Genomic DNA, 57671 nt, shown 5'->3' with positions numbered 1-57671 from the left:
ATACGACACGTTTTGCTCCCTGCGCATACCAGAACATGTAAGTTCCATAGTTGGTATTATTCGCCTGTGTGCTGATATGTCTTTCAATCTCCGGACAGACTTCCTTTGCGATCATAAAGACTCCGGGATCTGCAATGATCAGGGCATCCGGTTTTAATTCTTTTAATTCTACAAAGTACTCCCGCACACCTTCAAGATCTCCATTATGTGCAAGGATATTTGCCGTAACATATACTTTGACACCATGTTCATGTGCAAAGGCGATACCTTCTGCCATTTCTTCTTTTGTAAAATTCTTTGCTTTGGCACGGAGTCCAAATGCCTCACCACCAATATATACTGCATCTGCTCCAAATACAACTGCTATTTTTAAAACTTCAAGGCTGCTCGCCGGTATCAATAATTCTGGACGTTTCATCTGTTCTTCCTCACAATCTGCTTTTTCGTACTTACAGTCAGTCCATCTCCGATCGGCAATACGGTACTTACTAATTCCTCATGGTGTGTGACTGCATACAGATATTCCCTCATTCTTTTATGGATCGTACGGTTTCTTCTTGTCACTGCAAAACGGGATTCTATGATATCCCCGTCCTGTAATACATTATCAGAAACCAAGGTGCCATCTGTATCTAGCAGCCTCACTAATTCCGGTAAAAAATGGATATACTGTGCTTTGGCAGCATCCATAAAAATGAAATCAAATGTTTCATCTAAGGTTGGAAGGATCTCTGCGGCATCACCTTCTAATAATGTGATCATCTGCTCCCTTCCCGCTGCTTTAAAATTTGCCTTGGCGATCGGGATACGTTTCTCATAATTCTCGATCGTAACGATCCTGCACTCTATGGGATTATACTCTGCCATCAGTAATGTAGAAAAACCAACGGCTGTTCCTACCTCTAAGATACGTTTCGGCTGTGTAGCTGCAAGTATCCATTTTAAAAACTGCTGTGTTTCCTTTCGTATGATCGGAACAAATGTATCTAGTGCTTCCTGTTCTAATTGATTTAAAAATGCGGTATTACCGGTATCTAATGAATTGATATATGTCACAAGACGTTCATCTGCTATCATATCTTTATATCATTCCTCTGTTTCGGTTTCTGTAACTTCGTCTGCGGACATCACCTGCATCATATCTTTTGCAGTCATAGATGTCGATAGTGTATAAACACCTGCTTTGATCTTTTTGGAATATGAGGATAATTTTAACTGTACTGCAAACAGGTCTGCACTACGCACTAACCCTTTCTTTTCTAACAAAGCACCGATATCTCTTGCACTCATATCTGATGATATCTGCACTACTTTCTCTTTTGCATTTTCTTCCGTATCTACTGCCTGTTCTGTAAATACACGATAACCAAAATCATATGCCATTCTGCCACCCTGATATAAACAAAGCACAATCAGTATCGTAACAAGAATGGAAAAACTGATACTTATAATTTTCATTACCACTTTACTGGCGTTCATAATCTCCTCCGTCTGTGAAACCTTCTGTCTGCTTTCCTTCAAAATCTGCTTCAAAATCCAGATTCTCGATCAGCTGCCAGTTAATCTGCTGTACGATCCGGCAGAATGCATTTTCGGCTGTCAGATATTCTCTTACAACGGGATGATTGATCACTTCTGCATATTCCCGCTGTAACTTATCTGCTTCTTCAAAGATATCCATTCTGCTATTCTGCATATCATAGTTTTTCTTACGAAATTCATCTGCCTGCTGTTTTAACAGGGGATATCCTCTGAGTTCCTGCTTTGCCCTCTGATACCGGTTATATTCTTTACTTTCTTTAATTGCTGCGATCAGCGTTTCTGTCGCTTCCTGCACCTGATTCATATCTATCCTCCCGACCACTCTTACCATTCACAGGTATCCCGCAAACGGTAATCTTATACTTCCATAATAATCGGTATGATCATCGGTCTTCTCTTTGTTTCTTTCCAGACAAATTCTCCTAAGGCATCTTTGATTTCTGATTTGATCTTGCCCCAGTCGGTTACATTTTTATCCATCATCTGCTGCATTGTGACGTCTAATACCTGCTTTGCTTCATCCATCAGGCTCTCGGAACCTCTGACATAGACAAATCCCCTTGATACGATATCCGGGCCTGCAAGTACCTGTCCGGAACCTGCTTCTAAGGTCAGAACAACAATGATGATACCTTCTTCTGCTAAATGCTGTCTGTCACGAAGTACGATATTTCCAACATCACCAACGCCAAGTCCGTCTACCATGACATTTCCGACATGTACATGTCCGGTCACTTTTGCATCTTCTTCATCTAATTCTAAAACATCACCGGAAGATAAGATAAAGATATGGTCTTTGTCATATCCTAATTCTTCTGCAATACTTGCCTGTGCCATCAGATGTCTGTATTCTCCATGAACCGGAATTGCATATTTCGGACGAACCAGTGAATAGATCAGCTTGATATCTTCCCGGCAGGCATGTCCTGATACATGGGCATCCTGAAAGATAACATTTGCGCCCTTCATAAACAGTTCATTGATCACGTTTGAAACTGCCTTCTCATTACCCGGAATCGGATGGGAAGAAAAGATGATCGTATCTTTTGGCTTGATCGCGATCTTCTTATGCATACCGGATGCCATACGTGACAACGCTGCCATGGATTCTCCCTGACTTCCGGTTGTAATGAGTACCGTCTGCTCGTCCGGATAATTCTTAAGCTGTTCAATGTCGATCAGTGTATTCTCCGGTATATCTAAGTATCCTAATTCTGTCGCAGTAGAAATGATATTGACCATACTTCTTCCTTCTACGACTACTTTTCTGCCATATTTGTATGCTGAATTGATGATCTGCTGTACACGGTCTACATTCGATGCAAAAGTAGCGATGATGATCCTTGAATTTTTATGTTCTGCAAACAGGTTATCAAATGTCTTTCCTACGGATTTTTCTGACATCGTAAATCCCGGACGTTCTGCATTTGTACTGTCACACATCAGCGCAAGGACACCTTTTTTACCAAGTTCGCCTAATCTTGCAAGATCGATGGTATCTCCAAATACCGGTGTATAATCTACTTTGAAATCTCCTGTGTGTACCACGATTCCTGCCGGAGAATAGATTGCAAGTGCTGCCGCATCCTGAATACTATGATTTGTTTTGATAAATTCCACCCTGAAATTGCCCAGATTGATGTGCTGTCCGTACTTAACTACTTTTCGTTTTACCTTTGTCAGCATATTGTGTTCTTTTAACTTATGGTCAATGATACCGATCGTTAATTTTGTCGCATAGATCGGTACATTTAATTCTTTTAATACATAAGGGATCGCACCAATATGATCTTCGTGTCCATGTGTGATAAAAAATCCCTTTACTTTATCCATATTCTCTTTCAAATATGTGATGTCCGGAATGACAAGATCGATTCCTAACATATCGTCCTCCGGGAATGACAATCCGCAATCCACTACAATAATGCTGTCTTCGTATTCGAAAGCTGTAATATTCATTCCAATCTGTTCTAATCCTCCTAATGGAATGATCTTAAGCTTTGAATGTTCTGTTGATTTCTGTTTCAAAAATGATTACCTCCAAATTCTCGTTCTATTTACGTTTACGTGTCCTAATATTCTAAATCAACATCTTCCATCAGTTCTGCGAATACCTTGCCGATAGCTTCTAATTCCTGTTCATCCTCCACCATCTCATACACGGTATCTTCTCCCTCTGAAGATGTTTCTTTCAAAATATAAGCTTCAGAATCGCCTTCCTCGTCTTCTGTGACTAAAAGGTAATTCTGATTGTTGATCTGTGTCTGCTCTAAGCAGAAAAATTCGATTGACTCCTCCGTATCAGGAGCATTAAAAATAATTTTTTCCATTCCTAGTCCTCTGTTTTCTGATTCCGCAAAAAATCCAGATATCCCTGCAATATGAACATTGCTGCGATCTTATCCACATACTCTTTGCGATGCTCCCTGCGGATACCGCTTTCCATCATTACCATATCCGCTGCAACTGTTGTCAGACGCTCATCCCACAATTCTACCGGCAGATTCGTTCTTCTCTCTAACATATCCTGAAATTCACGGGTCTTTTCGCAGCGTTCACCCTCTGTATTGTTCATGTTCTTAGGATAACCTAAAACAATTTTTTCGACACGATAAGTAGAGGCAAGTTCTTCGATCCTTGCCAGTGTCTGCCGCAATTTGCCCGGTGACTTTCTTCGGATGATCTCTACGCCTTGTGCTGTCAGTCCTAATTCGTCGCTGACTGCCACGCCAACCGTATGGGAACCAAAATCCAGTCCCAAAATCCGCATATTATAAGCCTCCGTATTATTTTGACAATTTTGTCTTGATGTATTCCTGTAAGATTTCTTCTACAATTTCGTCACGTTCTACTTTCATGATCAGACTTCTTGCATTATTATGGCTGGTGATATAAGTAGGATCACCGGACATAACATATCCAACAATCTGATTCACCGGATTATAACCTTTCTCTGTCAATGCTTCATATACGATTGCAAGTACGTCTTCTACCCGCATCTCCAGTTCTTTTTCTACTTTAAAAAATTGTGTGTTATTCAAATTCTGCATAATTTCACGCCCTTATATTCTGCTCTTTTGTTATTCATGTATGAAAAGATCACACATGGCAACGCAAAAGCATTGCTAATGCTATTGTAATATATTCTTGTCTAAAATTCAACCATTAGATACAGGTCGTCTGAAAGCCGCTCTGTGATCGTCCCTGTTTGGAATGTGTTTGAAATATCTTCTGCTGTTTCTAATGCCACTTTTACATACTCTTTTGTATATCCTGTAAAATAGCGTTTTCCATTTATTTCTACCGGTTCTTCCATTAAAACTTCCACCGGTTTATCCATATAATACTCTCTGTATTCCTTAGACATCCTATGTTCTAACTGTAACAGTTCATTGCTGCGGAGCGTCTTTATCTGCTCTGCAACCTGATCTTTCATAGCGGCTGCTCTTGTGCCTTCTCTTTTTGAGTATTTAAAAATATGCATCTCATAAAAACGGATCTTTTCAAGATAGCTTTTCGTCTGTGCAAATTCTTCATCCGTTTCCCCCGGAAAACCTACGATTACATCGGTCGTGACCGCCGGATGGTCAAAATACGTTCTAAGGAGCCTGCAGCCATCTTCATATTCTTTCGTATCATATTTGCGGTTCATACGCTCTAAAACGGTATCACATCCACTCTGTAAGGATAAATGGAAATGCGGACAGATCTTATCTATCCCTGCGATCGCTTTTACGAATTCTTCGGTTACGATCCTTGGTTCTAAGGAACCTAACCGGATGCGTCTGATCCCTTCGATCTTTGCTGTTTCTTCGATCAGATGTAAAAGACAATCGTCGATATCGATCCCATACGAACTAAGATGTATCCCTGTCAGTACGACTTCCTGATAACCATTATCTGCTAATGCCTGAATTTCTGTTAAAACATCTGTAAGGCTGCGGCTTCTGACACGCCCTCTTGCATAAGGGATGATACAGTAACTGCAAAACTGGTTACAGCCATCCTGCACTTTGATAAAAGCTCTTGTATGCTCTGCTGTTTTTGTCATGCTCAAATTCTCATATGACTGTCTGTGGTTGATCTCTGTCACAGACTCTTTTTGTGCATGATCTTTTTCATAGGCCAGGATTGCAGGGATCAGATCATGTTTTTTATTGTTTCCGATAATAATATCGACTGCTTCATCTAACTTGGCTTCTTCCATTTTTGTCTGCACATAACAGCCGGCTGCTATGACGATGCTGTCTGGATTTTTCTTTTTCGCACGATGCAGCATCTGTCTGGATTTACGGTCTGCCATATTCGTTACGGAACAGGTATTGATCACGTAGACATCTGCCTGTTCTGAAAAGTCTACGATCTCATATCCTGCTTCTTCAAGGAGCTGCTGCATGGCTTCTGTTTCATATGCATTTACTTTGCATCCTAAATTATGCAGCGCCGCCTTTTTTTTGTTTATTTTACTCACTTTTCGCCTCCAATTTCGACATAATGTTGGTATAAATGTGATTGACTTTTCCTATTAAAACAATTACTATATTAACAAGTAATGAAAATACGATTCATAAGGAGGATTACACAATGAAAACAGTTCAGATTTCTTTAAATTCTATCGATAAAGTTAAATCTTTCGTTAATACAATTACTCAGTTTGAATATGATTTCGACCTGATTTCCGGAAGATATGTTATCGATGCAAAATCTATCATGGGTATCTTCAGTCTTGATCTTTCAAAACCGATCGATCTTGCTATTCATGCTGAAGCTAACGAGGATGAGATTCTTGAGGCATTAAAACCATATCTTGTATAATCACACAGGATTTCATAGAATTTTAAGAGGATGGCTGACCATCCTCTTTTTTTAATCCTCTGCTGTGATGTGGATCACTTCTGTTGTGTCGATCGCGGTTTTCATCAGTTCATCGATCTTCTCACTTAATTTTGTTTCAGAACGCTCGATCACTTTTAAGTTTGGTTTCGTTACCGGATGCTTTGCTACAAATATCGTACAGCAGTCTTCAAACGGCTGGATACTGGTTTCATAAGCATCGATCTTCTCTGAAATATCTATGATCTCATTTTTATCAAAACCGATCAGTGGACGGTATACCGGCAGGGTACATACTGCATTAGTCGCAGCAAGGGACTGCATGGTCTGGCTTGCCACCTGTCCGATACTCTCTCCTGTTACCAATCCTAAACAATGATTTTCATTTGCAAAATGCTCTGCGATCTTCATCATGTAACGACGCATGATGATCGTCAATTCTTCATGCGGACACTTCTCATAAATATATAACTGGATATCTGTAAAATTTACGACATGCAGATTGATCGGACCTGAATACTTCGATACGATCTTGGCAAGATCCACAACTTTCTGTTTTGCACGTTCACTGGTATATGGCGGTGCATGGAAATAAGTTGCATCGATCGCTACACCACGTTTTGCGATCATATATCCGGCTACCGGACTGTCGATCCCACCGGATAATAACAGCATCGCTTTTCCGTTTGTACCTACCGGCATTCCACCCGGTCCTTTGATCTCTGTGGAATAAATATTGATCTTTTCGCGGATTTCTACGCATAAGAGCACATCTGGATTGTGTACATCGACTTTGATCTCCGGAAATGCATCTAGGATCTTTTCACCTAATGCCGCATTTAATTCCATCGAATCCATCGGATAATTTTTTCTTGCCCTTCTTGCATTTACTTTAAAGGTGATATGCTTATCCGGATATACTTTATCCATATATGCGATCACATCTTCTGCAAGCTTGTCAAATCCTTCATCCTCTACTAAAACCACCGGACAGATGCCGACGATTCCAAATACATGGGAAAGTGCTTCTAAAACTTCATCATAATCATATTCACTCAATGCATCTACATAGATCCTGCCCTGCAGACGACGTACTTCAAATTCTCCGTCCACCGATCTTAAAGCATAACGGATCTGACCTGTCAATGCTTCTTCAAACAGATAACGGTTCTTTCCTTTAATGGCGATTTCGCCATATTTGATCAAAAATGATTTATACATATTTCCTCCACTATTTCCTTGTAAACTTTCTCCGAAACGGAATGATCTCTTTTAAATTTGCAATCGTATAATCTAATTCTTCTTTTGTTGTGCTTTCACAAAAACTGAAACGTACCGTAGAATCTAACAGATTATTTTTTAGTCCGATCGCTTTTAATGTTCTGCTGACCGACGGCTTGTTTGAAGAACAGGCACTTCCTGCAGATACATAGATTCCTTTTTCTTCTAAGGAATGTAACAGCACTTCACTTCTGACATCTTCCACACTGACGCTGACGATATGCGGTGCCGCCTGCATACCTGTACTTCCATTGACTGTCACACCCTCGATCTTTGTTACTTCTTCTATGAAATAATCCCGTAATCCATACATATGGCTGACATTTTCTTCTAAATGATCATATGCTTCTGCGGCTGCCTCTGCAAGTCCTGCGATCGCAGGTACGTTTTCTGTTCCGGAGCGCATTCCTTTCTGCTGTCCACCGCCAAATAAGATCGGCTTGATCTTCGTCTTGTCTTTGATATATAAAAATCCGCTGCCTTTTGGTCCATGGATCTTATGTCCGCTGACCGAAAGCAGATCGATCTTTAACTTTTTCGGGCAGATCGCCATTTTTCCATAAGACTGGATCGCATCGACATGTATGACTGCCTTCGGTGCTTTCTTGCGGATCAACTGTACGGCTTCTTCGATCGGTTCGACCGTTCCGATTTCATTATTGACCTGCATGATAGAAACAAAGATGGTTTCTTCATCTAATGCTTCTTCTAGTGCCTCTAAGGAGATCACGCCCGATACATCTACCGGAAGATATGTGACACGATATCCTTCTTCTTTCAAATGTTCAAACACCTGCTGTACGGATGCATGTTCGATCGCTGTCGTAATGATATGGTTTCCTGCTCTTTTATTGGCTTCTACACAGCCTAAAATTGCAAGATTATTAGATTCTGTTCCTCCTGAAGTAAAAAAGATCTCTTTTTCTTCTGCTTTTAATGTCTTTGCAATTTTCTTTCTTGCCTCTTTTACATATTCTTCTGCCTTAGCACCCATGCTGTGCAGGGAAGACGGATTTCCAAAATCTGCTGTCAAAAGATTGACCATCGTATCGACTGCACGTTTACTGCACTTTGTAGTAGCAGAATTATCTAAATATACTTCCATTGTTCTACTCCATCTCTAATTCTAACATTAACATTGACATGACCGCAATGCCTGCGGTATCTGTCCGTAAGATTCTCTTTCCTAAAGAAATGACCTGCATGGAATCTTTTACCTGTGTAATCTCATCTTCGGCAAATCCACCTTCCGGCCCGATCATCACACTTACGGAAGTGCCTGACTTGATCGTACTTAATGCTTCTCTTGTTCCCTGCATACCACGCTCATTTTCATAAGGAACCAGACGCACATCGCACTGCATGGCATACTCTACGGCTTCTTTATAACTCATCACCGGATGGATCTTTGGAATGATACTGCGTTTAGACTGCTTTGCCGCTGCTTCTGCCTGTTTCTGCCAGCGGGCAACTTTCGCAGCTTCTTTTTTGGCATCTAATTTTACGACACAGTATTTCATTGCAACCGGAATGATCTCATAAACACCTAATTCGACTGCTTTTTCAATGACGGTTTCCATACGGTCGCCTTTGGGGATTCCCTGAAACAGATAGATCTTAGAAGGCAGTTCGGTCGAAGCGGCATCTTCGTTTAAAATATCTGCCTGCACAAATGTATCTGTCACTTCTGAGATCTCACAATAATAATCCCGTCCCTGCTGGTTACTGATGCGTATTTTTTCTCCTGCTTTCATGCGGAGTACATTTTTAATATGATTGACATCTTCTCCGGTGATCGTTACAAATTCCCTGCCGATCTGTGCATCATCTACAAAAAACTGATACATGTTTTAAGACTCCTTTATCATTAAAGCTGACATGGTATCTGTGCACTTTAACCTTTGATTGCTGTGATATTCACCCATTCACCCTGATGGTTGATTTCAAGCACTCTCATTCCTGCCGCTTCAATTGCTTCTTTTACTTCATTTTCTTTAAAATCAATGATTCCTGAGGTGATAAAAATGCCGCCTTCTTTTAATCTTGCCGGAATCACCGGTGCCATTGGAATGATCACGTCTGCTAAAATGTTTGCAACGACAATATCAAAACACCCGGTTCCGACTGTTTCCTGTAATTTTTCATCATCGATCAGATTGCCGACATAGAATTTTCCTAATTCTTTTGGCAGATGGTTTACTTCCATATTTTCCCATGTGGATGTCATACAATTTTCATCTAAATCTGTACCTACGACTTCGGACGCACCTAACTTTAATGCTGCGATTGAGAGGATTCCGCTTCCGCAGCCAACATCTAATACTTTTGGATGTTTTTCTGCCGGTGTGTAATCTTTATCTCCCCGGATATATTTTAACAGCTGGCGGATGCACAACTGTGTGGTTTCATGTTTTCCTGTTCCAAATGAGATTCCCGGATCGATCTCGATCAAAAACTTGTCCTTATCTTCGTCTTTTAATTCTTCCCATGTTGGTTTGATCAGTATATCTTCTATATAAAAGGAATGGAAATACTCTTTCCAGTTATTCATCCAGTCTATATCTTCGGTATCGCTGACTGCTATGCAGCCTTCTCCCACGTCTACAAACTGACGCTGTTCTTCGATTCCGTTTTCAACCTGATGTAAGATCTCGGTATGATCTTCGCCATCTTCCAAATAAAAACTTACATAGCTGACGCCATCATCCGGTGGCAATTCCGGCAGAAAATCGATAAACATATCTGCCTGATCTTCTTTTGACAACGGGATATTATCTTCGATCTCCACGCCCTGTATGCCAAGTTCATCTAACATGGCACTGATAAAATCTTCGGCTGCGGTTGTTGTCTTGATTGTATATCTATTCCACTTCATTGTGTTTCCTCGCTCTCTGTTCTAAAAATAAACTCTATTCTCCATTATACAGACAGAGATGGGTTGTTGCAACTGTCTGTTTTACAAAAAAATATTAGTTGTGAGCCTGTGTCAATCTAATGTTTTGGCAAACTGTCACAGTGCCCCTCTCCCAGCGGCAGGTTTTTGGCCCGGCTTTCTAGTGTGCCTAAGCAGATGATGGCATAAGCGTTTATTCCAAAAACTGCCCAAAACTCGCCTTTTATGCTGTGAAAGGTTCTATGTTATTAAGCTCGGACAGTTGGGCAGTTTTTGACGCTTATGCCACCGTCTGCTAAGGCTCACACGAAAGCCGGGCAATGAAACCTGCCGCTGGGAGAGGGGCACTGTGACAGTTTTATTCACGGTTATGTGACACAGGCAATTTACGTTTTTTGCTTGGGGCTGACAGTGCAATAGATATATTATTTCATTACCTGCCAGTGGAACTTAAGGATTGTTGTAAAGATGGGATTTTTCTGTGTCACTTAAAATAATAAAATCAAACATGAGAATTCTCCTTAAGTACGTAAATTGCCTGTGTCCGCCGAAGTGTAAATTGAACTGCCATCGTGTCCGTACACCACCTGCTGTTTTCATCAACCGGCTTTCGTGTGTGCCTTAGCAGGTGATGACATAAGCGTCAAAAACTGCCCCACTGTCTGAGCTAGGCAACGCAACACATCCACAATATAAAAGGCGAGTTTGGGGCAGTTTTTGGAATAAACGCTTATGTCACCGCCTGCTTAGGCACGCTAGAAAGCCGGTTTGAAAACAGCAGATGGTGTACGGACACAATGGCAGTTCGTCGATACAATAACCGAACGGACACAGGCCCACCCCCTTCCGTTTAAGCCACTCCAATTTATTATCCACGCAATCAAAAACCGCTGCACAGATGTGCAACGGTATCTATCCTATGCCATATTCTTTCTTCAGCTTCTCATATTCTTCATTGATTTTCTGAATCATACCGGTATCTCCTGCTGTATTATCAGGATGAAAAATCTTGATCAGATCCTTATAACGTTTCTTTACCGATGCCGGATGATCTGCACCTGCAAAAAGCAAAGATACCGAATGGTCACTTGTCATGCGAATACGTTCCTTCGCCTCAAAATCCTCCATTCTCGCATAGAAAGACTTCCGGCGTTCCACACGTTCACGTTCGGCTACTAACTTACGCCATTCTTCCTCTAGCATCTTCCACTTCATATCAAATAAACGTTTTTCCTGTTTCAAACGCTGTTCTTCAAAATTCTTTTCTCTTAAAAATTCTTCTCGCTCGTGCTCTAACAGTCGTTGCTGCCGCTCTAATTCTTCTCTTTCTTCTAAGATCTGACTATCGTCTGCTGTACTCTCAACTGTTTTCCGGAAGCACCAGTTCGAAATGACTTTTGCAGATTCCTCTGCTGTCACATACACCTGATCCATCTTACTGCTTCCCTTCCTCGCCAAGTTATGGTTTACCGGTATACCAATAAACCGTAACCCTCGCCATACATATGGCGGCTAACCAGCCATCAGTTGCCCTAAGAGTACAACATATGGTTTTTATCAGCAATAGGAAAATAGTACTAATTACAGATCTTCGAATGACTCTTTGATCTTTTCTTTAAAGCTTTTCTTTTTTGGTTTTTCTGCACCTTTTGTATCAGTATGGAGGGAATCACCGGTTTCTGCATCAAACTTACGCAATGCCTCTTTGGCTGCTTCGTTTAAGTTTGTCGGCACCTGCACTACTAATGTCACGTAATGGTCGCCACGTACTGCCTTGTTACGCAGTGACGGTACTCCTTTTCCTTTCAGACGGATTCTCGTATCTGTCTGTGTACCCGGTTTTACTTCATATAAAACATCTCCATCTACCGTATTGATCCTTACTTCTCCGCCTAATGCTGCCTGTGCATAGGAAATCGGTGCTGTAGAAAAGATATTCATATCCTGTCTTTGGAAGATCGGATGTCTGGATACGACCACTTCTACTAACAGATCTCCTCTCGGACCGCCATTTCTTCCCGGCTCTCCTTTTTCACGGATACGGACACTCTGTCCATTATCAATACCTGCCGGAATTGTGACTTTGATACGTTTTTTAGATGCGATATAGCCTGTTCCGCGGCAGTCGCTGCATTTTTCTTTGATCACTTTACCTGTTCCACCACAGTCTGGACATGTCTGTACATTCTGTACCATGCCAAATAAGGACTGCTGGCTGTACATTACTTTACCTTTACCTCCACACTTTGTACAGGTTTCCGGTGTTGTGCCCGGTTTTGCACCTGTTCCATGGCAGGTCTTACATTCATCTTTTAAGACAATCTCTAATTCTTTTTCACAGCCACTTATGGATTCCTCAAATGTGATCCTTACACTGGCACGCAGATTCGCACCTTTTCTCGGTCCATTATCTGCTGCACTTCTTCTGCCGCCGCCAAAGAAATCTCCGAAGATATCTCCAAAAATATCTCCCATATCCATGCCGGAAAAATCAAATCCGCCGGCACCGCCTGCGCCGCCATCAAACGCTGCATGACCAAATTGGTCATACTGTCTTCTTTTGTCTGCATCACTCAGTACAGCATATGCTTCCTGTACTTCCTTAAACTTCTGTTCTGCTTCTTTATCTCCCGGATTCATGTCAGGGTGATATTTCTTTGCAAGCTGACGGAATGCTTTTTTTAAGGTTGCATCATCTGCATTCTTGTCAACTCCTAACACTTCGTAATAATCTCTCTTATCTGCCATATCCTTGTTCCCTCTGAATTATAATATAATGCTGGGGCATATTTTACCCACCAATAATGCTAACGAATTGCTACGCTGCAAAGCAGCTCCCGCAATTCTTGCATTATAGCAGATTTAGGGTTTTAGAATACTCTAAAACCCCTCTCTGCAATCTTTTATTTTTTTAATTATACTTCTTTAAAGTCTGCATCTACAACATCATCTTCCGGTGTAGTTGTGCCTGTAGCTGTTCCCATATCCGGACCTGCACCGGCTGCCTGACCTGCTGCCTGTGACTGCTCATACATCTTTGCGAATACTTTCTGTGCACTCTGTGTCAGTTTCTCCTGTGCAGCTTTTAACTCGCTGACCTGATCTTCTGTCATTTCTTCTGCTGCCGGATGTGCCTCTAAGATTGCTTTTACTGCATTTAAGTCGGCTTCTACTGCTGATTTATCAGCGGCATCAATATTTGCTCCAACTTCTTCTAATGCTTTTTCTGTCTGGAATACGAAGGAATCTGCATCGTTTCTTGCATCGATCGCTTCTTTTCTCTTCTTATCCTGTGCTTCAAATTCTGCTGCTTCTTTAACAGCTTTTTCAATATCTGCATCGGACATATTAGATCCTGCTGTAATTGTGATATGCTGTTCTTTTCCTGTTCCAAGATCTTTTGCAGATACGTTTACGATACCGTTTGCATCAATATCGAATGTAACTTCGATCTGAGGTACTCCACGACGTGCTGGTGGGATTCCGTCTAAACGGAACTGTCCGAGGGACTTGTTATCTCTTGCAAACTGTCTTTCACCCTGTACGACGTTGATATCTACGGCTGTCTGGTTATCTGCTGCTGTAGAGAAAATCTGGCTCTTCTTTGTAGGGATCGTTGTATTTCTCTCAATCAGTCTGGTTGCTACACCACCCATGGTTTCGATAGATAATGACAATGGTGTAACATCAAGTAAAAGGATATCGCCTGCACCGGCATCTCCTGCTAATTTACCACCCTGGATAGATGCACCGATCGCAACACATTCGTCTGGGTTTAATGATTTGCTTGGCTCTTTTCCTGTCAGCTGTTTTACTTTATCCTGTACTGCCGGAATACGTGTAGAACCACCAACTAATAATACCTGACCTAAATCTGCATTTGTAAGACCTGCGTCTTTCATTGCATTCTGTACAGGGATTGCTGTTTTCTCAACAAGATCATGCGTCAGTTCATCGAATTTTGCTCTTGTGAGGTTCATATCGAAATGTTTTGGTCCTTCTGCTGTTGCTGTGATGAATGGCAGGTTGATATTTGTTGTTGTAGCAGAAGATAACTCTTTCTTTGCTTTTTCTGCTGCTTCTTTTAATCTCTGAAGTGCCATCTTATCTGTAGATAAGTCTACACCTTCTGCTTTCTTGAATTCATCGATCATCCACTGTGTTACTCTGTTATCAAAATCATCTCCACCAAGATGTGTATCACCATTTGTAGATAATACTTCGATAACACCGTCACCGATCTCAATGATAGATACATCGAATGTACCACCACCTAAATCGTATACCATGATCTTCTGCTCTTTTTCATTATCAAGACCATATGCAAGTGCTGCTGCTGTCGGCTCGTTGATGATACGTTTTACATCAAGACCTGCAATCTTACCTGCATCTTTTGTAGCCTGACGCTGTGCATCATTGAAATAAGCAGGTACTGTAATAACAGCTTCGCTTACAGTTTCTCCTAAATATCCTTCTGCATCTGCTTTTAATTTCTGAAGGATCATTGCGGAAATCTGCTGTGGTGAATATTTCTTGCCATCGATCATACGACCGTTGTCTGTACCCATATCTCTTTTAATAGAAGAAATTGTCTTTTCTGCATTTGTAACTGCCTGACGTTTTGCAGGTTCTCCAACTAATCTCTCCCCGTTTTTTGTAAATGCTACGATAGATGGTGTTGTTCTTGCACCTTCCTGATTTGCGATAACGGTTGGTTTTCCACCTTCCATAACTGCTACACAACTGTTTGTGGTTCCTAAGTCAATACCAATAATCTTACTCATAATTCATTTCCTCCTGATGATTAAAATCTGAATTTAATTTGCTACTTTTACCATACTGTGACGAACAACTGTGTCACGATACATATAACCTTTTTGAAGTTCTTCTGCTACAATATTTTCACCAAGGCTTTCATCTTCCACATGCATCACTGCATTATGGAAATCCGGATCAAATTCTTTTCCTTCTGCCTCGATAGCTTTGACACCTGCTTCTTCAAGCACACTTATCATCTGCTTGTAAATCTTATTCATGCCATCTACAAACGGATCGTCTTTTGCATCTTCCGGTACTGCTGCTAAACCTCTTTCAAAATTATCAATGACCGGAAGTATTTTTTCTACAATGCTCTTCGCTCCCATATCATACATCTGGGATTTTTCTTTTTCTGTCCGTTTGCGGAAGTTTTCAAACTCTGCCATCTGACGTTTCACACGATCGGTCAGTTCTTCGATCTGTTCGTCTTTCTTATCTTTTTTATTCTTTTTATTAAAAAGACCTTTTTTGGCATCCTGCTTTGTATCTGCTTCTTTAGAAGCATCTTTTGTATCAGCATCTTCTGATGCATCTGTACTTTCATCTGTTTCTAGCTCTTTGTCATCTTCGGTCACTTCCTCTTGTGTTTCACATTCCTTTGTTTCTTCACATGTGTCCTTATCCATATCTTCTAAGATCTCATCTGTTTCTGTCACCTTATTACCACCTTTCTCTTTTTTCTGTTATGTGGATGGCTTTTTCATCATGTCATCCAGTTGTGTTGTCAACAATTTCAAACTGTCCATGACCTTTTCGTAATCCATACGCTTTGGCCCGATGATTCCGACAGTTCCTTTAATGCCTTCGCCTAATTCATATGTTGCTGTTACAACACTACAGTCTTTCATGGTCTGAATCGGGCTTTCATTTCCTATATATACTTGAATACCTGTTTCGTTATTATTTAAACTATCAGATACTAAAGTTGCTAATTGCTGTTTTTCTTCTAACGTGTAGATCAGCTCGCTTGCTTTCTGTGAATCGGAAAGCTCAGGATATTTAAAAATGTTCGTTGCACCGCTTGTATAAATCTCCATTTCTTCCTGACTGATCGTTTCTGCAACGGCATCTAAGACAATTCCTACGATATCACTGTAACTTCCTGCCTGCTCTTTCATCTTACTGATGGTTCCCAGATTGATCTCTGGGATCGACAGACCATTTAATGTAGAATTAAGAAGTACATTCAACCGTAATAACGTTTCATTATCTAATGGTGCATCTAATGGAATGATCTTATTCTTCACCACGTTTGCTTCCATAACAATGACTGCTAATAACTGTCCGTCATCTAACTGGGAAAGCTGGATGAATTTTACTTTATTGCCGTTATACTTCGGAGATGTTACCATCGTCGCATAGTTGGTATTCTGTGCTAACATCTTTGCGATCTGTTTTAACACCTGATCCATCTTCTCCGTATGATCGATCACAAATTCTTTCATACTTGAGATTTCTTCGTCTTTCGTTTCAAGCAGATGATCGACATAAAACCTGTAACCTTTATCTGATGGAATCCTTCCGGCTGAGGTATGCGGCTGTACGATGTAGCCTAATTCCTCTAAGTCCGACATCTCGTTCCGAATCGTTGCTGAGCTGAGATTCAGATCGGTATATTTTGAAATGGTTCGGGAACCTACCGGTTCGCCGGTTTCTAAATATGTGCGGATGATTGCATCTAATATTTTCATTTTTCTTTCATCTAATCCGTCCATATGTTTACTCCTGTGTCGGTTTTTATTTTGTTAGCACTCATTCATTGGGAGTGCTAATATTTATATTGTTAATGTAGCACCTTCGTATTTTTTTGTCAACAGTTATTTTAAAATTTATTTTTTGTTTATAAATTCAAAAAAATGCTGCGGTTTACAGAAGATCTGTGAACCATAATAAAAGGACGGACAGCGCAGCGATTTCTGCTCTGTCCGTCCTTCTATTTCCATACTGCTATGATTACTTCTTTACTTTCACAGTTACTTTTGCATAGACACCATTCTGTGCATATACATAAATCGTACAGGTTCCTTTGCGGATTCCTTTGATTTTTCCTTTTTTGTTGACCGTTGCAATAGATGGATCTGTAGACTCATAACGGAATTTTGCTATATGTGTCTTTACTTTCGTTTTAGTCTTTAATCCTGCTTTTAATGTAAAGGTCTTTCCTGTCTTTACACTGACCTTGCTCTTACCATAAGTAATGGCTGTCGGGTTTCCATACTTACCGCCTTTTGTAGCAACATGTACGGATACGGAAGTTTCGATCACACGCTTTTCTCCGTAGATGTTCTTATATGCGACTACCATATATTTATAGTATCTGCCTTTTAAGAGTTTTCTTACCGTATATGTTTTCTTTGATGCCGTAAGTTCCTTGATCCGCTCCATTTTCTTTCCGCATGGTGCACCGTAAATGATATATCCATCTGCTCCGTTTACTCTGCTCCATGATAATTTTACAGATTTATTTCCCTCTTTGGCTTTTACTTTCAAGGCTGCAAATTTACTGCCTGCAACATCACCCTTATCGGTATTTGCACTTGTGATCGTCTTGTGTGTTTCTTCTACTGCGGTTGTTTTTGCCTGTGCCTGCTCTTTTTGTGCCTGTTCAGTATCGGATGTTCCAGTAGTTGTGGTGCTATTTCCGGTATTTGTCATTCCACTTCCGGCATCTGTACTTTCGCTGCCGGTATCTGTACTTCCACCGCCAGTTCCCGTATTGCCGCCACTGTTTTCGTTTCCTCCGGTTTGGGTATTTCCTCCGCCGCTTTCGTTTCCTCCTGGCTCAGTTGTTCCTCCGCCGCTTTCGTTTCCTCCCGGCTCGGTTGTTCCTCCGCCGCTTTCACCTGCTTCTTCCACAGCTTTCTTGTATGCTGCTTCTGCGGTTGTCAATGTCGTAGAAACATCTTCTGTGAGCATTTCCTTCTGGATCTCAAACAATCCATCATATGCAGCTCTTGCTGCATCGATCTTTGCTTTACATTCTGCACTTGCATCTACGATTCCGATCGCATTGACAAGTTCTGTTACATTTTTCACTGCTTCTGGTGCCTGATAGATTTTCTCTACATCTTTTGCATCTAATGCATAATCATAGATGGAAACTTCATCAATCAGACCATTATAATATTCACCGGTTCCCCAGTTAGCTTTTCCTAAATAGAAAATGCCATTCTCTCCTAAAATATCAGAAAGCTTATAACCACTTCCCATTTCTGAACTGAGTGCTCCATTGACATAGATACTTGTCTTATCTGCACTGTATACAACAGTAACATGATTCCATGCTCCACCTGTAACTGTTGCAGTTGCACTTCCCGGTCTTTGTCCGCTGTTTTTATAACGTTCGGCTGTCAGTTTACCCTGTTTTTCTAACATACCAAGATATGTTTCCGTCAGGTAATTCTGTCCTGCATCATCCGGTGCCATATAATATACCCAGTTGGATGCATCATTATCTACTTTATTCCAATAAGAAATGGTCAGTTCCTCAAGTCCCGTCAAAAGTGAATCTCCATTTTCTTTTGTAACTGTCAGATAATTTGTTCCTGTTCCATCTAATTTCATTGCTTTTCCTGCGACTGCATCTTCTGTAAGTTCGGCTGTTGATGCTGTCTTTGCGACTGCATCATTTCCAGCAAATCCGTTTTCTTCATCGTCAAAGCTGAATCTTGCAATGCATGATCCTGTTTTGTTTGGATCTTCATATTTCTCATAGGATAAACGTATTTCATCCTCTGTCATGGCATAATTGTAAATCGATACTTCATCTAACAGACCGTTAAAAAATTCTCCTGAGCCCCAGTTTGCCCGTCCTAAATACAAGACACCATGATTACCTGTGATATTTTCCACTGCACAACTGCTGTTTAGACCTGTCTGGTATTTACCATTCACATAGATTTTTGTATCTTCTACTCCAAATACATAAGTCACATACTGCCATGTATTCTGTGTAAGCTCTGCCTTTGCTGCATCTGCTCTTGTACCATTGTTTTTCCAACGCTGTACTTCTGTTTTTGTTGCAGAATCTATGATTCCAAGATACTGCTCTTTCAGATACGTCTGGGCGTCATCATCTGCTGCTGCAAAAAATACCCAGTTTGTTCCGGTATTATCCACTTTTCTCCAATAGGATACGGTTAATTCTTCACATCCGCTAAGAAGTGCATTTCCGTCTGTATCGGTTACTTTCAGATAATTACTTCCTGTTCCATCCAAACTTAATGCTTTTCCTTTGATCGCATCATCAGAAAGATCATTTGTACCTGCTGCCACCGCTTTTCCATTCCCACTGACAAATCCACTTTCTTCATCGTCAAATGTAAAGGATGCAAGGCACTTTTTCTCTTTTTCAGCAGATGATGCTTTTTCTTTATAAAATGCTGTGATTTCTTCCTGTGTCAATGCATAATTACAGATGCGTACTTCATCGATCAGTCCTTTGAAATATTCTCCTGAGCCCCAGTTTGCCCGTCCGATATAAAAGATACCATCATTACCGACAATATCTGGCAGAGCCGTATTTCCTTTTATTTCACTCTTTAAAACTCCATTGACATAAACAGAGGTTGAAAGTTTGCCATATACAACTGTGATCTGCCGCCATTTGTCCTCTGTCACTGTGGCAGTCGGATTCTCCGTACGTGAACCGTTATTTTTCCAGCGTACTGCTTCATAGGAATCTGCCTTATCCACTGCTGCAATATAACATTCCTGCCCATATATCTGTGCCTCATCATCTTTTGATGCATAATATGCCCAGTTTGTTCCGGTATCACTTACTTTCGTCCAATAGGATACACTTAATTCTTCACATTCATCTAAAAGTGCATTTCCATCTTTATCTGTCACTTTCAGATAATTACTTCCCGTTCCATCCAGACTTAATGCTTTTCCTGAAACTGCATCTTCGGACAGGACATTTGTACCTGCTGTCACCGCTTTTCCATTTTCACTGACAAATCCACTTTCTTCATCGTCAAATGTAAATTCTGCCAATACTTTTTTCTCTGCAGGATAAGAAGGTTTTGTATATTTCTGATATAAGTCTGTAATCTCATCTTCGGACAATGCATAATTATATACACTGACTTCATCGATCAGTCCATCGTAATATTCTCCGGTTCCCCAGTTTGCCTTTCCAAGATAAGCAACGCCGTCTTCGCCAAGGATTTTCGAAATCTTATCTTCGCTATTGACTTCACCAACTTTTGTGCCATCGACATACATGCTTGTACTATTTTCTCCAAAAACAGCTGTCACATAATGCCATTCACAAAATCCTGCTGCGGTCTGCGGGCTGTCCGGTCTTGCTCCTGCGTTGTAATAGCGGTCTGCTTTTAACAAGGTTCCATTATCGTAGACACCTAGATATTTTTCCCTGCCAGAAACAATCGTATCATCGCTTGCGGATGCATAAAATCCCCAGTTTGCAGACGTATTATAGACTTTTCCCCAATAGGATACCGTTACTTCTCTGCATCCGTTTAACATGGATTTTCCATCTGCATCCACTAATTTCACATAATTTGTGCCATCTAACCGCAGTGCTTTTCCAGATACTGCATTCTCTGATAAACGTACATTTCCTACACTTTCTGCCTTCGCATCCTGACTTCCAAATCCATCTGTCATATCATCAAAGGTAAATGTTGCAAGACACTTTTTTGTAACCGGTGTCAGCTCTTTGTACTGTTTTTCGGCATTAACTAAGGCATCTGCATTTGTCACCCAGCGTCTTTGTTCCTCTTTTAATGCATCATATGCTTCTCTTGCACGGGTGATCTTTTCATGGCAGGTATCGGTATATTCTACAGTTCCGATCGTCTGGATCAGATCAACTACTTTTCGTGCTGCCGCTTTATCTTCACTATGATCCGTTGTATTGTCTGCACTGCTTACAGCAGCTTCATATCCCGCATAGTCCTTTGCCACCTGTGCATCATTCAACGCAAAATTATAAATATGTACCGTATCGATCAGTGCATCGGAAAATTCGCCCTGTTTTCCCCAATTTGCTTTTCCGAGATAGAATACACTGTTTTCACCTAAGATATCTGCTACGCTGTAACTGCTTTTTAATTCTCCCTTCTTTTCTCCATTGATATAGACTTTTGTAACATCTTTATCAAATGAAAGCGTCACATGCTTCCAGACACCTGTTTCTGCCGGCTCTGCAATGGAAGAAATCCTCATATTGCGATTCTTATAACGTTCTGCCTTCAAGGTTCCATTATTTTCTGCTGCCCCAAGATAAACCTCTGCATTTAAGATCTGCTGTTCATCATCCGGTGCAGCGTAAACTATCCAGTTATTCTTTGTATTCTCTACTTTGCTCCAATAGGAAACCGTCATTTCTATAAATCCGGATGCTAATGGTTTACCATCGAAAGTTTTGATACTCAGATAATTACTGCCTGTGCCATCCAAACGTAAGGATTTTCCACTTCCAGAAACGGTATCATCGGATAATTCAACGGTTCCTGCATTTACTGCTTTTGCCGCAGTTGTTGCAAATCCGTCAATCTCATCATCAAAAGTAAATTCTGCCACCAGACGGTGTGCATCCATATTTTGAATCGTACTTTCATCCAGTGCATAATTATAGACTGTAAATTCATCCATCAGTCCCTGATAATATTCGTCTGTTTCTAAATTGGCTTTTCCGATCTGTAATATGGAATCTGTACCAAGAATCTCTGTTAAACTCTCTGTATTATCAGCTGTCGCTGTAAGTGTGCCGTTGACATACAGTTTTACTGCGTCTTTTGCATATACCACCACAATATGATTCCAGCCATCTGAACCAGTTCCGCTCGCAGACGGTTCCCTGCCTGCTGTTGCTTTACTGTAACGTTCTGCTGTGATCGTTTTATTCTGTTGTAAGCAGCCGATATACTGCTCTGATCCATCTACCTGTGTACCGGTATCTGCGGCTGCATAAAATCCCCGGTTTGCAGATGTATTATCAATCTTACTATAATAGGATATCGTCAGTTCTTCGTTACCGCTCAAAAGAGAAGTTCCATCTTCTTTTGTCACATTTAACCATGCATTATGATCAAATGATGCAACCTTTCCTCTTTCCTGATCTTCTACAATATCAACGGTGCCATTTACTGTAGCGGCTGCTCCTGCACCTTTGAGACCTTCTGTTTGATCATCGAAGTTAAAATATGCGATCACACCTTTGGTTTCTTTTTCTTCCGCTAACCATTGCTGGTGTGCCCCGCCTTCATACCGCCACTGACAGATTGTTGCATCATCTGCTGTATTGGCACCTGCAAGTTCCATCACATGACTGCCGATCGCATTTGCAATACGATAGACATAATCATTTTTATTCTTTAAAATCGCTAACCGCTGGTTCATTTCTCCAGTGACAGAATCACCTAAGGTAAATACGGTTCCTGCCACATATGCCGGAGAATTAGAATCATAGGTATCGGAATCGATCTGAATTACCCTGCCGGTCTTTACATTTGAGATCACATACTCTCCGTCACCGGTATTTTTGACATTCCACCACTCTGTACCGGTACTGCCTTTTTTGGCACATTGTAATTTTCCATCATTATCGACCAGTGTCTTTTTAGACAGATTATTACAGAAACGGTAAATGCCATCTTCTAAAGGTCCAACAGTTTCTTTTACATTTTTACCTTCTTCTGTGGTACTGATGTTATTGAACATCAAAGACTGCCATCCCGGCTGATCTCCATTCCTGCTGCCGCCTTCTATCACAAGACTGCCATCTTCAGGATAAAGTATCTTCTTTAATGCCGGTGCTTCTAAGCCCATACGGTTGACATAATGATTATAGATTGCAGTATAGATCGGTCTGCCTGATGGTCTGCCTGCACCGGAAATTCCTGTTCCTGTTTCATAATGTCCGTTTGCACTGTTTTTTCTTGTATAAGAAGAAAACGGAAGGTTATTACAGTTTTCGGTATCTGCTATATTATTATATCTTGCAACGTATTCAGCTGCTTTTAAGAAACGGTTATCCGACATGCCATAGAGGTCATCCCCCTGACTCCATGCCATTTCATTGATCGCACCACAAAGCCCGATTCCTAATGTGGCATGTCCCTGATCTCGTCCTGATTCCTGCCACTGTGCAAGTTCTTCGCCATAATCACCTGTGGCATAAACATATGGCATCGTATTAAATACAGAACCCATTCCTTCCCCATTTTTATAATAGGAAAGTGCTTCATGATAAATATCTTCCCTGTCACAGAAAATACCGATTGCCATCATGGATGCGATATTACACAGATCCCAGTTCGCCCAGTAATTACTGATTGCCGCACCATTATGATTTTCTAGGAAATCTTTATTCATCGGATAAAAGATATTTAACAATAATGTGTCCATGGCTTCTTTGTCAAAATCCTTATGATCTCTGACAAGTTCAGCCGCATTTGCCATCTGATAGCCATAGATACCTGCAGCAAGAAAACGGTCTGCATTGCCGCTTAAAGATTTCATCGTATGCGACCAGCCATTTAAGATCCGGACTGCTGCATCTCCGTACTGATCTCCTGCACCTAACTGATACAAAAGTCCGGTATGATAAGCTCTTTCGATATCAACATACATCTGGGCACGGTTATCACCGGAGCCTCCACGTACAACATTTTCTAACGGACGGCCGCCCCAGTTCGGATCTGAATATCCATCCCCACGCAGTGCATGATATGCAGCTACTGTCGTTGCATCATTTGATGCAATATTTGCCTTGACTGCATCAATGCTTTTTTGCGTATGTAAAATTCCCGGATGTACAAAAGTATCCTTCGATTCTGTTTCTTTTGCCTGTGCATCAACCGTTCCGTAGGGGATCATTATGGAACATAACGATACGATCATACACAGCACTAATAGCCATGCTGTTTTCTTTTTCATCCTTTCAAACTCTCCTTTTTTATCCTTTGGCAACTATTCGCAAGGTGGTTCGAACAGAGCCGCCGCCCCCATATATGAGCAAAATAGCTGCAAAGCAGCGGTAAAGTACGAGTTATCGTGCGGTTTTGCAAATATATGGGTGGGGTTCTGAATAGTTACATTCTTTGTTAAATTTCATAATCCATGCAGACTCTGTTTTTTGTATGTGGTCTGACTTTGGTATCTGCCACTTTGATATGCTCTGGATGTGTGGCATATCCTTTTAAAGCTTCTTCACTTTCAAAAGACGAATCAAGCATCACATCTGCATTTGAGGATGCAAGCCTATCTGTCTGAACGTGAATATCAAGAAGTCCCGGAATTTTTCCTTTCAGACTTTCTAAGCCTTCCTTGATCTCTGCTGCGATCTGTGTCTTTTCTTCCTGTGTGTACTCCTCTTTTAACTGCCATAAAATAATGTGTTTTACCATGTTCTTTTCCTCCTATAATAAAAATTGTGCTAATGCATAATTACTTAGATCAATTCCTTTATCTGTCAGATATACGCTTGTCGTCGTATCTACCAAAAGTTCCTGTGCCGATAATTTCTGTACTACATCGCGGTAAATATGATCTACCGTAAAACCAAATGCCTGATAGAACTGATTCTTCTGTATGCCCTCAGTCATACGCAGTCCTAAAAACATAAATTCTTCCATCTGTGCATTTTTTGTAAGTGCAACCGCCTCCCTGCAAAGATTGGTCGCAGGGATTTCTTTTTTCGTCTGTGTATCAGCTATTGTCGTCTGCTTTACATGAAAAGACTGCTCAATATACGCATCTAAATCGGTCAGATTGCTGTAACGTACTTCATCGACTAAAGATGCGGCTCCTAAACCAACTCCTAAATATTCTTTTCGCTGCCAGTAACCGATATTATGACGACATTCATAACCTTTTTTTGCATAATTTGAAATTTCATATCTCAGGTAGCCATTTTCTGCAAGGACATCCTGCGTCATCTTCCCGATCTGATAAACGGTATCTTCTGACGGAAGTACTTCTGTCGGAAGTCCTGCCTCCTGTTTTACAAGATCGAACTTATAACGGTCATAAAAGGGTGTTCCTTTTTCAATGATCAGTGAATAAGAAGAAATATGTTCTGGATTTAACCGTATCACTTTGATCAGGCTGTCATAGGCTTTTTCGATCGTCTGGTGCGGCAGGGCATTCATCAGATCGATATTGATATTAGAAAATCCACATTCTCTTGCTAACTCATAATTGCGTAAAAACTGTTCAAATGTATGGATCCGTCCTAATTCTTTTAATTCCTGATCATCTGTGGACTGTAACCCGATACTTAAACGGTTGATCCCACTTTGTTTATAGGTTTCTAATTTATTCTTTGTCAACGTTCCGGGATTACATTCAATGGAGATCTCTGCCTTTGGCTGAATGATGAAATACTTGTTGATTTCTTCAAGTACAGCCACAAGATACCGTTCCTGCAGCCACGACGGTGTACCTCCGCCAATATAAATACTTGTTAGAACTGCATCTTTGTAACAGCTGCCATAATATGCAATTTCCCTTTTCAATCCTTCCACATATGCTAACTGCGACTTTTCATCTGCCGGTGCAGACAAAAAATCGCAGTAATCACACTTTTTCATGCAGAATGGAATGTGTACATACAATTCCAGTTCTCTCATCTGTTAGTCCTCGTCTAATTTCAGTACACTCATAAATGCTTCCTGCGGGATCTCAACGCTGCCGACCTGACGCATACGTTTCTTTCCTTCCTTCTGTTTCTCTAACAGTTTCCGCTTACGGGAAATATCACCGCCGTAACATTTTGCAAGCACATCTTTACGCATCGCTTTTACAGTTTCTCTTGCGATGACTTTTCCACCGACAGCCGCCTGGATCGGGATTTCAAACAAATGTCTTGGAATCTCTTCTTTTAATTTCTCACACATTTTTCTTCCACGTTCATATGCACTGTCTTTAAATACGATAAAGGATAATGCATCGACGGTTTCTTTATTGATCAGAATATCTAATTTCACAAGTTCTGACCGTACATAGCCTTTTAACTCATAATCAAAAGATGCATACCCTCTCGAACGGGATTTTAACGCATCAAAGAAATCATAAATGATCTCATTTAATGGAAGATCATACTTGATCAGTGCTCTTGTTTCCTCTATATATTCCATACTGATATAGATTCCACGGCGTTCCTGACAAAGTTTCATGATCGCACCGACATATTCACTCGTGACCATGATCTCTGCGGATACCATCGGTTCTTCCATATATTCAATCTCAGACGGATCTGGTAAGTTCGATGGATTGGTCAGATCAATGACTTCTCCATTCGTCTTGTGCACTTTATAGATAACGCCCGGTGCTGTTGTGACTAAATCTAAATTAAATTCACGCTCTAAACGCTCCTGAATGATCTCTAAATGCAAAAGTCCTAAGAATCCACATCGGAATCCAAATCCTAATGCCAATGAGGTTTCCGGCTCATACTGTAAAGATGCATCGTTGATCTGTAATTTTTCTAATGCATCTCTAAGATCCGGATATTTTGCACTGTCTGCCGGATACATTCCGCAATATACCATCGGATTTACTTTTTTATATCCCGGCAATGGCTTATCACATGGGCGTGCAGCATTTGTAACGGTATCACCTACACGGGTATCCCTGACATTTTTGATGCTGGCTGCAATGTAACCAACCATACCTGCGGATAATTCATCACATGGGATAAACTGTCCGGCTCCAAAATAACCGACTTCCGTCACATCATCTTCTGCCTGTGTTGCCATCATGCGGATACGATCACCGACTTTTACCGTTCCTTCCATGATACGGCAGAAAACGATCACTCCTTTATAGGAATCATAAACTGCATCGAAGATCAAAGCCTGTAATGGTGCTGATGCATCTCCCTTCGGTGCCGGTATCTTCGTTACGATCTGCTCTAATACCTGATCGATATTTAATCCGGTCTTTGCGGAGATCAGGGGTGCATCCTGTGCTTCGATCCCGATCACATTTTCAATTTCTTCTATGACCATCTCCGGCTGTGCACTCGGAAGGTCGATCTTATTGATCACCGGCATCACATCAAGGTCATGGTCTAATGCCAGATAAACATTTGCCAGTGTCTGTGCTTCTACTCCCTGTGCGGCATCTACTACAAGGATTGCTCCATCACAGGCTGCAAGGCTTCTTGACACCTCATAGTTAAAATCTACGTGTCCGGGCGTATCGATCAGATTGAAAATATATTCTTCACCGTCTTTTGCCTTATATACGATACGGACTGCCTGTGATTTGATCGTGATCCCACGTTCTCTCTCTAGTTCCATATTATCAAGTACCTGTGCCTGCATTTCACGGCTTGTAAGCAGTCCGGTCTGTTCTATGATACGGTCTGCTAATGTTGACTTGCCATGGTCAATGTGGGCAATGATACAAAAATTGCGAATCTTACTCTGGTCTGCTGTCATGTTCTTCCTCCGGCATTTCTCAAATGTTATACCCACATTATACGGATATTTCGGGGAATACGCAAGTAAATGTTAGTAACTGATCAATTACTGTTCAGACGCAAGCTTGACACCGCGCTGTCAAGCTATGCACCATAGTGTTAATTATTGTGTGATTACAGCCCCTGCCTCGTAGAGGCATTTTAAATGAGCTGTAATCGTTGCTGGTCACACTGTTAGGTGTGAACAGTAACCGGTTACTGTCCTAACACTTTCGCAAGAATGTCAGCTAACGGTTCCATTGCATTCATCGCTTCTTCTACCGTATTCGTCTGTGCTCCGACTTCTACTAAAAGTGTTTTCGGGCAATAATGCATATTATAGCGGTAGCCTTTTAAATAGATCGCCCTTGAAAATCCCGGATAATACTCCTCTGCTGTAATCTGCATCTGTAAAGAAAATGCCAGATTATCCTGTATGTATGGATTGTACAGATAGCCGATATCCCCATTTGCCGTCGTTCTGCTCAGTCCGTTAAAAAACATGATACTCGCCATCTGTTTTCCACCGACTTCTGTCACAAGCCTTGTATTTTCCGCAACTCCGTCACGGTGCAGATCGATCACTACTTCAATCCCCGGATTTTCTTTTAAGATCTTTTCTAATGCCGGTCCTGCCTTCGAATAGGCATCGTCCCTGCTTTCAACATCATATTCTCCGGTATCATGCAGTACATGAAATCCATACTTTCCTAACAGTTGATGCAGATATGCACCAACACCCACGATTGAAGCAGAAGTATCTCCTGCCAAAGAATCGGCAAACCGCTCCTGTGAATGAGTATGATAGATCAGTATCTGCGGGGAATCTGCCCCATGTGTCAGTTTCATGCTGCGGCTTAACAGATCAGCGGCATTGAGCTGTGTACTGTTGATCGTTGTCGTACGGTCAACCACATAAAAATTCTGTATCAGATAATCAAAATCATTTAATTTATCCTGTGCATAGGATACGACTGGTGTCTGATTCGGAACAAAACCAGAAGATGCCACTTCTACCCCTTCTGGTTTTTCTGCTGCCTCCCCGCTTTCTTTCGATTCATCTGTGGAAGGACTATTCCCGGCATCTGCTATTTCATTTTCTGTCGTTTCCGTTCCTGCTGTTTCTGTCCCTGCGTTTTCTGTCCCAGCTGCTGGTTGTTCCTGTGCCAACATCTCACCTGTCTGTTCTTTGACATAAGTTTCATCTGCTGCCTCCTGCCTGATGATCTCTTCATAGGAAATATCACTTTCTGACTGTGTCGTATATTCCTGTGTATTTGTCACATACCCATAAACAGGAATGGTCAGGAAAAACTTTTCCACCAGATACCTGATGCCGTCTTTTTCATTTTTTTCATAAAATAATGCAGGAACTGTCGTATTTAACATATGAAGATAAACTTCACTTTTTGCCTGTGAAAAGATCATCTGCATCAGGGAATCCGAGCGGATGCAGTCTGTAAATATAACTGTCAAAAGCACAAAAAAAACTGCCAACAGACTATATGCTGTTTTTTTGATCCTTCTTTTTTTCCATCTTTTTTTCCATCTTTTTTTCAAGCCATTCTCTCCTGCACACATAAATATCTGAGTAGAATACTCCTATACACAACTGTTTTCAAATATTGTATCTGACTCATTGTTCCTGCACATAAACAGCAGGGGATACTATATGAAAGAGTTGTGCTTTCCATCTAATATATATATTTGCTTATGCCGGAAAAAATGCCATATTGATCCCTTCGGAGATTGTATAACTTAAGCGTTTGACTGATTCATCAATATCTTTTGGTGTCACAAACATAGCATTTAAGTTTGGTGAAAGCAGTTCCCGTATCAGTTCGTGTTTTTCTGCTTCTTCTAACTGGCTGATCGAGTGTCCAAGTCCTTCTAAGCGTCTGGTTTCTTCCATGGCAGATACAAGATTGCTCATGGTATCGCCAACGATCGTAACCGCATCCACGACAGTCGGGATCCCAATCGCGATTACAGGAATACCGACGCTTTCCCGATTCAATGCATGTCTGTGGTTTCCAACACCGGAACCGGGTGAGATTCCGGTATCTGTGATCTGGATTGTCCGGTTCAACCGCTTCGTGCTCCTTGCCGCTAACGCATCCACTGCTATGATATAGTCCGGTGTCGTTTCCTCTAAAACACCTTTGATGATCTCAAGTGTTTCCATTCCTGTCTGTGCCATGACACCGGGTACGATGCTGCTGATCTGATGATTGTTTTTTAACCCGAACGCATATTTGCCGAATTGACGGATAATATGTCTGGTGATCATCATATTATCAACGACTCTGGGGCCAAGGGCATCCGGTGTGACTTCCCGATTGCCGAGTCCCACAACTAAAACTGACAATTCCTTTTTTTCGATTGGGATCAGTTCTTTTAAGATTTTTGCTAACTGCATAGAAATTTCCCTGTGATAATCTTCATCGGAATCTGCCATATCCGGTGCTTCTAATGTCACATAATTTCCTTTCGGTTTTCCCATTGCTTTTGCACCATTTTCCGTTTCGATCACGACTTTTGTCACTGTCATGTTGCCTTTGACATGTTCCTGTTTTACAATAACACCTTTGACCTCTACATGATCATCTTCGAATTTTTCTCTTGCTTCTAACGCCAAGTCAGTTCTAACCTGATACATAGTGGCACCACCTTTGACTGTAGTTTTGTTTTTTCACAGCTAACTTCCCATATATTCGCAATCCCGCACTTCGTGCTCTAAAGCTTGCTCCGCAACCAGATTGCTCATACATGGGAAGTTACTGCTTCGCAGTTTCATTTGAGATCTCACCTCTGCCTCTTACATGCAAGCATGACGAGCCTGAGGCAAGACCTCAAATTCGCTGTGAATCGTAACATTTTTTCATATTTTTTGCAGAAATAAGGAAAATATGTATTGACAGATAAAGATTCTTGACCTAAAATATTATTCGAATGTGTGTATCGGAACGTCCGTGTCCGGATTCGGTACCAAATCAAAAATAACAATTATATTTTCACATATTGGAGGTGTCCAGATTGGCTAACATTAAATCAGCTAAGAAAAGAATTCTTGTTACTGAAACAAAGACTGCCAGAAATAAGTCTATCAAATCAGCAGTTAAGACTTCTATCAAAAAAGTAGAAGCTGCTGTTGCAAACAAGAATAAAGAGGAAGCACAGGCTGCATTAACAGCTGCTATTTCTACAATCACAAAAGCAGCTAACAAAGGTGTATACCACAAGAACAATGCTGCTAGAAAAGTTTCCCGTTTAACAAAACTTGTAAACGAACTTGCATAATCAGACCTATGTATAAAGAAAGAACCATTCGCACCGTCAGCGGATGGTTCTTTTTTAATTTTTTTTATCTTCTTTGCTGTATTTTACGATAAAAATCTCAACTGCGATCTTCTCCTGCAGTCTGCCGGTCTTAACCGCTTCTTCTGTCTGTGCTGCATCTTCTAATGCTGCAAAGATCTGCTCTCTTTTAAAGTTTTTCGCCTGATACTGATGCTTTCTGACGGCAAATTCGGGTATTCCCACTTTTTTGGCAATATCAAAACTGCCATATCCCTTCTGTGTCAGTTCTTTTACTTCCGAAAGGATACGGAACTGTCTGGTGATCAGAAATAAGATCCGCATCGGTGCTTCTTTTAAAGTCAATAGATCATAATAAAGATCCAATGCGACATTCTGTTTATGACCGGAGATCGCATCTACCATATCAAAGATCTTATTCTCGATCTGTTCAGTGACAACTGCTTCTACATCAGAGGCTTCGATCACATCTTTTTTCAAGGTATAGCATAAGAGTTTTTCTAATTCTCTGTCGATATTACTCATATCAAGCCCTGTCCTGCTCAAAAAAAGCTGTAACACCGGCTGTGTGATCTTCTTTTGTTCCCTTCCGATCCTTCCTAAGATCCATTTTGTCAGCAATGCTTCATTCTGTGTGGCAAATTCCACGACGGCTCCTGCTTTTTTTGCCGCTTTATAGGTCTTTGAACGTTTATCCACTTCTGACTCTGCAAAGATAAAACAGGTCGTTGGATTGATTGCTGTAAAATAATCGCTCAAGAGATCATTAGAACTTTTAAAAAAGCCCGAATCTTCTACTAAGATCACCCTGCGTTCTGCAAAAAGCGGAAGGGTTTCTGCCAAATCGATCAACTGTCCTGTCACTGTATCTTTTCCTTCAAAGGCTGAAAAGTTCATTGTATCGCCTTCTGTTGTCATGGCTTTTACAAGTTTATCCTTATACTGTTTTTTTAAATAGACTTCTTCTCCATAGAGAAGGTAAAGCTGTCTGAATGTTCCATTTTTAATATCTTCATCAATCGTTTTCATAAGATGATTTTAACATAGAAATCACATCTTCTTCAAGATGTGTACCGGTTATTTTTATCTGCCCTGCAGATCTCGTTTCATAGATTCTCGCATCTACTTCTTCTAAGTGTTCTAATGCCTCTTTAGCCGGATGCCCGTAATTATTTTTTAATGCACAGGAAATAACTGCTATGTCCGGTCGGATCCGTGCCAAGAGTTCCCTGCTGTTTGAAGCAGCCGAACCATGATGCGATGCTTTATAAACATCGACTTTTTGCAGCTTTTGACTGTTTATCAGTTCTTTTTCCTGCTGTATTCCCATATCTCCGCCAAAAAAAGCTGTGCATGACGCACTCTCATACAACAGCACCAAAGATGCAGCATTGCGGTCTGTACACTCTATGCTGTCTGCTCCCAAAGGGTATAAACAGGTGATTTCAAAACCGTCTTTTGATTTCTGACCGCCGCCTGCGATCTTATCCTTTGGATTCATCCTTATGATCTTTGTATCGTATTCTTCTGCAAGTTCTTTTAAATGCAGCCATGCTTCATCTTCCGGTATATATGCTGATACCACTAAATAACTGACCGGATATCCACTCTCTAAGATCTCCATCAGACCGCTGATATGATCTGCATCACAATGACTGACAAACCAGTAGTCTATTTTACGGATTCCCCTGACTTTAAAAAATGGCAGTATACGGTAAGTTCCAACTGCCGTAACATCGGTACTTCCACCATCGATAAAACAGTTTGTCCCCTCTCCGGCAGAAATATAAATTCCATCGCCTTGTCCGACATCCAGAAAATCCATTTCAAATGCAGGCATTTTCTGATACCACAACAGCAAACAGAAAAACGGACACAAGACAACCAGTGGCATTTTTTTATGATTCTTTCTCACCCATAAAAACATTCCAAACAGACTATACCAGCATAAAATCTTTCCAACAGACATTTTTCCGGTGATCCATACTGCAAATGGCAGGCTGTTGACTAATTTACAGACTGCTTCAAATAACAGCAGGATCAGATAGCAGGGAAACAGAATACATTTTCCGGCAAACGGCAGGAATAATCCTATCAAGCCTCCGGCAATCCCAAAACCTAACAGGATTGTCATGCCGGGAATGATGATAGCATTTGCCAAAATAGAATATACAGAAATCTCATAAAAGAAACTGCTTAAGACAGGAATCGTGATGATCTGGATACAGATACTGACCCTGACAAAATCTTTTATATTTTTCCGAATCTTCCATAAATAGTCCCTGATATACTTCTTTATTCTATTTTCGGACTTTCCGCTTTCCTGCTCTAAATTTTCTCCTTTCTCCCTGCTTTCTGTGTATTCCGTCGCCTGCCTTAAATATTCTGCCGCAACCACCCCTGCTACTGCCCCAAAAGATAATAAGAATCCTGCATTTTTCAGATAATACGGGTGTTCTGCCACCATAATAACTGCGACCAACGAAAGTGCTGTTACTCTGTCATAACTTCGTCCACGGAACTTCGCATAGAGAAGCAGCAAAAACATCCCGATCGCACGGCTTGCCGAGATACCAAAACCGATCAGTTCTCCATAGAACAGCATACAGCCGGCTCCTACGATCCCTGCTGACAAATAGGTTGCTCCTCTCTTCCTTAAAAAATGATACAGTGCCATCCCTAAAAGCGTGATATGCAGTCCTGAAATACTATAAAAATGACTCACGCCTGCACTTTGAAACAACTTTTTCGTTTCTGTGTCCATAAGTGATTTCTCACCAAGCGTCATAGCCGCCATTACGCCTGCCTGTGCTTCTGGCATTGCCTGCAAGAATACGTTCTGCATTTTTTCATTAAAATGACACAGACTTTCCCGCAACACACTTGCCCTGCCTTTTACGAAAAGAACCTTCTCTCCATTTAACAGACAGGTGATTCCAAGACTCTCATAATATGCCTTTTCACTATAATTTCCTTCATTTTTCGGTAATGAAAATGTCTGTATATTCCCTTCTACACATAGGATCTCACCGATGAAATATCCTTCGGTATTCAGATATAATAAGATCTGATCACATGAAATGATCTTTTGATGATACTGCATTTTGCAGTTTTTCAGATAATAGATAGTTGAATTTTTTTCTTGCTTTCGCTTGTAAATTTCTCCCTGTACCATGCATTTTTCGCCGTCATGTAAAAACGACTGAAGGAATTTGCTGTTTAACTTCTGCCTGTAACTGCAAAAGCAGCCTAGAAATAGTACGGTAATAAAAAGAATCCCAAAAAGGATCTGCCGCTTTATGGTATGTTCCTTCTGCCTGACCGCAGACACCCACAACATACCATAAAACGCTGCCATGATCCAAAGCCACACTGTTTCATAAAAAACTGCGGCGGCTCCTATCATAAATGCAATGGACAGAAAGCAGACTTTCCGTCTACTCAAGTTCTTCTGTCGCCCCTTCCTCTATGACATTTCCCTGCACTTCTGCATCTACATAATCTAAGTTTCTCTCGTAGATCTTATCCAGGGCAAAACTGTCACGATATACACCACTGGTATCTCCATTGACTGAGATCTGCACTTTACTGATCGTGGAAATCTCAGACAAAGAATTTACGATCGAATAGATAACGACCGGTTCTTCTACATTATAGTCCTGATTTAAAAAACTTTCATCTAGGCTGACATAACAGACACCCTCTAACACTGACACACTCATCAATTTTGTGCCTTCTGGGATCGCAGATTTGGCATGTTCGCTTTTCGGTCCTTCTAACAGATGCTCCATGACTAATTTTTCCATGGAAATATTACTGCTGTAATGGACTTCCTGTGTTTCCTGTATCAGTCCACTTCCTTCTTCATCTGCAAAATATAATACTAAAGTTGCTGTCTGGATGGAGTTGATCTGTTCTCCGGGATTCTCGATGAAACTGTCATTTGTCATAACTCCGATCGGATTTCCGCTCTGATCGGATAATGGAGCATCGCCGACATAAAATGTCAGACATTCCACGCCATCGATCTGCACCATCGTACGCACGATCGCTGCTCTTACTAAAGCTTCCTCGACTGGTTCCACACTGCTGTAATGTTTATCAAAATACAATGTCAGCAGTTCGCCTTCTACGGAATAATCAAGCACCGTGACATCTTTTGGTATCACACGTTTGTATTCCACATCTTCGGGATCAGTCTTTAGCTGCCCTAAAAATTCATCGATCATCGCATTTGTATCTGTGATATCTGCAACCGGTTCATACGGCTGTTTGACAATCTTTGTAATATCTTTATTGATATAAAAAATGGAATACGCACTGCTTTCTTCTTTCTGATTTCCACATCCTGCTATCGACACTGCTATGAAAAGCAACAGCAGAACCACGCTATATTTTTGAATCGCTTTCATAATCATTTCTCCTAGGATGCAATATAATTTAACGGTATACGGACATTAAAGATTGTTCCTTCACCTTCGGTACTGAATACTTTGATTGCACCACGGTGCATCAGGATCGCATTTCTTGTGATTGCAAGTCCAAGTCCGGTGCCGCCGATCTCTCTCGAATGGGATTTATCTACCCGGTAAAATCTCTCATAGATATGTTCTAAGGAATCTTCCGGTATTCCGATACCACTGTCCTCTACTTTTACATAAAAATACTGATGATCTGCATTTAAAGATACATGTACCCAGCCGTCCGGCTTGTTATATTTGATCCCATTCTCAATCAGGTTTGTGATTGCTAACGTCAGTTTGACCTCGTCAACTTCTGCACTGACCGGACGAAAACTCTCTAATACAAGTTCAATATGCTGTTTTTCTGCGATCGGACGCAGCCGTTTTAAGATCAGTTCTAAAAGCTCATTGATATTCACAGAAGTAATATTCATATCTCCTGCGGAACGATCCATTTTTACTAATGACAACAGATCATTGATGATCTTTGTTTCCCTGTCAATCTCATTTCCGATATCTAACATAAATTCTTTGTATAACTCTACCGGAACATCTTCCTGACCATTTAGGGAATCTGCCAATACCTTCATCGAAGTCAGAGGTGTCTTTAATTCATGGGACACATTTGATACAAATTCTTCCCTCGATTCGTCAATGATCTTCATTCTGCCAAACAACTGGTTGAAACGGATCGAGATATTCTGTGTTTCTAAATAACTCGGAACATCTAATTCTGTTTTGTAACCATTTTGAATCTCAACGATTTCTTTTTCCATTCTGCCAAACGGCCGTACTAAAAGTCCTGACAAAAACAGTGACAGTAATATGATGATCATCGCATCAAAGACTTCGATGATCCACGCACTGCTCTCTAAGTAATCTTTATTTAACATGATACTGTCCGTAGATACACTGACTAATAATACCCCAAGGATCTCTTTGCTCTCCGGTTTTGTCAGTGGTACCGTCATTTCAATATAACCGTTCTGTGAGTCATATTTTGAAATTTCTTCTCCACGGAAACTCTGCATCACTTCTTCTGATACGATCGTTTTTCCTGTATCAAGACTGTATGTGTCTTTGATGATACGGAAGTTACCATCGATGACCATGATACGCCCAGCATAAATATTAGAAAGCTGCTCTAACTGTGCATTGATGATCTCTGACGAGGAATCATTTAGATAATCATTGAATACGATCTGATTCGTCAGTATCTTCGCCTGACTCAAAATATCGATACTCCTGTTAGAAACAGCTTTCTTTTCATAGGAATTTAACATTCCGATACGGATCACGGCACTCGGTAAAATCCCGATCAGTAAAAACAGTACAAACAATCTGACTCTTAAACTTTTAAAAAAACCACGGCATTTTTTCTTATTTGACATAACAGCACCTTATCACTTATCAGCTCTGTAGTAATAACCTACGCCCCATTTTGTATGCACATATTTTGGTTCACTCGGATTACTCTCGATCTTTTCCCTCATTCTTCTGACATGCACATCTACGGTTCTGACATCTCCCGGATATTCATAGCCCCAGACAAGATTCAAAAGACTTTCCCTGCTGTATACTTTATTTGGATTTGTAACTAGCAGTTCTAACAGGTCAAACTCTTTTGCCGTCAGATTGATCTCTTTATCTTTTACAAACAATCTCCTGCTCTCACAGTCCATCTTAAGATCTCCGCTTTCTATGAGAGATGCATTTTCTTTCTTTGGCATACTTGCTGCCGTACGGCGCATGATCGCTTTGATCCTTGCCTTGACCTCTAATATGTTAAATGGCTTTGTAATGTAATCGTCAGCACCATACTCAAGTCCCAAAATCTTATCCATGTCATCGCCTTTTGCTGTCAGCATGACGATCGGCACACTGGAAAATTCACGGATATGCTGGCACACTTCAAAACCGTCCATTTTAGGCAGCATAATATCTAACAGGATCATATCATATTCATTGTCTGTTGCCATACGGAGCGCTTCTTCACCATCATAGGCACATTCAACTTCCATGCCGTCCTGCTCAAGACTAAAACGTATTCCCTTTACGATCAACTTTTCATCATCTACTACGAGAACTTTTTTTGCCATTTTTCACCTCAATTAACCGTTATATGTTCTTTTATTTTTGTATAGACACCTTCTTTGATGCCTGTGATATTCATAAGTTCTTCAATCGAAGAAAACTTTCCATGTTCCTCCCTGTAACTTATGATACTCCCAGCTTTGGATTCACCGATCCCCGGCAATGTCATCAGTAGTGCTAAATCCGCCGTATTGATATTGACCTTTCCGTCTTCCATTGATGTATCTGCGTCCGCTTCATTAGAAAGATCCTGTGCCATTTCTTCTCTTGTCAGGATCTTGATCATCTGACCATCAGTCACATACTCTGCCTGATTGATGCAGTCTGCACCAGCTTCTTCTAAAAGACCGCCAGCCTGGCCGATCACTTCATATACCCTGCTGCCTGATGACACCTGATATACACCGGGGTTTGCAACTGCACCACAGATATACACATAAAATATATCTGCTGACTCTGTATCATCGTCCTCATCTATCCGGTTGTCTTTTGTATCTTTTGCATCTTGCGTCTTTTCAACCAGCTCTGTTTCTAATTCTGCTGTTTCTTTAAAATATGCCGCCGCAGGTTCTCCACAGCCGCAAAGAAGCAAGATCCACAGACACAGACTGATCTTTATCATATATTTTTTTATTATCAATTTGCATTTCTCCTTATCATCTCTGATTTGGAGTTCCTCAATGCCGATATTTTATTTTAACGAATTTTCGCCCCGATTACAAGTACTATTCTGCATCAGTCCGGATTTGTAAGACTGTTACTGTTCACACTTAACAGTGTGAACAGTAACGTAAGACTTTATTTTAGGATTTTACACGGATTCACAGATCTTTGGAAATTAATTCAGGGATGGCTGTTCCATTAAGCTGACAGCAATCCCTGTTTTTTAGAAATCATCTTTATTCCATTTCTGTTAAAACAGCATCTAAAATTTCATACATTTCGTCCACATGCTCATTTTCGATCACAAGCGGAGGAACAAAGCGGAGAACATCGGAACCTGCCGTGATCAGGATCAGTCCTTTTTCTAATGCCTTTTTCGACACTTCACCGACCGGAATACTGATCTGTAATCCCTGCATCAGTCCCATGCCACGATGGTCTACTACACAATTATGTTTCTCTTTGAGCTCATCTAACCGTTTTGAAAGATAAGCTGCTGCTTCTTTGACATGCTCTGTGATCTGATCTCGTTCCATGATCTCAAGCACTTTGCTGACTGCTGCTCCTACAAATGGATTGCCGCCATAAGTCGTTCCATGATCTCCCGGTACTAAAGATTTTTCTGCAACACGTTCTGTCATCATAAATGCTCCTACCGGAACTCCACAGCCTAACGCTTTTGCTGCTGTCATAATATCCGGTTTCACACCATAATTCTGCCATGCAAACATTTCCCCCGTTCTTCCCATGCCGCACTGGATCTCATCTAAGATCAGCAGAATATCATGTTCTTTACAAAGAGCAGACACTCCTTCGATAAATTCTTTTGTTGCCGGATAGATACCGCCTTCGCCCTGTACCGTTTCAAAAAGAATAGCACATGTCTCATCATTGATTAGTGCTTTTACACTCTCAAGGTTATTAAACTCTGCAAAACGGATACCCTCAAGCAATGGCTCAAATGGTTCCTGATAATGTTTATTGCCGGTCACAGACAATGCGCCAAGGCTTCTTCCATGGAAAGAATGCTGCATGGCAATAATCTCATGTCCTGCATGTCCATCTCTGGTATAAGCATATTTTTTCGCTGCTTTGATCGCTCCCTCGATTGCCTCTGTTCCACTGTTTGTAAAAAAGACACGATCCATGCCGCTGGCTTTTTTGACAAGTTCGGCTGCTTTGATGATTGGTGGATTGTAATACAGATTTGAAGTATGCAGCAGTTTATCGACCTGTTCTTTTAAGGCAAGGTTATATTCTTCATTGCCATATCCTAAAGCACATACAGCGATCCCTGCCGCAAAATCCAAATATTTTTTTCCTTCTACATCAAATAAATAGACACCTTTTCCTGCTTCTAAGACAACTCCGTAACGGTTGTAAGTATGCAGCAGATCCTTCTCTGCTTCTTCCATATATTCTGTACTATTCATGGTAATACTTGCTCTCCTTTTCTCCTAAAATAGCAGTTCCGATTCCTTTATTGGTAAAAATCTCAAGTAACAGACAATGTGCGATCCTTCCATCTAGGATATGTACTCTTGAAACACCATTTTCGATCGCATCGATACAGTTATTTAATTTTGGAAGCATACCTCCACCGATATTTCCTCCTAAGATCAGTTCCCTCGCTTCTTCGATCGGAAGTTCTGAGATCAGGCTTGTCTTATCATCAGGATCTTTGTATACGCCTTCAATATCTGTTAAAAATGCCAGCTTTTCGGCCTGCATAGCTCTTGCAATCGCACAAGCCGCATCATCTGCATTGATATTATAGGTTGCGAAATTATCATCAAGTCCGATCGGGCATACGATCGGAAGAAAATCTTTTTCTAACAGATCATATAAGATCTTCGGATTGACTTCTTTGATCTCTCCTACAAAACCAATGTCCTCTCCATTCGAATATTTTTTTTCTACTTTTAAGAGTCCGCCGTCTTTACCACTGATACCGATCGCATTGACACCTAACTGTTCTACCATCTGTACTAAGGATTTATTGACTTTTCCAAGTACCATTTCTGCAATTTCCATGGTAGCTTCATCTGTTTTCCGAAGACCGTTTACAAATACCGGCTCCATACCGACTTTACCAACCCATTTGCTGATCTCCTTGCCGCCGCCATGTACGATGATCGGTTTAAAGCCTACTAATTTCAGTAATGTAACATCCTGAATGACCTGACGCTTTAATTCTTCATCGATCATGGCACTTCCGCCATATTTTACTACAATGATCTTACGGTTAAATCTCTGGATATATGGTAACGCCTCTATTAAAACTTCTGCTTTTCCTAAAATTTCCTGCATTGCTTTTTCTTCCATTATTTCCATCTCCTTCTTATGAACGATAATCTGCATTGATCTTGATATAATCATAAGTCAGGTCACAGCCCCATGCAGTTGCTGTGGCATCACCCATTTTAACATCTGCGACTGCCGTTACTTCCGGCTCGGATAAGATCTTAGTCGCTTCCTCTTCACTGTAATCTAAAGCTACACCATCTTTGATGATCTGCATTTTTCCGGCTTTGCTTTCAAAATAAAGGTCTACTTTTTCCGGATCAAAAACGGCGCCTGAGTATCCCATTGCACAAAGGATACGTCCCCAGTTTGCATCATGTCCGTAAATAGCTGCTTTGGTAAGGCTTGATGTGATTACGGATTTGCTTAAGACTTTTGCCTGTTCTTTACTTTCTGCTCCAATAACTTTGACTTCAAAAAGTGCGGTTGCACCTTCCCCATCACCTGCCATCTGTTTTGCAAGTGTGGTATTTACATAATTTAATGCTTTTACAAATGCTTCGTAATCCGCATTTTTCTCTGTGATCTTAGGATTTTTAGCTTCTCCATTTGCAAGAAGAAGTACTGTGTCATTCGTTGAAGTATCTCCGTCTACAGAGATCATATTATAAGTATCTTTGATATCCTCGCTCAAAGCCTCCTGCAGCAGTTCTTTTGAAATTGCCGCATCTGTAGTGATAAAGCTTAACATCGTACACATATTTGGATGGATCATACCGGAACCTTTGCACATTCCGCCGATCGTTACGGTTTTTGTGCCTGCTTCAAATGTCACCGCAACTTCTTTTTCGTGGGTATCTGTCGTCATGATCGCAAGTGCTGCCGCATGTCCTGCTTCATATGTATCTGTTAACTGTGGTGCCATCGCAGTTATACCGGCACAGATCTTATCCATCGGAAGCTGTTTTCCAATGACTCCGGTAGATGCTACTAAAACCGCATCTTCCGATACATTTAACAGTTCTGCCGCTTTTTTGGCTGTCTGGCTGCAATAAGCCATACCTTCTTCTCCGGTACAGGCATTTGCGATTCCTGCATTGACAATGACTGCCTGCGCTGCCCTGCTTTCTTTAACGATCTTCTGATCCCATTTTACCGGTGCTGCCTTGACGATGTTTGTCGTGAATGTCCCTGCTGCCTGACATGGTACGATACTGTAGATCATCGCCATATCTGTTCTGTCTGTATATTTAATGCCTGCTGCTGTTGCTGCTGCCTTAAATCCTTTGGCTGCGGTCACTCCGCCTTTGATCTTTTCCATATTCCATCCTCCTCGTATCACTTACTTTTCGTTAAAACGTGTAATATTTTCCTGATTTAAGATAAATTCATAATAGTTCATATCCTGCCGAAACGTCCAGCCTACACTTTTCCAGAACTCATTCCCTACCTGATTATCCGCAAAAGCGATCAGGCAGACTTTATTGATCTTTTCTTCCTGCAAGGCTTTCATTGCCGCTACTGCCATGGCTTTTCCGATCCCATGCTTTCTTAAATCTTCTCTGACACATACATGATAAAAACAGCCCTGTCTTCCATCATGTCCGCAGAGGATCGCACCGACGATCTCTCCGTCTGCTTCTGCTACAATACTTGTCGTCGGATTACGTTTAATAAAACGTGCAACGCCTTCTTTCGAATCGTCGATACTGCGGATGCCAAATCCCTTGATCCCCATCCACAATGCATCAACTGCTTCATAATCTTCTAATTTCATTTCCCGAATCGTGTATGTTAGTGTTTCGCTCATATTTCTCCTTATGGGAACATCGGAACTAATTCAAGCCCTTCCGATTCCTTTTCTCCAAACAACAGGTTCATATTCTGTACTGCCTGACCTGCTGCACCTTTTACTAAATTATCAAGTGCACCCATCATAATGACACGGTGTGTTCTTTCATCGATCTTAAAGTTGACATCTACATAATTACTGCCTTCCACCCATTTTGTTTCCGGGCAGACATCTTTTGGTAAAACTCTGACAAATTTTTCATCTGCATAATATTTATCATAGGCAGCTTTGATCTGCTCATAAGTCGGATAATCCATACTTCCGTCACTCTGTTTTACCTTATTTAATGATGCATATTCTGTAGCTAAGATTCCTCTGTTCATCGGAACTAAATGCGGTGTGAAGTTGACAACGATCTCTTTTCCCGCTGCATAGCCTAACTGTTCCTCGATCTCTGGTGTATGTCTGTGGGTTGTTACTCCATATGCCTTGATATTTTCATTGACTTCACAATAGAGATTTGGCACTTTTGCACCTCGTCCTGCTCCTGATGTTCCTGACTTTGCATCTATGATGAGTGTATCTGGATCGATCAATCCTTCTTTTACTAATGGATATGCTGTTAAAATGGAACAGGTGGTATAACAGCCCGGATTGGCAACTAATCTTGCTCCTTTGACTTTCTCTCTGTTCACTTCGCAAAGACCATAGACTGCTTCTTCGATAAACTGTGGGGATTTATGCTCGATCTTATACCATTTTTCATATGTGGCTACATCTTTGATACGGTAATCCGCACTTAGATCTACGATCTTTACCTGTTTTAAAATATCCTCTGTTAATATAGAAGAAAGATATCCCTGTGGTGTTGCGGTAAAGATGACATCGACCTGTTTTGCAAGTTCGTTTAAATTATCATCTAAACAGGTATCTTCTACGATTTCAAACATATTCTGGTATACTTCTGCGTATTTCTTATCTATATAACTTCTAGAGCCAAACCATTTGATCTCGACGTTTTTATGTCCGAGAAGTATTCTTACTAATTCTCCCCCTGCGTATCCGGTTGCTCCAATGATTCCTGCTTTAATCATACTATCCCTCTTTCTGTTGTGCATAAACACTGTTACTGCATTTTACGATAAAACTGCACACTATATATTAGTACAATCTTTTGTTTTTGGCAATATCGTGTATTTGTTTTTTGGTTTATTCATTTTTGCATAATTATACATTCTTTATCTATAATATGCAAGAGTTTTCTGGAAAGTTTGTGAATTAGGCTGAAAGGAGGTGTGAGCCTGTGTCCTTTATGGTTGTGACAAACGGTCATAGTGGTCTGTATCCGACTGACTGGGGGCAGCCCGGCTTTCTAGTGAGCCTACGCAGGGGGCAGTATAAGCTGTTTATTTCAAAAACTGTCCAAAACTCGCCTTGTATGCAGTGGAATGTGTAACGTTTTCGAGCTCGGACAGTTGGACAGTTTTTGCAGCTTATGCTGCCCCCTGCCAAGGCCTCACACGAAAGCCGGACAATGCCCCCAGTCAGTCGGATACAGACCACTATGACCGTTTGATCGTACGTGATGTGACACAGGCAATTTACGTTTTCGTCCGTATGCCGGTAATCTTTGGCATTACTCTTTTGATACATTTAACACCTGCCCGTAGAACGCCCATAAAATAAATGTATCTGAAAGCTTCCATAATAACCTCCAACAATTTAACATCGCCCTCAATCCCCATTCTAAAATGCATAAGAACTCCCGCCCCACAAATACGAATCAACAACGTAAATTGCCTGTGTCGCCAATGTGTAGATCAAACTGCATGGCATCCGTGTACCGCCTGCGGTTTTATTTGCCCGACTTTCGTGTGAGCCTTAGCAGGTGGTGACATAAGCGCAAAAACCGCACCACTGTCCGAGCTCGACAACGCTAAACATTCCACAATATACAAGGCGAGTTTGGTGCGGTTTTTGGAATAAGTGCTTATGTCACCGCCTGTTTAGGCTCACTAGAAAGCCGGGCATAAAACCGCAGGCGGTACACAGATGCCATGCAGTTTGTTCACACCCTCCCCCGACACAGGCTCACTGCCCTGTATTGTAAACTGTGCTATGTCCGCAATGCATTTTCATAACCAAAAACTGTATATTTTTTCACTTGCCTTTTTATAAGACTTGTTGTATATTATCTTTAGTAAAAAACAAACAGATAAGAAAGGAAGTATTTTCACTATGAAGGAAAAAGTTGTCTTAGCTTACTCTGGTGGTCTTGATACGACTGCTATCATCCCATGGTTAAAGGAGACTTACGACTATGATGTAGTCTGCTGCTGTATCGACTGCGGACAGGGTGAAGAATTAGACGGATTAGAAGAACGTGCAAAATTATCCGGTGCAAGCAAATTATATATTGAAGATATTGTAGATGAATTTTGTGATGATTATATCGTACCTTGTGTACAGGCAGATGCCGTTTACGAAAACAAATACCTGCTCGGTACTTCCATGGCTCGTCCGGGCATTGCAAAGAAATTAGTAGAAGTTGCAAGAAAAGAAGGTGCTGTTGCGATCTGCCACGGTGCTACCGGAAAAGGAAATGACCAGATCCGTTTTGAATTAGGTATCAAGGCATTAGCTCCTGATATCAAGATCATTGCTCCATGGCGTGACAGCAAATGGCAGATGGATTCCCGTGAATCCGAAATCGAATATTGCCGTGCACATGGTATCGATCTTCCATTCTCTGCTGACAGCAGCTACAGCCGCGACCGTAACTTATGGCATATCAGCCATGAGGGATTGGAACTTGAAGATCCTGCATGTGAACCAAACTACGATCACTTATTAGTTCTTGGTGTATCTCCTGAAAAGGCTCCGGATGAAGGCGAATATGTAACCATGACATTTGAAGCAGGTGTTCCTGTATCTGTCAATGGACAGAAAATGAAAGTATCTGATATCATCCGTGAATTAAACCGTTTAGGCGGCAAACATGGAATTGGTATTGTTGATATCGTAGAGAACCGTGTAGTTGGCATGAAATCCCGTGGTGTTTATGAAACTCCGGGTGGAACGATCTTAATGGAGGCTCACAGACAGTTAGAGGAACTGATCTTAGACCGTGATACCATGGCTGTTAAAAAAGACATGGGCAACCGTCTTGCACAGATCGTTTACGAAGGAAAATGGTTCACACCACTTCGTGAAGCAGTACAGGCATTTGTAGAATCCACTCAGAAATATGTAACCGGTGAAGTAAAATTCAAACTTTACAAAGGTAACATCATCAAAGCAGGTACTACTTCCCCATATTCACTCTATAGTGAATCTCTTGCAAGCTTTACAACCGGTGATCTGTATGACCACCATGACGCACAGGGATTTATCACTCTGTTCGGACTCCCATTAAAAGTCCGTGCTATGAAAATGGCAGAAGTTGAAAAGAAAAACCAGTAACGATACATATAAAAATGGCGGGAATGTTGATTTCCCGCCATTTTTATGTATGATCGTAACTATTCAGATAAAACCTATTCATCTTCTTCATCTCTTGCAATTTCTCTTGCTACCATGACTGCCATTGCTGTCAGTAACGGTAAATATTTATCGTCATATGCGATCACAACTGCATTATCAAAGATGAGATTATGGATTGTTAAATTCAGATCATCCATGATCGCTCCAATCATTCTGCCATTCAATGCCACTGTATAATTATTTCCAATCGAGCCTGCATATTCTGTAAGCTCCAATGTACCTTCCTTTACCTGCATCTTAAACTTGTCACGTATGAGTGCAAACTGTTTTTCTAATGTACCATACAGTTCCCCTTTATAGTAGAAGTGATAGGTTGCAAGTGCATGACCGATTTCTTTTGTCAGACGGAAGATTTCCGTATGTTCCTTATCGTAAATATACAGATTAATAAGCGGAACGGTTCCATCTACTTCATAGATCACTTCTTCGTTCTGGTCACAAAGGCTGAAGTGCTGTCCTGTCAGCTTAAAATCCTCCGTAAATGTATAAACCTGTGAAGGCTGCGATCTTGCGATCAAAAGCGGCTGTCCTGTCTTTGCATAATTCTCAAGACTTTCTTTTAACTGTTTCTGCAACAGGATCAGATCAGAATGATAACAGATATATGCCGCTGTATTCTCACCAAAATCGCTCTTTGCCGGAATCAACGGTTCATTGATCTTATCCTTGATAAAGCCCTCAAGAAATGAACTGCCGAGGAAACCAATCTCTCCGCCTTTTGTCAGCCAGAAATACAGATAATCTCCACTATCAGCCGGACCATAGATCATCGCCGGCTGTTTCATTGTCCGAAAATGTCCTAAATAACAAGAACCAAGTGGGTTTTCAATATTCTTAAATGCCTCATAAATCTCCTCGATCGTCATCTTCCTGTTAAAAGTGATCATAGCACCTACATCAGTGGAAGCATTATATTCATTTGGCGATCCAAGAAAGATGATCGCAATACCTATGATCAAAACAACCGCTCCAACAGAAATCCAAAATGAACTCCAGTTTCCCAGCGGCCATAGCCGGATACCAAATGCTGCAACGATGATTCCCACAATACGGTAACGCCAAGCCCTGCGTTTTAAGGATTTTGACATCTCTTTGTATGCTTTGTTCGATTCCTTCATTGCTTCTGCAACATTCGACATCTGTTCTGCCGCACGTTTTACTGGTGATTTACTTCTCCATATCCATGCCAGATATCCGAAAATTCCTGCGAAGATAAGCATTACCATCACTGTCAGTGCCGTATCCTCTGAAAAACTGCCCTCTACAAGATCCGAAATAGCTCCCAATGCACCGAGCAGTACACAGATGACACATAAGATTTTCCATACAATCTTCATCTTTTTTCTCTCTCCTTTTTCCATATACCGTCATCTACAAATATCTGTATATGACAACTGCTAAACTTCCCTCTTATTGTAATGTATCCTGTTTTTTCATGTCAACTAGCCAAAAGTTTAGTTTTTATTCAAACAAAATGCTTCGGATGATCTCAATGCCCTTTTCCATTTCTGCTTCATTTAATGCGCCATAGCCTAGTAAGAGTGTCGGATATCCACCGATCTGCTTCTTTTGCCCGGGGATCATATATTCTTCGAGGTCATAGATCCTAAGACCTTTTTCTTTTGCTGCAGCCACTACTTCCTGTGCTGTCATATTGCCATTTAACTCTACTAATAAATGCATTCCTGCATGATCTCCATAAATCTTATGCACCCATGCTTCTTTTTTTAGAAGGGATAAAAAATAATCATGTTTTCCCCTATAGATTCCCCTCATTTTATTCAGATAACGTTCAAAATATCCCCCATTCAAAAACGACGCAAGGATCATCTGCTGTTCTTTTGGCACTGTCGATGCATAGAATCCGCAGGTGGCATTATAAGCATCTAAAAGGGATTCCGGTAAAACCATATAGCTGACACGGATGGACGGACTGATACTTTTTGAAAAAGTTCCGATATAGATGACATTTCCATTTGTATCACTTCCCTGCAGAGAAGGGATAGGCTTTCCTTTATATCGAAATTCACTGTCATGGTCATCTTCAATGATATAGCGTCCCTCTTTTTCCGCTGCCCAGTGTAAAAGTTCTAACCGTCTCTTTAATGGCATGACTGTTCCCATCGGAAACTGGTGGGAAGGCATCGTATAAACAATATCCGGCTCCATTTTCTGGACTTCTTCAATCTTGATACCACTTGCATCCCGTTCTAATGGGATCATTTCATACTGCATATTTTCTAAAGTCCGGTAGGCTTTTAAATAAGTCGGATTTTCGACCGCCACACGTTTTTTCGTTCCTAATACCTGTGCTAACAAAATCAGCAGATATTCATTTCCAGCCCCGACTACTATCTGTTCTACCCTGCATTTTACGCCTCTGGCATGATAGAGATAGGAACAGACAGCTTCCCTTAAAGCACGTTCTCCTGCCGCTTCACCGGCATATAAAAGGTACGGATCATCAACTGATAAGATTTCCTTGGAAATTTTTCTCCATGTACTATATGGGAAATATTCAAAATCATTCCGGTCTGGTGAAAAAACGATCTGATATTCTTCTTCTATCTTCTTTTGATCTGACAGCCTCTGTTCTTCCCGCTTGGTCTGTTCCTTTTTTTCCTCACCTAAATACAATTCAGAAATATCGCTGGCATAATAACCCTTATAGGGTTGCGACACTATATATCCTTCCGAAAGAAGCTGTTCATAGGCAAGTTCCACTGTACTCCTTGAGATCTGTAAATGTCTGGCTAAAAAACGAGTAGACGGTAATTTTTCCCCACGGGAAATCTTACCGTCTGCTATACTCATTCTGATATAGTCATAAATCTGTTCATACAGTGGTTTCCTTGAATCGTTTTCTAAATGGATCATCAATTCAGGCATATATCCCCTCCTGTATGTTAATTATTAGATTCGTTACGGATCTGTGCAATGATCTCTTCTTTTAATTCTAGTGCACGGTTTTTAATCCTGCGGTCTGCGATCTGTGAAGACAAGATGTTGCTGACCGCTTTTGATGCATAGGAAAAATCCTTGAAATGACATGCCATGCTTGCTATCAGATAATCCATTGTAAAGGAATCCATACCGCACATCGGGAATGTTTCGGTTGCCAAGGCTTTCTGAAATCCTTCGTATGCCTCTTTATAAAATTCTTCCTGAAGCTTTTCATACTCTGCTTTTTTTGCTTTTTCTTCTTCTGAAGCTGCATCCATGCCCGCCATCTCACGATACAGCCATGAAATTTTCAGGCACGTATATGCTTTTTCACTTGTCTTCGCTCTTTTTACTATGGAATTATAAAGAGCTAATTTGTAACGTGCAATCGCCTGTTCATATGTATAACTGTCCGGCTCTGCATCTCCGGTACGTTTAAAGTTTGCACATACATTATCTTTTACTAACTGGATCTGTCCTTTTGTCAGATGCTCAAAATAACGTCCCATAGCTGCGTAACCACAGTATGGACACGCATAGACATCATATTTTAACGTATCGATATTTTCAAATCGGGGGCGAAGATCAAAATCCGGCTGCAGACGTTTCACTCTCGCATTCTTTACCATCCGTACATCAAATACCCTGTCGCAGATCGTACAGCGGATACGTTTTGTAAATAAAAATTCTGTTTCCGGCCGTTTGGCTCTCACCACTGTTTTCTCATCTGATGTCTTTACTTTGTTCTGCTCTTTGCGCTTCTCCTCCGCATAGATCTCTGTATTTTCCTGTTCTACATTAATCCCAAACTGTTCAAGTCCCGATAATAAATCCATTATTTTCCTCCATTTCCCATAGCGTACTCTTATCCTTTGTCTATGCCTGTGTCGTCGGCAGCTTATAAGAACTCTTTAATGAAACAATGCGGTTAAATACCAGTTTTTCATCTGTTGTATCTTTCGCATCTACACAAAAATATCCCTGTCTTACAAACTGGAAACTGTCATACGCTTTTGCATCTGCCGCAAATGGCTCTACATAGCAGTTTTCTAAAACTGTTAAAGAGTTTGGATTTAAATTAAGGCTTCCATCTTCATTGTATACGCCAAGTTCTTCATCTACGATATTTTCATATAAACGGATCTCTGCTTTCTTTGCATAAGGTGCAGGTACCCAGTGGATCGTTCCTTTTACTTTTCTTCCATCCGGACTGTTACCGCCTTTGCTTGCCGGATCATAGGTACAATGGATCTCTGTCACCTTACCGTCCTCATCTTTGATATAACTGTTACAGGTGACAAAATATGCCTGCATCAGACGTACTTCATTGCCCGGATACATACGGAAATATTTCTTCGGCGGTTCTTCCATGAAGTCCTCTCTGTCAATATACAGTTCACGGCAGAATGGAACGGTATGTGAGCCTAATGCTTCATTTTCCATATTGTTTACGATCGTAAGTTCCTCTACCTGTCCTTCCGGATAATTGTCAATGACTACTTTGATTGGATCTAAAACAGCCATTGCACGGGAACGTTTCAATTTTAAGTCCTCACGGATGCAATATTCTAACATTGCATAATCTACAGAACTGTTGCTCTTAGAGATTCCACAGAGTTCTACAAACTTCTTAATGGATTCCGGTGTAAATCCCCTTCTTCTGAGTGCTGCGATAGATACTAATCTAGGATCGTCCCAGCCATCTACAATATGTTCTTCTACCAGACGCTTAATATAACGTTTTCCGGTTACGACATTTGTCAGATATAATTTAGCAAACTCAATCTGTTTTGGCGGGTGTTCATAGCCCACTTCGCGTACTACCCAGTCATAAAGCGGTCTGTGGTCTTCAAACTCTAATGTACATAAGGAATGTGTGATCCCTTCGATCGCATCCTCGATCGGATGTGCAAAATCATACATCGGATAAATGCACCATTTATCCCCTGTATTATGGTGTGTCATATGTGCCACACGATAAATGACCGGATCTCTCATATTGATGTTCGGAGATGACATATCAATCCTTGCACGAAGCACTTTCGCGCCATCCTGATATTTTCCGGCTTTCATTTCTTCAAATAACTGTAAATTTTCTTCTACACTTCTATTTGCAGAGGGATCTTCTTTTCCTGTTTCTGTCAAAGTTCCTCTGTATTCACGTATTTCTTCTGCACTTAAATCGGATACATAGGCTTTGCCTTTTTTGATCAGTTTTACTGCTGCTTCATACATCTGGTCAAAATAATCAGATGCAAAGAATAAACGGTCTTCCCAGTCTGCACCTAACCATTTCACATCTTCTTTGATGGATTCTACAAATTCGATTTTCTCTTTTGTCGGGTTTGTATCATCAAAACGCAGATTAAATTTACCGCCATACTGCTTTGCAATGCCGGAATTTAAAAGTATGGACTTAGCATGTCCGATATGCAGATAACCGTTTGGTTCTGGTGGAAATCTGGTATGTACTTCCTGACAATGTCCTTCCTTTATGTCATTATCAATAATCTGTTCTATAAAATTTCTGGATTCTGTTTCGCGTTCCATTCCATTCGTCCTTCCTATTTTTTGCCTTACTTTATATTATACATACAAATACATAGGAAAACAAGAGAATTTTCCTTCTTAAGAAAGTTCCATCTGGTATTGTATTAACGGCATAAATGTATAGCATACATTATTAGACGTTTACAAACTATTTTTGATACTTTTTTAGACTATTTTTACACTCATATATACCAGTCTAAAAATGTACACTTTTTTAGACTGTTGTTATAACCTTGCCACAAACGGAGTACAAAAAGCCCCGGAGCTGCAACTCCGGGGCTTTTTGCGTGCCACAATGAACACTTTCGTCTTTCTTGCCTACTGGCATTATAGCATATGCCATTGACACTTTCAAGTATGCACGATATTCTCTATAAAATTCTCGATTTACGAATTTACTTGATTTGTTCTTTCTTCCACGTCACCTTAGAACCTAATCCTGCTTTTTTAAACAGCTTTCTATATGCCGCATATCTGCTCTTTAACTTACTGCACTTATAAAAAGCCTTGCTGCCGATTGAAGTTACCTTGTAGGTCTTTCCTTTGTATCTTACCGTTGCCGGAATCGTGATGGATTTAATTTTCCTGCTCCCTGCTCCGGTGACAGATACCGTTGCCGATCCGGTCACTGTGTACTCGATCTTTTTGCTTACAAAAGAATCTCCCTTGTGTACAGTATTTTTGATGCTCCATCTGTAGAAGCAGTCTTTACATCTATTACCGTAACAGTTACAGTGGCGAACGCTCCGCTGTCAGATGCAACTGCGGTGATCGTTGCCGTTCCCGGCCGCAGTCCTGTGACGATCATACCATTTAAAGCGATCACGCTGCTGTCACTGACAAGGTAACTGACCTTTGAGAGATTGACAACCGGAGCGGTTGCAGCCGTCAGTACATTATACAACTATTTGTATGTTACTTCACAATAAAGCTTAAATAACTTGTGTATTGTTATTCTAGATATGGTTGAAAGAAGGCTACCGCAATCCCACTGGATTTAGACGGTGGGTTAAGGCAGCCTTCTTTCAAATAATCAATTGGTATTATTTCTGCTATTAAATCATTGAAATATAGTTGAAATTTTTGAGGATAGATAAGTAATATATTCTCTCTCCTTAAAAATATTTCTGACATGTTTTCCAATCACACTACGATCTCTCTGAAACAATTCTGCCATCTGATCAATAGACAACCAAACTGTACCACCATCAAAAGTAGTTTCAACTTTCGTCAGACCATCCTATGTCGTATAAATAATCATATCTGCTTTTTCTTTGTCCATAAATTAATTTTTCTCCAAAATCAGATACATTATCAACGTAAACGAGTCACTATAGCGAAATTATCATTCCTCATCTTTACCATTTATAATACGGTAGTAATCATCCATATCCACGCTGAGTTTTATCGTAGTATCTGGTTTTCGTCTGCTCAAGAGACACACTGTCTCATTTTGTGTATTGTTATCCAAACCTAGTGTAAACTCTTTTTCTATAATCGGCAACTTAAATTCTATGGATTTCAGCCACTGACCATTCTCTTTGCGTTCTTCGTAAATCTGTACATTATCCACCAACTGTGACAGGAACTCTCGTTTCTCAGCTTCGTTCATTTTGGCATACAGCTTATCAAAGAAAATGAGTGCCTTGTAGATATTGTCTCCGGTAATCTTGTCTGCCAGCAGAGCGCGTTTCTTAGTTTTTGCAGGTATAAGCAATTCCTCTGCTTCATCTATTTTATCATAAGTCTTGTACAAACGATTCTCTAAATCTGGTTTTCTTCGCTGATAATGTTTATCCTCATAATTAAGAGAATCAATATCTGACAAGATCGTATCTTTGTTATGATATAGCTGTCTTAATTGTTTTTCGTAATTTGCTATTTCCTGATCTAATGCGCTTGTGTCTACTTCCATATTTATCTTGCTACGTATTAAATCCGAAAATTTAGGATTGCTAACCAGTTTACTGATCACCTCTGCAACAGAAGCATCCAGCATTTCTTCATGCACCTGTTTTTTATAACCGCATTTATGACCTCTGGTCATATTCCGGTGTTTACAGCCATAATAATAAAAGTCCTTATAATGGCTTCCATCCTTGCGCTTCTTAATGGCCTTGTTGCCATACATTCCTGCACCGCAGACAGGACATTTTAAAATTCCAGATAAAAGATGTATCTTTTCTTTCTTATCACGATTGACCTTTTCGTACTTTTTAGCCTGTGCCGCCACCTTGACCTGTGCCTGCTCCCATACTTCTTCTGATACAAGAGCTTCATGTAAACCATCTACCAACAGATAATCATCTTTCTTAACTTGTCTGTACTCGTTCCTTGTACCATGAACCTTTTCTGTCCGTCTTCTACCATGGGAGATTTTACCGCTATAAACCGGATTCTGTATAATTCTTCTGATAAGAGCAGCATCAAATAATGGATTTTTGCCATTCTGCCTGGCTATCTTATGGATTCCATGATTTTCTAAATACTTAGCAATTCCATTCGCTCCCAGATCTGTATTCACATATTGGTCAAATATCGTTCTGATAGCCACTGCCTCTTCCTCATTCACTACCAATTTTCCATCAATGAGAGCATATCCATATGGTGCAAAACCACCATTCCATTTACCTTCCCTGGCTTTCTGCATCCTGCCTTCCATTGTCTGAACACGGATGTTCTCACGTTCAATCTCTGCCACTGCTGACAGAACAGATATCATAAGTTTCCCGGCATCTTTAGATGAATCTATTCCATCCTCTACACAAATCAGATTCACACCAAAGTCCTGCATCACTTGTAATGTTGCAAGAACATCTGCCGCATTTCTTCCCTCTATTGACTTACCGGATTTTCCTGCATCCTCATACTCCCCGGCAATTTCATACTCATTATAATCACAAAAGGCTTTCATTTTTGTTTTCTGTGCATCTAGAGAATATCCGTCTATCTGCATGGTTGTAGAAACACGGGTGTAAAGATACACTTTTATCTTTTCTTTAGACATTCTTATCACCTCTTAACGTCATTTTCGCAGTCAAAGCATGGCTACTAATTATACCTGTTTATCTGGCAATGAAAGTAATCTGTCTATTACCGGATGAATGATTGCTGTCTCTGTAATCTGATTGATGGCACAAAGTTTCTTCCCTGCATCCTTACTGGATGCTCCACAATGATAAACCAGTTCTGTCTTTTCCCCATAATCAAGTATAATTAATCTGTCGTGACAATCAGGATTCGGCTTAATCCGAATCGTTGGATATTCATTTTGAAAATCCGTCACTAAAGAGTTCGTAAGAAATCCTCTCCCACCTTTTCCATTCTCTGTGAATAAAACAACTTCCACGCCATCTGCTTTCTGTGAAAGGTGTTGTAATGATTTTGCATTCATATAATCATCCACAACATAGATTGATTTATTTGCCTGTTGGTAGATTTCTATGTATGCAATGTCAGCTTCTAACTTCTGGCCTTTATAAATAACAAAATCCTTTTTATCCTTATCAGTAATAAAGTTATCTGCTAAAATAGTCACATCTTTTTGAATGAACTCTACCCTTTTCTCCATTCGATCCTGTCTCTCAGTTATCGTTCCAACCTTCGCTGTTAAAAGTTCCATTTCATTTCTAGTAACAAACTGTTGATTTTGACTAATATAGTGACGCATCTCCCTAAAAGTGCGCATTATAAATATACTCTGCTATTCTGCCAATTCTCCACGAAGAACTGTCGCAAGCATATAAATTCCTTGTTCTGTAAATGCGTATGGTAGTTTTCTACGACCTCCTTCCTGCCCTTCAAAATAATTTATATTCCGTGAAGTCACAAATTGTGATTTCACCAATTCCACTTCTTCTTTAGTTAGTTGAAACATAAAATCTTCTGGAAATCTTGTCAAATTACGTTTTACTTGTTGATTTAAATTTTTAACTTGATAACCATAAATTTCTGCCAAATCCTGATCCAACATTACTTGCTGTCCACGAAGTATGTACACCTTACTCCGAATAGCATCTGTAGTAATCAATTCTTTTGTTCCTTCCATTCTTCCTCCACAATGCTTTCCATTTGCTCCAATTTCTGCAATGCCTTCATATATGCCATCAGTCTTTTATACTGTTCGTCTCCAAGGCTATGAATCTGCTTTAATATCTTAATATCCGACCTGGTAACTTCATAATCCATATCTGCATCTTTATACTCCGGATCAATTCCTTTTCCCGTTAAAAGCTGTTCCGGTGTAATATCCAATGCGTCACATATGGATAACAGACAGTCTGCTTTTGGATTCGTCTTTTTCTTTTTCCAATCACTAATGTTACTTGTTGCAATCCCAGTTCTTCTCGACAGTTCCAACTGACTCATGTTCTTCTGCTCCATTATGTAAAAAATTCTTTCACTGATAATCATGTGTGTTCCTCCGTTATATTTTATATCCGTATTTATCGTTTTTATTTCCGTTTATACGGTCATTCTATCATGCCGCAGCATTTCTTTCAATAGAAATGATAATACTTCTGAATTTCTCAATATTTTCTGTTTTATATAATTCCTTGTACAACTGTTTTATTCTCTTCATGCGAAGATAATTATCAGGATCCGGTAATTGGTCTAGTCCCATTGCGTCTGCATACTTTGCAACCATTTCTCCTATGAAATTCGCCAAATCAGTCCATGCATCTCTTTCTTTTATAACCACTTTATTTTTAACCATAATTGAAATCCTTTCTGTTATTGTTATCCATCATATCCCATCCAAGACATTATTCCTTCGCCCAGATAGGATAAGATAGATATTATTAAAATTAGTATTGTTAATATTAGTCTTATTAGATTTTGATTTTTTTGGTTCCAGACCTGTAGAAATAAAAACTCTGTAATCGTAAAAATCAAAATTCCTAACTGTGATTTTTACGTCTTATGTGCTTTGATTTTTTCTTATGTGGATATCTTTCAAAACACTTTCTTCAAATAGAGCCTGTTAGGTTTTCCAAGTCCCTGTCTCCTACGTTCAAGTGCCCCGAATGTCTCCAGCTCATCCAATAACTTGCAGGCTTTTTGCGTTCCACAATTCAATATCTCACAAATATTTATTACAGAATAATAAATACTCTTCCGTTTTCGTCCACCCATCCATTTTTTATAGATAATGAAACCCTATCTAAAAAGATTGCATATAAAAGTTTTGCATCTATTGATAGTCCCCAAAAGCATGCATCATCTATTAGACATTTTGGTAACTTGAAGAAAGTAAACTGCACTTCACCAGTACAGTAATTAAACGTCGGCTTAATGCACAGATTTTCTATTCCATTTCTTCCAAGCCTCTGTTCTTTTTCTAAATTTCTCATAAAAAAAGTCCTTCCTTTCATTTTTTCTCAAATTGGCAAGCAGTGCCCCGGTATATACCCGGCGCATTTTTGCTTGTTTGAGAAAATGCCCCAATCCACTCGAGCTGCGGATAAACCGCAGAGCCACGCTAACGCTTTTTATCAATTCACTTTCTCTTCTTTGAATCTTCCTCATATAGATGAATAACTACTTCAAGTGCCTTTTTAGAAGCTCTGTTTGCTCATTATTCATCTTTTTTATTTCTGCAATATCCTCTTCATACAGCTTCCCCGTTTCATTTGCTTTCTTAGCATACTGATTGAGATTATTACTAATCCCGCTTTCTTCAATCTCATCATGGCTTCTGCCAGAATATCTCTGCTGGTACCTTGCACGATATTCTCCACTAGCTTTGGCCCGTAAGTATCCATCCTTTCCCATTTCTTGTTTTCTCCCACACCTTCATAAGTCAGTCCATCCCTGCCATATTTGTTGACACCCATTCTCGGTTTCACATAGGCAAGTTTCCTTCCAGACGGGAGCATGGCAAACAAAATACCGGAAGGAACCAGCTAATCCGTTGTGATTCTTGTTCTTTTCTTTTTGTTGCCATCTTCAAATCTTACTCTTGTAAGATTTCAATTATTACACAAGTAGGATTTCAAGTCAATATGTTTTTTCTGAAATTGACAACCACATAAATAGCGTCTATAATATATTTATTACAGCTGTAAGATTTAAGGAGGGATTTGAAATGAGCGATTTACCACAGATTTCTGAAGCTGAATTTGAAGTTATGAAAATCCCATCTTTGACAGTTGGGAAGTAAAAAAACGGTTGTATAGACAGTAAAATCAAGGCTAGCAGCCGTTTTTTGTTTCGTAGCGATATGTGCTATTGTGCTATATTTTCTACACTAGG

Annotated in this window: 51 protein-coding genes and 1 pseudogene (1 of these 52 running past the window's edge); 3 read left to right on the top strand and 49 right to left on the bottom strand. The window is 40.5% G+C overall.

The window, feature by feature from the left end:
- The 9 genes from H8S17_RS10230 to mtaB all read right to left on the bottom strand — a co-directional run.
- Positions 1 to 418: the start of a peptidase U32 family protein gene (locus tag H8S17_RS10230; protein ID WP_186867232.1), read on the bottom strand. Its footprint begins 812 nt before the window's first position; 418 of the gene's 1230 nt are visible here — the first part of the coding sequence; its start codon is at positions 416 to 418; its stop codon lies off the left edge, out of view.
- Positions 415 to 1077, bottom strand: a complete 663-nt coding sequence (locus H8S17_RS10225) for an O-methyltransferase (protein ID WP_186867231.1) — start codon at positions 1075 to 1077, stop codon at positions 415 to 417. The genes H8S17_RS10230 and H8S17_RS10225 overlap by 4 nt, the downstream gene beginning before the upstream one ends.
- Before the next feature lie 9 nt (positions 1078 to 1086).
- On the bottom strand, positions 1087 to 1479 hold the full coding sequence (locus tag H8S17_RS10220; RefSeq protein ID WP_186867230.1) for an endolytic transglycosylase MltG: 393 nt from the start codon (positions 1477 to 1479) through the stop codon (positions 1087 to 1089).
- Complete coding sequence (locus H8S17_RS10215; RefSeq protein ID WP_186867229.1) at positions 1466 to 1846, bottom strand: YlbF family regulator; 381 nt, start codon at positions 1844 to 1846, stop codon at positions 1466 to 1468. The genes H8S17_RS10220 and H8S17_RS10215 overlap by 14 nt, the downstream gene beginning before the upstream one ends.
- Before the next feature lie 53 nt (positions 1847 to 1899).
- Positions 1900 to 3570 (bottom strand): ribonuclease J, encoded by a 1671-nt coding sequence (locus tag H8S17_RS10210; RefSeq protein WP_186867228.1) that lies wholly within the window; start codon positions 3568 to 3570, stop codon positions 1900 to 1902.
- 44 nt (positions 3571 to 3614) lie between these two features.
- Complete coding sequence (locus tag H8S17_RS10205; protein ID WP_178052077.1) at positions 3615 to 3872, bottom strand: DUF1292 domain-containing protein; 258 nt, start codon at positions 3870 to 3872, stop codon at positions 3615 to 3617.
- A gap of 2 nt (positions 3873 to 3874) precedes the next feature.
- Positions 3875 to 4312, bottom strand: a complete 438-nt coding sequence (ruvX, locus tag H8S17_RS10200) for a Holliday junction resolvase RuvX (protein ID WP_186867227.1) — start codon at positions 4310 to 4312, stop codon at positions 3875 to 3877.
- Positions 4313 to 4328: 16 nt separating this feature from the next.
- Positions 4329 to 4592 (bottom strand): IreB family regulatory phosphoprotein, encoded by a 264-nt coding sequence (locus tag H8S17_RS10195; protein WP_186867226.1) that lies wholly within the window; start codon positions 4590 to 4592, stop codon positions 4329 to 4331.
- 101 nt (positions 4593 to 4693) lie between these two features.
- Positions 4694 to 6013: a tRNA (N(6)-L-threonylcarbamoyladenosine(37)-C(2))-methylthiotransferase MtaB gene (gene mtaB / locus H8S17_RS10190; protein WP_330595725.1), complete on the bottom strand. Its 1320-nt coding sequence runs from the start codon at positions 6011 to 6013 to the stop codon at positions 4694 to 4696.
- Between the two features lie 113 nt (positions 6014 to 6126).
- Here mtaB and H8S17_RS10185 point away from each other — a divergent pair, with 113 nt between their 5' ends.
- A complete protein-coding gene (locus H8S17_RS10185) occupies positions 6127 to 6357 on the top strand; it encodes an HPr family phosphocarrier protein (protein WP_178052080.1) in 231 nt (76 codons plus the stop codon).
- Between the two features lie 51 nt (positions 6358 to 6408).
- Here H8S17_RS10185 and thiI read toward each other — a convergent pair whose 3' ends face one another.
- From thiI to gpr, 15 genes are all read right to left on the bottom strand, one after another.
- Positions 6409 to 7596 carry a tRNA uracil 4-sulfurtransferase ThiI gene (thiI, locus tag H8S17_RS10180; protein WP_178052081.1) on the bottom strand — a complete coding sequence of 396 codons (1188 nt, stop codon included), beginning with the start codon at positions 7594 to 7596 and terminating at the stop codon, positions 6409 to 6411.
- A 10-nt stretch (positions 7597 to 7606) separates the two neighbouring features.
- On the bottom strand, positions 7607 to 8761 hold the full coding sequence (locus tag H8S17_RS10175; RefSeq protein ID WP_186867225.1) for a cysteine desulfurase family protein: 1155 nt from the start codon (positions 8759 to 8761) through the stop codon (positions 7607 to 7609).
- A gap of 4 nt (positions 8762 to 8765) precedes the next feature.
- Positions 8766 to 9503, bottom strand: coding sequence for a 16S rRNA (uracil(1498)-N(3))-methyltransferase (locus H8S17_RS10170; protein WP_186867224.1), 738 nt, complete (start codon positions 9501 to 9503; stop codon positions 8766 to 8768).
- Between the two features lie 47 nt (positions 9504 to 9550).
- On the bottom strand, positions 9551 to 10531 hold the full coding sequence (gene prmA, locus H8S17_RS10165; RefSeq protein ID WP_186867223.1) for a 50S ribosomal protein L11 methyltransferase: 981 nt from the start codon (positions 10529 to 10531) through the stop codon (positions 9551 to 9553).
- A 930-nt stretch (positions 10532 to 11461) separates the two neighbouring features.
- Entirely contained in the window at positions 11462 to 11983 is a 522-nt protein-coding gene (locus H8S17_RS10160) for a J domain-containing protein (protein ID WP_186867222.1), read from the bottom strand.
- A gap of 147 nt (positions 11984 to 12130) precedes the next feature.
- Positions 12131 to 13297 carry a molecular chaperone DnaJ gene (dnaJ, locus tag H8S17_RS10155; RefSeq protein ID WP_186867221.1) on the bottom strand — a complete coding sequence of 389 codons (1167 nt, stop codon included), beginning with the start codon at positions 13295 to 13297 and terminating at the stop codon, positions 12131 to 12133.
- A gap of 167 nt (positions 13298 to 13464) precedes the next feature.
- Positions 13465 to 15333: a molecular chaperone DnaK gene (gene dnaK, locus H8S17_RS10150; RefSeq protein ID WP_186867220.1), complete on the bottom strand. Its 1869-nt coding sequence runs from the start codon at positions 15331 to 15333 to the stop codon at positions 13465 to 13467.
- 33 nt (positions 15334 to 15366) lie between these two features.
- Positions 15367 to 15993 carry a nucleotide exchange factor GrpE gene (gene grpE, locus H8S17_RS10145; RefSeq protein WP_186867287.1) on the bottom strand — a complete coding sequence of 209 codons (627 nt, stop codon included), beginning with the start codon at positions 15991 to 15993 and terminating at the stop codon, positions 15367 to 15369.
- Positions 15994 to 16050: 57 nt separating this feature from the next.
- Positions 16051 to 17082 carry a heat-inducible transcriptional repressor HrcA gene (gene hrcA, locus H8S17_RS10140; RefSeq protein WP_186867219.1) on the bottom strand — a complete coding sequence of 344 codons (1032 nt, stop codon included), beginning with the start codon at positions 17080 to 17082 and terminating at the stop codon, positions 16051 to 16053.
- A gap of 238 nt (positions 17083 to 17320) precedes the next feature.
- Positions 17321 to 24277, bottom strand: coding sequence for a LamG-like jellyroll fold domain-containing protein (locus tag H8S17_RS10135; RefSeq protein ID WP_186867218.1), 6957 nt, complete (start codon positions 24275 to 24277; stop codon positions 17321 to 17323).
- A gap of 167 nt (positions 24278 to 24444) precedes the next feature.
- A complete protein-coding gene (locus H8S17_RS10130; protein ID WP_186867217.1) occupies positions 24445 to 24747 on the bottom strand; it encodes a Dabb family protein in 303 nt (100 codons plus the stop codon).
- 12 nt (positions 24748 to 24759) lie between these two features.
- A complete protein-coding gene (gene hemW / locus H8S17_RS10125) occupies positions 24760 to 25971 on the bottom strand; it encodes a radical SAM family heme chaperone HemW (protein WP_186867216.1) in 1212 nt (403 codons plus the stop codon).
- A gap of 3 nt (positions 25972 to 25974) precedes the next feature.
- The gene (gene lepA, locus H8S17_RS10120) at positions 25975 to 27786 is read right to left on the bottom strand and encodes a translation elongation factor 4 (protein WP_178051277.1); all 1812 of its coding nucleotides are present in this window, start codon (positions 27784 to 27786) and stop codon (positions 25975 to 25977) included.
- Between the two features lie 236 nt (positions 27787 to 28022).
- On the bottom strand, positions 28023 to 29366 hold the full coding sequence (gene spoIIP, locus H8S17_RS10115) for a stage II sporulation protein P (RefSeq protein ID WP_243238053.1): 1344 nt from the start codon (positions 29364 to 29366) through the stop codon (positions 28023 to 28025).
- A 151-nt stretch (positions 29367 to 29517) separates the two neighbouring features.
- Complete coding sequence (gpr, locus tag H8S17_RS10110; RefSeq protein WP_186867215.1) at positions 29518 to 30465, bottom strand: GPR endopeptidase; 948 nt, start codon at positions 30463 to 30465, stop codon at positions 29518 to 29520.
- Between the two features lie 377 nt (positions 30466 to 30842).
- Here gpr and rpsT point away from each other — a divergent pair, with 377 nt between their 5' ends.
- Complete coding sequence (gene rpsT, locus H8S17_RS10105) at positions 30843 to 31106, top strand: 30S ribosomal protein S20 (RefSeq protein WP_186867214.1); 264 nt, start codon at positions 30843 to 30845, stop codon at positions 31104 to 31106.
- Between the two features lie 54 nt (positions 31107 to 31160).
- Here the strand turns inward: rpsT and holA are convergent, their stop codons facing one another.
- The 11 genes from holA to argC all read right to left on the bottom strand — a co-directional run bounded on the left by holA (position 31161) and on the right by argC (position 43474).
- Positions 31161 to 32153 carry a DNA polymerase III subunit delta gene (holA, locus tag H8S17_RS10100; RefSeq protein WP_186867213.1) on the bottom strand — a complete coding sequence of 331 codons (993 nt, stop codon included), beginning with the start codon at positions 32151 to 32153 and terminating at the stop codon, positions 31161 to 31163.
- Complete coding sequence (locus H8S17_RS10095; RefSeq protein ID WP_186867212.1) at positions 32140 to 34569, bottom strand: DNA internalization-related competence protein ComEC/Rec2; 2430 nt, start codon at positions 34567 to 34569, stop codon at positions 32140 to 32142. The genes holA and H8S17_RS10095 overlap by 14 nt, the downstream gene beginning before the upstream one ends.
- Complete coding sequence (locus tag H8S17_RS10090) at positions 34562 to 35536, bottom strand: GerMN domain-containing protein (protein ID WP_243238052.1); 975 nt, start codon at positions 35534 to 35536, stop codon at positions 34562 to 34564. Before H8S17_RS10090 ends, H8S17_RS10095 begins: the two co-directional genes overlap by 8 nt.
- A gap of 11 nt (positions 35537 to 35547) precedes the next feature.
- Positions 35548 to 36978 (bottom strand): sensor histidine kinase, encoded by a 1431-nt coding sequence (locus H8S17_RS10085; RefSeq protein ID WP_178051197.1) that lies wholly within the window; start codon positions 36976 to 36978, stop codon positions 35548 to 35550.
- 12 nt (positions 36979 to 36990) lie between these two features.
- Positions 36991 to 37686, bottom strand: coding sequence for a response regulator transcription factor (locus H8S17_RS10080; RefSeq protein ID WP_178051196.1), 696 nt, complete (start codon positions 37684 to 37686; stop codon positions 36991 to 36993).
- 8 nt (positions 37687 to 37694) lie between these two features.
- Positions 37695 to 38321 (bottom strand): helix-hairpin-helix domain-containing protein, encoded by a 627-nt coding sequence (locus H8S17_RS10075; protein ID WP_243238051.1) that lies wholly within the window; start codon positions 38319 to 38321, stop codon positions 37695 to 37697.
- 259 nt (positions 38322 to 38580) lie between these two features.
- A complete protein-coding gene (locus tag H8S17_RS10070; RefSeq protein ID WP_186867210.1) occupies positions 38581 to 39777 on the bottom strand; it encodes an aspartate aminotransferase family protein in 1197 nt (398 codons plus the stop codon).
- A complete protein-coding gene (gene argB / locus H8S17_RS10065) occupies positions 39770 to 40669 on the bottom strand; it encodes an acetylglutamate kinase (RefSeq protein ID WP_186867209.1) in 900 nt (299 codons plus the stop codon). Before argB ends, H8S17_RS10070 begins: the two co-directional genes overlap by 8 nt.
- Before the next feature lie 16 nt (positions 40670 to 40685).
- Positions 40686 to 41909 (bottom strand): bifunctional glutamate N-acetyltransferase/amino-acid acetyltransferase ArgJ, encoded by a 1224-nt coding sequence (gene argJ / locus H8S17_RS10060; RefSeq protein WP_186867208.1) that lies wholly within the window; start codon positions 41907 to 41909, stop codon positions 40686 to 40688.
- A gap of 21 nt (positions 41910 to 41930) precedes the next feature.
- Complete coding sequence (locus H8S17_RS10055) at positions 41931 to 42398, bottom strand: GNAT family N-acetyltransferase (protein WP_178052370.1); 468 nt, start codon at positions 42396 to 42398, stop codon at positions 41931 to 41933.
- A gap of 8 nt (positions 42399 to 42406) precedes the next feature.
- Complete coding sequence (gene argC / locus H8S17_RS10050; RefSeq protein ID WP_186867207.1) at positions 42407 to 43474, bottom strand: N-acetyl-gamma-glutamyl-phosphate reductase; 1068 nt, start codon at positions 43472 to 43474, stop codon at positions 42407 to 42409.
- A gap of 1144 nt (positions 43475 to 44618) precedes the next feature.
- Here argC and H8S17_RS10045 point away from each other — a divergent pair.
- Positions 44619 to 45842 carry an argininosuccinate synthase gene (locus tag H8S17_RS10045; RefSeq protein WP_186867206.1) on the top strand — a complete coding sequence of 408 codons (1224 nt, stop codon included), beginning with the start codon at positions 44619 to 44621 and terminating at the stop codon, positions 45840 to 45842.
- Between the two features lie 74 nt (positions 45843 to 45916).
- Here the strand turns inward: H8S17_RS10045 and H8S17_RS10040 are convergent, their stop codons facing one another.
- The 14 genes and pseudogenes from H8S17_RS10040 to H8S17_RS17120 form a co-directional block, all read right to left on the bottom strand.
- Positions 45917 to 47260, bottom strand: coding sequence for an LURP-one-related/scramblase family protein (locus H8S17_RS10040; RefSeq protein WP_186867205.1), 1344 nt, complete (start codon positions 47258 to 47260; stop codon positions 45917 to 45919).
- A 124-nt stretch (positions 47261 to 47384) separates the two neighbouring features.
- The gene (gene pdxR / locus H8S17_RS10035; RefSeq protein WP_186867204.1) at positions 47385 to 48812 is read right to left on the bottom strand and encodes a MocR-like pyridoxine biosynthesis transcription factor PdxR; all 1428 of its coding nucleotides are present in this window, start codon (positions 48810 to 48812) and stop codon (positions 47385 to 47387) included.
- Between the two features lie 17 nt (positions 48813 to 48829).
- Positions 48830 to 49702 carry a DUF2225 domain-containing protein gene (locus H8S17_RS10030; RefSeq protein ID WP_186867203.1) on the bottom strand — a complete coding sequence of 291 codons (873 nt, stop codon included), beginning with the start codon at positions 49700 to 49702 and terminating at the stop codon, positions 48830 to 48832.
- Positions 49703 to 49742: 40 nt separating this feature from the next.
- On the bottom strand, positions 49743 to 51416 hold the full coding sequence (locus tag H8S17_RS10025) for a glutamine--tRNA ligase/YqeY domain fusion protein (protein WP_186867202.1): 1674 nt from the start codon (positions 51414 to 51416) through the stop codon (positions 49743 to 49745).
- Between the two features lie 395 nt (positions 51417 to 51811).
- Positions 51812 to 52045, bottom strand: coding sequence for a leucine-rich repeat domain-containing protein (locus H8S17_RS10020; RefSeq protein WP_186867201.1), 234 nt, complete (start codon positions 52043 to 52045; stop codon positions 51812 to 51814).
- A 20-nt stretch (positions 52046 to 52065) separates the two neighbouring features.
- Positions 52066 to 52320 carry a hypothetical protein gene (locus tag H8S17_RS10015; protein ID WP_186867200.1) on the bottom strand — a complete coding sequence of 85 codons (255 nt, stop codon included), beginning with the start codon at positions 52318 to 52320 and terminating at the stop codon, positions 52066 to 52068.
- A gap of 441 nt (positions 52321 to 52761) precedes the next feature.
- A complete protein-coding gene (locus tag H8S17_RS10010) occupies positions 52762 to 54423 on the bottom strand; it encodes a recombinase family protein (RefSeq protein ID WP_243238050.1) in 1662 nt (553 codons plus the stop codon).
- Between the two features lie 48 nt (positions 54424 to 54471).
- Positions 54472 to 54987, bottom strand: coding sequence for a hypothetical protein (locus H8S17_RS16545; protein WP_243238049.1), 516 nt, complete (start codon positions 54985 to 54987; stop codon positions 54472 to 54474).
- Between the two features lie 132 nt (positions 54988 to 55119).
- Complete coding sequence (locus H8S17_RS16540) at positions 55120 to 55464, bottom strand: ORF6N domain-containing protein (protein ID WP_243238048.1); 345 nt, start codon at positions 55462 to 55464, stop codon at positions 55120 to 55122.
- Positions 55443 to 55829: a helix-turn-helix domain-containing protein gene (locus tag H8S17_RS10000; RefSeq protein WP_186867199.1), complete on the bottom strand. Its 387-nt coding sequence runs from the start codon at positions 55827 to 55829 to the stop codon at positions 55443 to 55445. Before H8S17_RS10000 ends, H8S17_RS16540 begins: the two co-directional genes overlap by 22 nt.
- A gap of 67 nt (positions 55830 to 55896) precedes the next feature.
- Positions 55897 to 56133: a hypothetical protein gene (locus tag H8S17_RS09995; protein WP_186867198.1), complete on the bottom strand. Its 237-nt coding sequence runs from the start codon at positions 56131 to 56133 to the stop codon at positions 55897 to 55899.
- A gap of 379 nt (positions 56134 to 56512) precedes the next feature.
- Positions 56513 to 56770, bottom strand: coding sequence for a replication initiator protein A (locus H8S17_RS09990; protein WP_186867197.1), 258 nt, complete (start codon positions 56768 to 56770; stop codon positions 56513 to 56515).
- Positions 56771 to 56957: 187 nt separating this feature from the next.
- Entirely contained in the window at positions 56958 to 57086 is a 129-nt protein-coding gene (mobC, locus tag H8S17_RS17270) for a plasmid mobilization relaxosome protein MobC (RefSeq protein ID WP_408639456.1), read from the bottom strand.
- A pseudogene (locus H8S17_RS17120) lies at positions 57074 to 57313 on the bottom strand (hypothetical protein); the annotation flags it as partial. The pseudogene H8S17_RS17120 and the gene mobC, both read right to left, overlap by 13 nt.
- Positions 57314 to 57671: the final 358 nt, after the last annotated feature.

This window comes from Roseburia zhanii, from assembly GCF_014287635.1.
Taxonomy (GTDB): Bacteria; Bacillota; Clostridia; order Lachnospirales; family Lachnospiraceae; genus Roseburia_B; species Roseburia_B zhanii.
Note: the sequence above shows the minus strand (reverse complement) of the source record. Positions and strands in the feature narration are given on the sequence as shown.

What these genes read in the sequence shown, in the direction of transcription:
- H8S17_RS10080 (WP_178051196.1), bottom strand. Translation starts at nt 37,686, where the DNA reads ATGGCAAAAAAAGTTCTCGTAGTAGATGATGAAAAGTTGATCGTAAAG.
- H8S17_RS10205 (WP_178052077.1), bottom strand. Translation starts at nt 3,872, where the DNA reads ATGGAAAAAATTATTTTTAATGCTCCTGATACGGAGGAGTCAATCGAA.
- H8S17_RS10220 (WP_186867230.1), bottom strand. Translation starts at nt 1,479, where the DNA reads ATGAACGCCAGTAAAGTGGTAATGAAAATTATAAGTATCAGTTTTTCC.
- thiI (WP_178052081.1), bottom strand. Translation starts at nt 7,596, where the DNA reads ATGTATAAATCATTTTTGATCAAATATGGCGAAATCGCCATTAAAGGA.
- H8S17_RS10085 (WP_178051197.1), bottom strand. Translation starts at nt 36,978, where the DNA reads ATGTCAAATAAGAAAAAATGCCGTGGTTTTTTTAAAAGTTTAAGAGTC.
- H8S17_RS10175 (WP_186867225.1), bottom strand. Translation starts at nt 8,761, where the DNA reads ATGGAAGTATATTTAGATAATTCTGCTACTACAAAGTGCAGTAAACGT.
- lepA (WP_178051277.1), bottom strand. Translation starts at nt 27,786, where the DNA reads ATGACAGCAGACCAGAGTAAGATTCGCAATTTTTGTATCATTGCCCAC.
- H8S17_RS10215 (WP_186867229.1), bottom strand. Translation starts at nt 1,846, where the DNA reads ATGAATCAGGTGCAGGAAGCGACAGAAACGCTGATCGCAGCAATTAAA.
- argJ (WP_186867208.1), bottom strand. Translation starts at nt 41,909, where the DNA reads ATGGAAAAGATCAAAGGCGGAGTGACCGCAGCCAAAGGATTTAAGGCA.
- H8S17_RS16540 (WP_243238048.1), bottom strand. Translation starts at nt 55,464, where the DNA reads ATGGAAGGAACAAAAGAATTGATTACTACAGATGCTATTCGGAGTAAG.
- pdxR (WP_186867204.1), bottom strand. Translation starts at nt 48,812, where the DNA reads ATGCCTGAATTGATGATCCATTTAGAAAACGATTCAAGGAAACCACTG.
- gpr (WP_186867215.1), bottom strand. Translation starts at nt 30,465, where the DNA reads ATGTATCAGGTTAGAACTGACTTGGCGTTAGAAGCAAGAGAAAAATTC.
- argB (WP_186867209.1), bottom strand. Translation starts at nt 40,669, where the DNA reads ATGGAAGAAAAAGCAATGCAGGAAATTTTAGGAAAAGCAGAAGTTTTA.
- H8S17_RS10055 (WP_178052370.1), bottom strand. Translation starts at nt 42,398, where the DNA reads ATGAGCGAAACACTAACATACACGATTCGGGAAATGAAATTAGAAGAT.
- H8S17_RS10040 (WP_186867205.1), bottom strand. Translation starts at nt 47,260, where the DNA reads ATGAAGATTGTATGGAAAATCTTATGTGTCATCTGTGTACTGCTCGGT.
- hrcA (WP_186867219.1), bottom strand. Translation starts at nt 17,082, where the DNA reads ATGGACGGATTAGATGAAAGAAAAATGAAAATATTAGATGCAATCATC.
- ruvX (WP_186867227.1), bottom strand. Translation starts at nt 4,312, where the DNA reads ATGCGGATTTTGGGACTGGATTTTGGTTCCCATACGGTTGGCGTGGCA.
- H8S17_RS09990 (WP_186867197.1), bottom strand. Translation starts at nt 56,770, where the DNA reads ATGAGAAATTTAGAAAAAGAACAGAGGCTTGGAAGAAATGGAATAGAA.
- grpE (WP_186867287.1), bottom strand. Translation starts at nt 15,993, where the DNA reads ATGGATAAGGACACATGTGAAGAAACAAAGGAATGTGAAACACAAGAG.
- dnaK (WP_186867220.1), bottom strand. Translation starts at nt 15,333, where the DNA reads ATGAGTAAGATTATTGGTATTGACTTAGGAACCACAAACAGTTGTGTA.
- H8S17_RS10160 (WP_186867222.1), bottom strand. Translation starts at nt 11,983, where the DNA reads ATGGATCAGGTGTATGTGACAGCAGAGGAATCTGCAAAAGTCATTTCG.
- H8S17_RS10185 (WP_178052080.1), top strand. Translation starts at nt 6,127, where the DNA reads ATGAAAACAGTTCAGATTTCTTTAAATTCTATCGATAAAGTTAAATCT.
- H8S17_RS10025 (WP_186867202.1), bottom strand. Translation starts at nt 51,416, where the DNA reads ATGGAACGCGAAACAGAATCCAGAAATTTTATAGAACAGATTATTGAT.
- H8S17_RS10045 (WP_186867206.1), top strand. Translation starts at nt 44,619, where the DNA reads ATGAAGGAAAAAGTTGTCTTAGCTTACTCTGGTGGTCTTGATACGACT.
- argC (WP_186867207.1), bottom strand. Translation starts at nt 43,474, where the DNA reads ATGATTAAAGCAGGAATCATTGGAGCAACCGGATACGCAGGGGGAGAA.
- H8S17_RS10090 (WP_243238052.1), bottom strand. Translation starts at nt 35,536, where the DNA reads ATGAAAGCGATTCAAAAATATAGCGTGGTTCTGCTGTTGCTTTTCATA.
- H8S17_RS10070 (WP_186867210.1), bottom strand. Translation starts at nt 39,777, where the DNA reads ATGAATAGTACAGAATATATGGAAGAAGCAGAGAAGGATCTGCTGCAT.
- H8S17_RS10010 (WP_243238050.1), bottom strand. Translation starts at nt 54,423, where the DNA reads ATGTCTAAAGAAAAGATAAAAGTGTATCTTTACACCCGTGTTTCTACA.
- H8S17_RS10130 (WP_186867217.1), bottom strand. Translation starts at nt 24,747, where the DNA reads ATGGTAAAACACATTATTTTATGGCAGTTAAAAGAGGAGTACACACAG.
- prmA (WP_186867223.1), bottom strand. Translation starts at nt 10,531, where the DNA reads ATGAAGTGGAATAGATATACAATCAAGACAACAACCGCAGCCGAAGAT.
- holA (WP_186867213.1), bottom strand. Translation starts at nt 32,153, where the DNA reads ATGAAAACGATTGATGAAGATATTAAAAATGGAACATTCAGACAGCTT.
- H8S17_RS10170 (WP_186867224.1), bottom strand. Translation starts at nt 9,503, where the DNA reads ATGTATCAGTTTTTTGTAGATGATGCACAGATCGGCAGGGAATTTGTA.
- H8S17_RS10225 (WP_186867231.1), bottom strand. Translation starts at nt 1,077, where the DNA reads ATGATAGCAGATGAACGTCTTGTGACATATATCAATTCATTAGATACC.
- H8S17_RS09995 (WP_186867198.1), bottom strand. Translation starts at nt 56,133, where the DNA reads ATGGTTAAAAATAAAGTGGTTATAAAAGAAAGAGATGCATGGACTGAT.
- H8S17_RS10135 (WP_186867218.1), bottom strand. Translation starts at nt 24,277, where the DNA reads ATGAAAAAGAAAACAGCATGGCTATTAGTGCTGTGTATGATCGTATCG.
- H8S17_RS16545 (WP_243238049.1), bottom strand. Translation starts at nt 54,987, where the DNA reads ATGGAGAAAAGGGTAGAGTTCATTCAAAAAGATGTGACTATTTTAGCA.
- H8S17_RS10000 (WP_186867199.1), bottom strand. Translation starts at nt 55,829, where the DNA reads ATGATTATCAGTGAAAGAATTTTTTACATAATGGAGCAGAAGAACATG.
- H8S17_RS10195 (WP_186867226.1), bottom strand. Translation starts at nt 4,592, where the DNA reads ATGCAGAATTTGAATAACACACAATTTTTTAAAGTAGAAAAAGAACTG.
- hemW (WP_186867216.1), bottom strand. Translation starts at nt 25,971, where the DNA reads ATGAGAGAACTGGAATTGTATGTACACATTCCATTCTGCATGAAAAAG.
- H8S17_RS10030 (WP_186867203.1), bottom strand. Translation starts at nt 49,702, where the DNA reads ATGGATTTATTATCGGGACTTGAACAGTTTGGGATTAATGTAGAACAG.
- dnaJ (WP_186867221.1), bottom strand. Translation starts at nt 13,297, where the DNA reads ATGGCAGATAAGAGAGATTATTACGAAGTGTTAGGAGTTGACAAGAAT.